Source organism: Pseudomonas gregormendelii (genome assembly GCF_017114825.1).
Lineage (GTDB): Bacteria > Pseudomonadota > Gammaproteobacteria > Pseudomonadales > Pseudomonadaceae > Aquipseudomonas > Aquipseudomonas gregormendelii.
This window is the reverse complement of record NZ_JADEVO010000035.1, coordinates 1-56,143: the sequence shown is the minus strand read 5'-3', so window position 1 is coordinate 56,143 and position 56,143 is coordinate 1. Positions and strand designations below refer to the sequence as shown.

Below are 56,143 nucleotides of genomic sequence, written 5' to 3'. Positions count from 1 at the left end.
GATGCACATGAGAGGCGATTTTCGATTCATACAGGTCACGAACCGCTTGCATCGACTCGTCAGAAATCGGCGATAAGTCACTCGAATCACTATTGGCTTTGGCTTGCTGTGGATTCTTGGCCCCCGGGATGACAGTCGTCACCCCGGACTCCATCAAAATCCAGCGCAATGCAAACTGCGCCATTGTCACGCCCTGCGGCACTAAGGGCCGAAGTCGCTCGACGGCTTCCAGCGCTACATCAAACGGTACGCCGGCGAAGGTTTCGCCTTTATCGAACGCCTCGCCATTTCGATTGAACAAGCGATGATCATCCGCAGCGAAAGTAGTAGCATTCGTCATTTTCCCACTTAGCAAACCGGAAGCCAAAGGCACGCGAACGATAACCCCAACTCCACGTTTTTTAGCCTCTTGCATGAAAAGAGAAGCGGGCCGCTGACGGAAGATGTTGTAGATCATCTGAACCGAAACGACACCAGGGTATTCGATAGCCTTCAAAGCCTCTTCGACCTTTTCCACCGAAACGCCGTAGTGACGTATTTTCCCTGCGGTAATCATGTCCTCCATTACCTGAAAGACATCGGGTTGATAGTAAATTTCGGTAGGTGGGCAATGAAGTTGAACAAGGTCGAGACAATCTGTTTGCAGGTTTCGCAGGGAGCGGTCTACGAAATCGTTCAGATTCGCTCGCGTGTAGCCTTCAGCCACATGAGGATTTAACCTCCTCCCAGCTTTCGTCGCGATAAAGGGCCGATCCCCGCCTCGCTCTTTCATCACATCTGCAATGATGCGCTCCGATCTTCCGTCACCGTAGACGTCCGCGGTATCGATGAACGTCGTGCCTTGGTCCAATGCCCCGTGAAGTGCCGCTTTAGCATCAGACTCTGAAACCTCACCCCAGGCTCCACCGATGGCCCATGCACCAAATCCAATTTCGGAGACTTTTCTGCCCGTGCGTCCAATGACTCGGTGATGCATATCTGCTTCCTCTTCTCTTAGCCCTACATGACGCCACTGGCGAATATTCGCGATCACCCGGTCGTTTGGCGATGTCATCAGGTCGTTGACGGGGTGCTGATATTCGCACAGGCTAAACTGAAATCAGCTCATCAACTCCGTGAAACCTATTCATCCATGACCCAGAAAAATCGCATCGATTTCGCAGACCTGAAGGTTTTCCTGTCCATCGTCCGATGGGGAAGTTTCAAATCAGCAGCTAAAGAATTGGGCCTGACTCCTTCGGCTTTGAGCCATGCCATACGGCGGCTCGAAGACCGCTTGGGCGCAAAGTTACTGAACAGGACAAGTCGTGCCGTATCGCCCACTTTTTTGGGGCTGGATTTAGCGGAGCGTCTGGAAGATGGCTTCAACAAGATCGGCGCCGCGCTTGAAACGTTTGAAGCGCCAGGCGTTGGCAATCTTGGTGAGATTCGTCTCAATGTATTTGCAGATGCTGCCGATCTGCTGATCGCACCAGCAGTCCCTGAATTCGTCCGACGCTGTCCAGGCGTGCGTCTTACGGTAGTGGTCGATAACAGGCCCATTGATATTGTGGCCGAGGGATACGACGCGGGTATACGCTACGGTCATCATGTTCCGAAAGACATGGTCGCATTACCGTTGAGCGGGCCTCAGCGCTGGGTTTTGGTGGCCTCGCCAGGCTATGTCGAGCAACACGGAGCGCCGATGACCATAGAAGATCTGGAGCATCACACCTGTCTTCAACTACTTTTGGGAGATAACTCGAGCTTTCGCTGGGAGCTGCAGGTTGAGGGTGAGCGCAGGAAAATTCGTGTTCCAGGATTGGTGACCATCAATGATACAGCCACAACTATCTCTGCCGCTAAAGCGGGCGTGGGCATCGCCTATGTGCTTGAAGCACGAATAACACCGGAATTAAAGTCTGAAACACTGAGATTGATACTTCCACAGCACGCATCCGCGGAAGATCCATTCCATATATATTACGGTAGTCGTAGATACAATCACCCAGCACTACATACACTGATCAACATTATAAGAGAACAGCAAACCCTTCCAAACCTGTTGTAGGCAATTTTTCACATGCCTGCAGCGTGCTGAGTTCTTCTCCGATCGAATTCACAAAATCATTTTTAATCGAAGCTGGAACGCTAGCCAATCGGACTGATTTTTATCCGATCTATCAACCACCGCCCGGCTGGGCCGGGCAAGGTGCTGGTCGAGCTGGGCGACAGCATCGTTGCGCAGCCCCTCGAACAGGCCTTGAGCGCGGACTCAGCTTCCTGCCGCACGATTAGCCGAACACCCTACGCAGGATGGAGGGCGCAGAGTGATGTTTGTTTGGAGCCGAGATCAAGATGCCAACATAATCGTTACCGAACTGGTCGATCAGTTGGGCTTCGCCCCGATATCGCTTGGTACGATCGATGAAGGAGGAAAACTCTTAGGGCTAGGCGGCCCGCTCATTCTTCAAAATATCGTCAAATATCAATAATCGGACAGCTGAGTGACCATCATTGGCGATGGCTGCGCAGTAGCAAAGAGATCGTAAAGAAATCGTAGATCGCCTTGAGTTCCGCCATAGATATTTTATCCTCCGGAACACATGTCGACGGAAGAACATTATGAGCAGCTCAGACCTGGGAATTATGATCATTTCAATTATTGGATTGTTCGGATTGGCATCTTTTGTTTTTGAGCATTTGAGCCGTAACCGCGCAATCAAAAACAACTGTCAGAAACCCTCCATCGAAAAGCGACAAAATGAAGCCCGGCCAAAGAAAAATACCCACTACTAAAAAATTGCCCTGATTTAACCACCCTACTTTAATCTTTATAAGATCTTCATTCTTTCGCTCCGCATTCTTTTAACAACTCGCCGCTTACCCAATCGTTCGTAGAGATTTTTCGATCACTGCCCCTGACAACATCAACAATACAACGCAGGCCGGTCAGCAGACTTCAAAGGGAATCGAGCTGACGGGCAAGCTGCAAGTCACTTCCAGGCTGATGGCGGAAGCTAACTTCGCCTACGTCGATGCCCAGTACGACGAGTTTACCGAGAACGTGGGCGACCAGGCGGTATCGCGCGGTGCCTGGTTTTGGCGCTGTGGTTTGTGTCGGGGTAATGTTGCTCCATGTCGGCTAGCCAACCATGCTCCAGGCGTAAATGGCTCGAGGTTCTGGGTAGAGAACAGCCTGCCTTGATCATTACCGAATTTTTGATGCCGGTCATGGACGGCCTGGAATTCGCCACAGCTGTCCGGGGCCTTCCTTGCGCTGATCAGTTGCCGATCATCCTGATGAGCGGTGCTCAGGCACATATCGGAATGCACAAGTCGGATTTGGTTGATGCGGTATTGGCGAAGCCATTCAACATCGACTTGATCATTGCCGAAGTCAGAAAACTCTTGGGGTCATCGTAGTCCGCAGCCGCTCTAGGCAATGAGATTCGCCCAAGTCCACGGCGATCAGCGCTACCCCATGGCGCCGGGTAGGCTACTTGGCAGCCATCAAGCGATTGACTTCACTGCGCACCATGTTGGCAAATTCCGGGGGCGACATGGCGTCGAGCTCGGAACGGACCCACTCGGCCCATTTACCTTTGCGTTTGGCGCGCTCGCCAAACAACCGTGCGGCTTCGCCCTTGGCTTTGCCCAGGTTGCTTTGCCAGAGATCGAACAGACGGGATTTTTCATCTTCAAGCGCGGCGCGCTCGGAAAGGGGTTTGTCGGCCAGATTGAAGCTCATGGGGTTTACCTGCTGTGTAAATTGGCGACATCTTACACCCTGGTAGGAAATGTCCTGCGCTGGATTTTCTCAAGGACCACATTTTCGCGCTAAATCCCTGCAACTTTTCCTGCAGCTCTACACTCCATTGTTCACTGTCCATCCATCAGCAAGGAGTACTTCAATGGCCCGGAAAACTGCCGCGCAAATCGCCGAAGATCAAATCAAGGATCAAGCGTTCAGCGAGTTGCAAGCGTTGATCGAAGAGTCGGACAAACTGCTCAAGAGCAGCGCATCACTGGTCGGTGAGGAGGCAGAAACCCTTCGCGGACAGGTCGCCCAAAAACTCCAGCAAGCCATGGACTCGGTCAGCAGCGTGCGCGATCGCACCAAGCCTGCCGTAGAAGCCACCGAGACCTACATAGGGGGCCATCCGTGGCAGACCGTGGCGATCTCCGCAGGCTTCGGCCTGGTGGTGGGACTGCTACTCGGTCGCCGCTGATTCAAGCGCAACCTCCGAAGCGGCTGGCGTTGCCAGCTGTTTCGGCGTTTCAGCCTAAGGCAGTTCTAGTCCCCCGCAAGCGCCCGCAGATTGTCCAATGTCTGCGCATCCAGCTCGATACCTCCAGCCGCTGACTTGGTCCGTTGTTGATGACGGCGGTCCCCCGGCAAGCGTTTAAGCCCTGCACCATGCATCTGCCGCACCAGTTCCTGGCTGCGCTCGGCAAAACTCTGCCCGGCGGCCTTGCTCGGGTCGATCACAATCAGCAACTGTCCGGTCCACGGGGTCTTGGCTCCGGGGTGGTTGGACCAGTCGAACTCGAAAGAAAAATTACCACCTGTCAACGCTGCCGCCAGCAACTCCACCATCATCGACAGTGCTGAGCCCTTGTGCCCGCCAAACGGCAGCAAAGCGCCGCCCTCAAGGATGGCCTTTGGGTCCTGGGTCGGCTGGCCAAGGCTGTCGACGCCCATGCCCGCTGGCAGACGCTCGCCCTTGCGCGCGGCGATCTGCACGTCACCATGGGCAATCGCGCTGGTGGCCAGATCAAAGACGATGGGATCGCCGTCGGCGCGTGGCGCGGCGAAGGCAATCGGATTAGTGCCAAACAGCGGCCGGTCGGCACCGTGCGGCACCACGCAGGTCATGCTGTTGACCACGCTCAAAGCCACCAGCCCTTCGTAGGCAAAGGGTTCAACATCGGGCCACAACGCGGCGAAGTGATGGGAGTTGCGGATTGCCAGCACTGCGATGCCTGCACTGCGAGCCTTCTCCACCAGCAAAGCGCGCGCTGCCGCCAGTGCAGGCTGGGCAAACCCGTTGCCGGCATCGACCCGGACGAAGCCTGAGGCCACGTCTTCTACCAGCGGGATGGCGTGGCCGCTGACCCAGCCACTTTGCAGGGTCGACACATACCCGGGAATGCGGAACACGCCATGGCTGTGCGCGCCGTCCCGTTCGGCGCCCGCGCAGTTGAGGGCCAGGGTGCGGGCGACGTCGGCGCTGGTGCCATGGCGCAGGAAGATCTTTTCCAGTAACTGGGTCAATTCATCAAAAGACAGATTTTGCGAAGCCGTAGGCGTGGCAAGTTCGTGTGGCGCGGACATCTGAAGCTCCAGATTAATTATTGGAGGGGGCAACAGCGTGTAATGACAAACAAACCGATTAAACAAAGCGAGCTGCACGGCCTGTCAATCTTTCGACCGGGCGGCGTTCAACCGGATTAATGTAACCGACCCGGCGGGGAATTTGGCGATAACTATTTACCAGGCGGCCCTTTGAACGGCAGGTTTAAATGAAAAACATTGCTGTTTGATGGGTAATTGCCATGACGGTGTTCTCGCCGACTTCCTGCAAAGGTTAGAATGCACGAAATCAGGATGAGTCAATGACCGACACCCCCCTTCCGCAAGCCGAATATGACGCCATTACCGATGCCGCGGCGCACTGGTGCATGCGTCTGCATGCCATCGACTGCACCGCGCAAGAGCGCCTGGCGTTTGAGCAGTGGCTGGATGCTCATCCGCTGCACGCGGTTGAGTACGAAGCGATGCTGGAGATATGGGAAGTCGCTGGCGACCTGCCGCGTCCGGCCACCGAAGGTGCGGCTGCCCTCCCCTTCAAGCCTGCCTCCCCTTGGCGAACCTTCGGTATTGCAGCAGCGGTCTGTGCGGTGGCGCTACCGTTGGCCGCCTACAGCGGCTGGAACCTCGGTTGGCTGCCCAATGCCTACGAGCACATTGAAGCGGGCGATACGGTGCGCCATGTGACCCTCAGTGATGGCAGCGAAGTCGAGCTGAACCTGGGCAGTAACCTGACTTTCACCAACTACAAGGATCAGCGCCGCGTTACCTTGAACAAGGGTGAGGCCTTTTTCAAAGTCAGCCACGACACGAGCCACCCGTTCATAGTGAAGGCCGCTGACGGGCGGATTCGGGTCACCGGGACTCAATTCAATGTCTGGATGTATGAGGATCAGGTACGGGTGAACCTGGTCGAGGGTTCGGTGCTGGTCAGCAGTAACGATGACCTTCCAGGTGATGGCCTGCGCCTGGGTCCTGCCATGCAGGCCAGCTATGGTCGCGGAGACTACACTGCGCGCATCAGCCAGACCTACGACAACGACAACTCGCTGGCCTGGCGCAGCGGCAAGCTGGTGCTCGATGACCTGACGCTGAGCAACGCCCTGCCCTTGATCAACCGCTATCTAAGCAAACCCCTGGCGGTCGCCGACCACAACACCGGTGCGCTGCGGATCGGCGGAATCTACAACATCAAGGAGCTCAATTCTTTGGTGGCCTCGCTGCCCAAGGTGCTGCCGGTGTACGTGACCCGCAACAAGGACGGTAACCCGGTGCTCAACGCCATGCCGCAACAGGCCCCGAAAATCTGATACTTGCCCCCTGCCGGAGCGACCAGGCTCGCGATTAGGCTGTCGGGTTCGGCATCATTGCTGCCTGTGAGTCCGCTATCGCGAGCAGGCTCGCTCCCACGTAGTGTTTCTCACAGGCTCATGTGCAAAGACTCGCTCTCACAGGGTCGCGCCTACCGGCCATCCCCCTCACTGATCCGCTCGACCCGATACTGCGGATCTGCCTCGATCTGCTGTTGGGTAAACGGCAAGACGCTGAGCTTCTTCCGGGAAAACGCCTCGGTCTGATCCCGCGAATGCTTTGACTGGGGATCGCTGGACAGCGAAAACGCCAGCAGTCCCTGGGCGTGTGGCCCCTTTTCATCGAAGGTCACCACCTGCAGGTAACTGGTGCCGCTGACAACCTCGAGCCGGCCGTCACTCCTGGGGACGCTCTGTATCGCGTTGTACACACCCAAGGTGCCTGGCCCGCCATGGATCGGCGTCTGCTGCCCGCCACTGCTGGCCACCTGAATGTCGCCCCAGCGACTGTGCTCGTTCAAGCCCATTTTGGCCGTCTGCTCCAACGACGCCAACATCGCTCCACGAATCGTTTCGGCAACCTGCGGCTCATCCACCCGCAGCCCGCGCGGCGTGTGCTGCGGGTCTTGTGGATCGAAACCCACACGCCATGCATCAGGCGACTCCTGCAGCGCCTGCATCAGGTTCTGGAAGTGCACAAATCCGATACCACTGTCCAGATTCGCCCTGCGGTCCCAGGCTTTGAGGCTGCTGCATACCGCGGTGAGTTGCTGCGCATCAGTCCCTTGGCCTGAAGCGCATAGCTGCAGCATATCCGGCATCACCAGGCCGGCGAGGTAGACCTCATCATCCAGCACCATGCGTTGCAGGTCGGCGGCGCCAATACGCCCCTTTGCCAAGGCCTGCAGGCGCTCCAGCGCAAAGCGCGAACGCAGCCCCAGCGGCTGTTCCTGCTGGCTGATCAACGGGGAGAATCCAGTCAGCGGTTGCGCCGGGTTGACCATCCACGCCGAGTCGTTGGCGTGCTGCACGAAGTCCTTGCGCAGCAGTTGCGGTAAGTCGGCAGCGGCATAAATACCGGGTTGCACAGCCTGGGGATCGACGTCCCACGCGCATTCGCTGCGAGAACCATCGAGCACGATCATCTGCAGGCCGGCGCGCGGGTCGCTGCACGCCGCCAGTTTCGCGGCATTCACGTTGGGCACGACCGAAAGGTTCATGTAGAGCGTCTGGCCCTGATCATCGGCGGCCAGGGTGTTGACCCAGGGGATACCCTGGATCTTGTGCACTGACGCTTGCAACTGGCCAAGGCTGGTTGCGCGGTTCATCGAGTACCACTGCTGTAACACCCGATCGTTTTCCAGATTGGCATCGCGCAGGCTGTAGGCGAACTGCGAATCCCAGTCCAGCTTGCCGGGCCATTGCACCACGGGGCCGAATCGCGAGCTGTAGACTTCGCGTGTCATCGGCTGCACCTGACCGTCCGCAGTTTTTGCCTTTACCGTCACGGTCTGCCGGGTCATCGGCAGCGAGTTGCCATCCAGCAAATAGCGGGTCGGGTCCTTGGGATCGAGCTGCAGGCGGTACAAGGTAAAGTGTTTGGACGAATCCACCGTGTGGGTCCAGGCCAGGTGCTGGTTGAAACCGATGTTGATCATCGGCAGCCCAGGCAACGCGGCGCCCATCACGTCCAGCTGGCCGGGAATGGTCAGGTGCATCTGGTAGAAGCGCATGCCGCCGACCCAGGGAAAGTGCGGGTTGGCCAGCAACATCCCGCGCCCGTTGAAGGAACGCTCGCTACCCACGGCCACGGCGTTACTGCCGCGATCCAGGGCAAAACGCTGCAGGCGCGTGGACGCCACCTGGAACGAAGCCGGCGGGCCGACCTGTGCAGCGCCTGCCTGGGGCGGCGAGGCCCCCGCCAGTGCTTCGGCAAACTGACCAACCCCTCCCTCGACTAGCAAGCGCCGGGTCAGCTTGACCAGATCCTGCGTGGTGATGTCGCGCACCCATTCGCCCTGGCACTGCGGGGGCAGGCCCTTGGCCCGGGTTTCTTTCAGGGAGCGGTTGAAGCCTGCCACATAACCTTCCACCAGCTCGCGCACGGGGAGCGTTTGCGCCTGCCAGCATGCGGCAACCGCCTGGGGCGTGTTGAGCCAGGTGAAAAACACGTCGCTTACCTGGTTCTCCCGCTCTTCCACGGTCAACTGGGTCGGGCCGAAGTAGCGCGAGCGCTCGCCATTGACCGTGACAATCTCGTTCGCCAGCAAGCACAGATTATCTTGCGCATAGGCATAACCGATGCCGTAGCCCAGGCCGCGCTCGTTGTCGGCGCGAATGTGCGGTACGCCAAAACTGGTGCGCCGGATATCTGCGGTGGCCTCGTTCGGCTGCGCGCTTGCCGCAACGTTCACCGCTGCCAATACACCCGCAAGGCTCAATCGGGTCAACTGCCGGGAAATAATCACGCTCGCTCCTGATCGAAAATGCCAGTCATTGACTGTACGTACGCGACTGGCCTTCCCCCAAGAACGAAAATCCCGGGCAAAAATTTAGCGCCTGCAACCAGGTCTGCAAGGCCGCTCACACCTTGCCGACATGGCGTCGACAAAATTTCTACATTTGAGCCTTCATGATTTGGCCATCTCATCCGTCTTATTAAATGAGAGCACCCATCATTTACCGGACAAAGCTCGGAAAAGGAGTTTTTGCATGTACAACTCGCAACTGCCAACGGACGGTAGCATTGCGCCAATGGGAACATCCATTGGTGCCGGCGTTTTCGATCAACGTACCGATCGCCATGGCAACGAACGCATCAGGGTCCTGCTCAAGAGCTTCGGCCTGCGCACCAGCCTGATCCGCCTCAAAGTCATCGACGCCCTGTTGAGCGCCGCCGAACAGGAGCGTTCCCTGGGCGTGCGCGGGGTGCACAGCCAACTGCTGGACCTGGATATCCCCCTGTCCTTTCTCAGCGTGCGCGAAGTGTTGAAACGCTTGTGCAGCGAAGGGGTTATCAACCTCAACCCGGACAAGAGCTACAGCCTCAATCCCCAGGCATTCGCCGCATTGCACGGCGAATAAGCATCCGGTGTGCGTCGTTCAGGGCTTGACCTTGCGACGCATCACGCCGTTGATCACCACCACAAGCACCGCCACGCCAATGGCGATGTACTGGAAGGTTTTTTCGCCGATGACGCCGGTGTTCTGCAGATAAGACAAGCCAAACATGATCGCCAGCACTACCAGCGAGATCAAAATCGAATACTTCAAACGTTGTGACTGGGTCATGGGTAATTCCTGAACGTGAAAATATAGCCGCCTGCCTGTCGGGGTGCAGGCGGGTCATCATGTTACAGGACTGGATTCCAGCCGGCACCGATGGTTTGCGGTGCAGTTGCACCCCAGGTTTTGCCTCAGGATGGATCCGCCTTGATCCTTCCTGCGCATTTTGTAGCACTTGGAAACACTCATTGAAGGCCTGGCCGTCGAAAAAGGTCAAAATGCATGTTCCCGGCCGCAATTCGAGACGAGACTCCCCATGCGAACCCACCTGCGACTGGCTGCCTTGAGCGCCTTGTTCATTTCTTCCCTGGCCCAGGCCGCCGACCTCATCCCAATCGAGGTCCATCGTGACGCCAACTGCGGCTGCTGCAAAAAGTGGATCAGCCACCTGGAAGCCAATGGTTTCAAGGTCGAGGACCATGTTGAAGCCGACATGAGCGCGTTCAAACAGAAACACGGCGTGCCGCCACGCCTGGCGTCCTGCCACACCGGGCTCATCAATGGCAAATTTGTCGAGGGCCACGTGCCGGCCGATCAGGTGCTGGCCTTGAGCAAGCGCGACGATTTGCTGGGCGTGGCCGCCCCCGGCATGCCCATGGGTTCGCCCGGAATGGAAATGGACGGCATGAGCGACGCCTATCAGGTGATCGGCCTGAACAAGGCTGGCGTTGACGTGGTGGTGGCGGACTATCCGGCCAAGTGATTGTCGGCGCCTACCTGGGGCTTTTCCTCGCCGCGTTCGGCGCCGCCACCTTGCTGCCGTTGCAATCGGAAGCCCTGCTGGTGAGTTTGCTGCTCAGCGGCAAGTACTGGCTTTGGGTGCTGCTGGCGGTCGCGACCCTGGGCAACGTCCTGGGGTCATTGGTGAACTGGTGGCTGGGGCGCGGTATCGAGCGCTTTCGTGATCGTCGCTGGTTTCCGGTTAGCCCCCGACACCTGGAAAAAGCCCGGGTGCACTACCAGCGTTATGGCCATTGGTCGCTGCTGCTCAGTTGGCTGCCGATTATCGGCGACCCGCTGACCCTGGTGGCTGGCGTAATGCGTGAGCCATTGGGCCGATTCCTGCTGATTGTCACTTTCGCCAAGGGCGCGCGTTACGGTGTAGTGGCCGTGGCGACCCTGGGCTTGGCGGGTTGAACGATCGGCCCCGCGTATTGCCTGTTTAATGTTGCCCTAATGAGGCCGTCCCAGGATCGGTCGATTACCAAGGAGTTCACCCATGTCCCTCGCCTTTTCCCGCTGGCTGCCCGGCCTGCTGTTGAGCGCTGCGCTGCCGGCTCTTGCCTACGCCGAAGGTCCGGAATATGGCCCGCAATTGCAGGGCTTCGAGTACCCCTACACGGTGAAGCATTTTGCCTTTGAGTCCCAAGGTGAATCCCTGCAGATGGGCTACATGGACGTCGCCGCCGAAGGCAAGGCCAACGGCCGCAGCGTGGTGCTGATGCATGGCAAGAACTTCTGCGGCGCGACCTGGGACACCTCGATCAAGGCGCTGAGCAAAGCCGGGTACCGGGTCATCGCACCGGACCAGATTGGCTTCTGCACCTCAAGCAAGCCAGCACATTATCAGTACAGCTTCCAGCAACTGGCGACCAATACCCAGCAACTGCTCAAGGCCCTGGGCATCCAGAAGGCGACCCTGCTGGGGCATTCCACCGGCGGCATGCTCGCCACCCGCTACGCGCTGCAATACCCCGAACAGGTCGATCAACTGGCCATGGTGAACCCCATTGGCCTTGAAGACTGGAAAGCCCTCGGCGTGCCCTATCGCACCGTGGACCAATGGTATGAGCGTGAGCTGAAAGTAACCGCACAAGGCATTCGCGACTACGAGCGCAGCACCTACTATGACGGGCGCTGGAAGCCTGAATACGACCGTTGGGTCGACATGTATGCAGGCCTGGCCAAAGGGCCGGGCAAGACCCAGGTGGCGTGGAATTCGGCGCTGATCTACGACATGATCTTCACCCAGCCGGTGTACTACGAATTCAAGGACCTTAAGGTGCCCACCCTGTTGCTGATAGGCACGTCCGATACCACGGCCATCGGCAAGGACATCGCACCGCCGCAGGTCAAGGCGAAAATCGGCCATTACGAAGTGCTGGGCAAAGAAGTGGCCAAACTGATTCCACAGTCGAGCCTGGTGGAATTCCCCGGCATGGGCCATGCACCGCAAATGGAAGAACCGGAAAAATTTCATCAGGCCTTGCTCGCCTGGTTAAGCAAGACCAACTCCGTTCCTTGATGAGGTAAGGCCAATGGCTGTGCAGATTGCGGTGCTCGATGACTGGCAGGACGTGGCGCGCGACGTAGTGGACTGGACAGCACTGGACGCCATTGGCCTGGTGAGTTTCCTTCACGACTTCCCGGCCGATAACGCCACCCTCGCTCAGCGCCTGCAGGCCTTCCAGGTGATCTGCGTGATGCGTGAGCGCACGCGCTTCGATGAAGATCTGCTGCGCCGCCTGCCCAACCTCAAGCTGCTGGTGACCGGGGGCATGCGCAATGCGGCCCTGGACCTCAAGGCCGCGGCAGCCCTGGGAATTCAGGTCTGCGGCAGCGACAGTTACAAGCACGCCGCACCGGAGTTGACCTGGGCGTTGATCATGGCGGCCACGCGCAATCTGCTCGCCGAAGCCAACGCCCTGCGGGCCGGCCACTGGCAGCAAGGCCTGGGGGGCGATCTGCACGGCAAGACCTTGGGCATTCTGGGCCTGGGCAGCATCGGCCAGAAAGTCGCCGGTTTCGGCCAGGCCTTCGGCATGCGGGTGATCGCCTGGAGCGAAAACCTGACCCCCGAGCGAGCGGCGGCCGTCGGCGTGACTCATGTCAGCAAGCAGCAGTTGTTCGAGCAGGCCGACGTACTGTCGGTGCATCTGGTACTCAGCGAGCGCAGCCGTGGGCTGGTGGACGCCGAGGCGCTGGGGTGGATGCAGCCCCACGCGCTGCTGGTCAATACCGCACGCGGACCGATCGTGGACGAGGCGGCGCTGATCAAGGCGTTGCAAAAACAGCAATTGGGCGGCGCGGCCCTGGATGTGTTCGAACAAGAACCCTTGCCAGCCCATCACCCGTTCCGAACACTCGACACTGTGTTGGCAACACCGCATGTGGGCTACGTGAGCCGGCAGAACTATCAGCTGTTCTTTTCTCAGATGATTGAAGACATCCAGGCCTGGTCAACGGGAGCACCGATCCGCCTGCTGACCTGATCAGCAGTCAGGCAGGACACCATCATTTGAGCTTTGCTTACAGGGAGCGCTGCAAAGAAATGAACATTTGCCGGCGCGGCGATGTTCTATAAGTATCACCCCTGAGGATTGGCTCATGAATACTCGTCTTGCCTGGTGCTCCCCCCTGCTGCTGGCCGCTGCGCTATCCAGCTCCCTTGCCTTCGCCAACGCTGACGAAGACGAGGAGCCGGCCAAGCCCAATTGTCCCAAAGGCCAGGTCTGGGACAGCAAGCAGCAAAAATGCCTGATGCAAGACAGCAGCCTGCTGCCTGACGCCGACCGCACCACTTACGCCTATCGCCTGGCCAAGGATGGTCGCTACGAAGAAGCCCTGGCGCTGCTCGACACGCTGAAACAACCCAACACCGCCAAGGCACTGAACTATCGCGGGTACGCCACGCGCAAACTGGGGCGCACCGACGAAGGCATCGGCTATTACCTGCAGTCGGTCAAACTTGACCCGCAGTATGCACAGGTCCGCGAATACCTAGGCGAAGCCTATGTGATCAAGGGCCGACTGGACTTGGCACAGGAACAGTTGCAGCAGATCAAGTCCATCTGCGGCGACACCCGCTGCGAGGCCTATCAGGATCTGGCCGAGGCGATCAACGCCTCATCGAAAACCTGAAACGGCAGCGACGCCGCAGGCTGAATCAGCACCAGGCCCTGGCCCTTGGCGGGGCCGTTCGTCCATCTCATGCTACGTTCGGCAACCACAACCTGAACCGGGCGCCGCCCAGGGGCGAAGCCTCCACCGTAAGTGTGCCGCTTTGGGCCTCCAGGGCTCGACGGCTGATGGCCAGGCCCAGCCCAAAGCCTCCGGTGGCGCGATCGCGGCTGCGATCAAGCCGGTAGAAGGGTTCGAAAATGCGCTCACGTTCGTCGTCAGGGATTCCGATCCCGTCGTCATCCACCCAGATCTCGCAGCCGTGCGCCAGCACCTGCACGCTGACCTGGATACGTTTCTCGCAGTAGCGCATGGCATTGCGCAATAGGTTCTGCAGCGCCCGCGCGGTGAGGCGTGGGTCGAGGCTGAAGCGCTCAAGCTGGCCATGCAGCCACACATCGATGACGATGTCCGGCGACTCCAGCTCTTCGTCGACACTGCCCAGCACGCTGTCGATGAACTCATCCAGCGAGACCTCGACTTGCTCAGGCAGACGCGCAGGATTTTGCAGGCGGCTGTAGGACAGCAACTCCAGCACCAGTTCATCCAGTTCGCGAATGTGTGCCACCAAGCCTTGCAAGCGCTCGCGAGTCGCCGCTGGCAAATCATCGGAGAGTGCCAGCGCCAGGCCGAAATCCAGGCGTGTGAGGGGCGTGCGCAGTTCGTGAGAGACGGCATTGAGCAGGTCTCGCTGCTGGTTGAGCAGGCTTTCGATGTCACTGGCCATGGTGTCAAACACGTTCGCCAGGCTGCCGATGTTGGAGCGCGGCGAAATATTCGTGCGCTCACTCAGTTGTCCTTTGCCGAAACGTTCGGCGGTACCCTTAAGGCGCTCCAGATCACGCCAGTGCGCGCGCAGCCACAGTAACAGGCAGGCGAGCATGGTCGCGCCTATCAGGAGGTTAATGCTCCAGTACAACAGGTTGACGTCCAGCGGATCCGGCGGCACCACCATCTTGACCACGGTTTGCTCGTTCAGAGGCGCCACCGCCAGGGTGCGCCAGCCCCAGTCGCCGATGCGCACCACTTTTTCGCCGCGCTGCAGGCGCTGGCTCTCAGCCGCAGAGAAATCAGCGTCGTCGATGGGTGACAGTACGATGTGCAGCGGCGCGAACTCCTTGTCCATCTGCTCGGCCAGGCCAGGCCACTGCTCCTGCGGCACGCCATGAAACTGCTTGACGATCAGGCTTTGCAGGCCGCGGGAATAGTCGAGGTTGTAGCTGACAAAGCGCTCGTGAAACAGCTTGATCACCAGGTCCGGTACCAGGTAAATCGCCGCGCTGTAGGAGACGATCGTGACCAGGTACAGGCGGAACAGGATTCTGAACATGGCTTCAGCATTCCCACTCGGAGCGGCTGAACAGGTAGCCCTTGCCCCACACCGTCTTGATCTTGCGCGCCTCGGCGGCGGTGTCGTCGAACTTGCGCCGCAGCTTGGAAATCGCCACGTCCACCGAACGGTCGGTGCCGTTGAACTCGATGCCACGCAGACGTTGCAGGATCTGGTCGCGGCTCAACACTTCGCCCGCGTGCCGGGCCAGTACCACCAGCAGGTTGTACTCGCCGCTGGACAGTTCCACGAGTTGCCCACGCCAGGTCACGGTGCGCTCGGACAGGTCGATGCACAGGTTGCCCATGAGGATCCGGTCGTTGGCGGTCTGCGGCTCGCCCAGGCTGCTGCGGCGCAACAGCGTGCGCACCCGGGCCAGCAGCACCCGGGGCTCGCAGGGCTTGGTGACATAATCGTCGGCGCCCATTTCCAGGCCCAGGACCTGGTCGTGGCTGTCGTCCCGGGCGGTGAGCATCAGGATCGGCAAGGTCGCCGAGTCGGCGCGCAGCAGGCGGCAGACCTGCAAGCCATCGAGCCCCGGCAGCATCAGGTCAAGGATCACCAGATCCGGCGGATTGAGCCGCGCGCGCTCGCGCACATGATCACCACGGCTGATCACGCTGACGGAGTAGCCATTACGTTCCAGATAGCTGGCAATCAGCTCGGCGAGCGCGGTGTCGTCTTCGACCAGGAGGATGTTGGGCATGGGGTGTTTCCAGAAAGTGCGATGGCGACTGTGAGATTGCGATCGCGGGCAAGCCTTGCTCTCAGAGATTCTCGTTGGACACAAATCCTGTGTACACCACAGATCCACTGCGGGAGCGGGCTTGCTCGCGAAAGCGGCATGACAGACGCAATAGGAATCAAGGCCTGCAGGATATACGCCATCACCCACTCCTGAGTAAAACCCTTACACAATTTCACACTGCACGTACAAAGCTTCACCGCTACTCTCGCCCCCTCCCCGTAGGATGCCGGGGGGTCGCTATTGGGGTAATACATGTCAAAGAAACTGCTCGCCAGGCTCAGTCTGATTGCACTTGCGCTGACGCTGTGCGCCTGTGACAAGTCGTCGATCGCCGAAGAGACGGCGCCACTGGCTACCGTGCGCATTGAAACCATCGAGGCGCGGCCACTGTCGATTACCAGCGAACTGAGCGGGCGGATTGCCGCGCCGCGCATGGCCGAAGTCCGCGCCCGGGTCCCTGGCGTGGTGTTGCAACGGACCTTTCGCGAAGGCAGCGACGTCAAGCAGGGGGACGTACTGTTTCGTATCGACCCGGCGCCGTTCAAGGCTGACCTCGATAGCGCCGAGGCTGCGCTGCGCAAGGCCGAGGCCAACGCGTTCCAGGCGCGCTTGCAGGAGCAGCGCTACGCCCAGCTGGTGGATGGCAACGCTATCAGCGGCCAGGATTACGACAACGCCCGGGCCGCCGTGCGACAAACTGCTGCCGACGTCGCCGGCAACAAGGCCGCGGTCGAGCGCGCCCGCCTCAACCTCGGCTACGCCACAGTCACTGCACCGATTTCCGGTCGCATCGGCCGCGCCCTGGTCACGGAAGGCGCCCTGGTGGGGCAGAACGAAACCACGCCCCTGGCATTGATCCAGCAGCTCAACCCGATCCATGCCGACCTGACGCAATCGACCCGCGAGCTCAACGACCTGCGCCGTGCGTTTCGCTCCGGTCAGTTGCAGCAGGTAGGTCAGGGCCAGGCCAAGGCTACGCTGATCCAGGACGACGGCAGCCTCTACCCGCTGCCGGGCAAGCTTCTGTTCACCGATATCACGGTGGACCCGGGCACCGGCCAGATCACCCTGCGCAGCGAATTCCCCAACCCGGATCTCGATTTGTTGCCCGGTAGTTTCGTGCGGGTGCGCCTGGAACAGGCCATCGACCAGCAGGGCATCAGCGTGCCGCAGCGGGCCATCCAGCGCGACAGCGCCGGCGTGGCCCAGGTGTTGTTGCTCGATGGCGAACAGCGCGTCGGCCAGCAGCCGGTTGAACTGGGGGCCGTGCAGAACGATCGCTGGATCGTCACCGGTGGCCTGAAGCCGGGCGACCGCATCGTCATCGAAGGCCTGCAGCACGCCCGTACCGGTGAGAAAGTCCAGATCGACGACACCCCTCTTCCACTTGCCCAGGTTTCTGGCCAGTAAGCAGGACGCTTTTTTATGCCGCAGTTCTTTATCGACCGCCCGATTTTCGCCTGGGTAGTCGCCCTGTTCATTCTGCTGGCGGGCGCCCTGGCCATCCCGCAGTTGCCGGTGGCGCAGTACCCCGATGTCGCGCCGCCGCAGGTGGAAATCTATGCCGTTTACCCCGGAGCATCGGCGCAGACCATCGACGAGAGCGTGGTCAGCCTGATCGAGGAAGAGCTCAACGGCGCTGACAATCTGCTGTATTTCGAGTCCCAGAGCAACTTGGGCAGTGCGACGATCAAGGCCACTTTCCAGCCCGGCACCAACCCGGAGCTGGCCCAGGTCGACGTGCAGAACCGCTTGAAAGTGGTCGAGTCGCGACTGCCCCAGGCAGTGAACCAGCAGGGTTTGCAGGTAGAAAAAGTGTCCTCCGGCTTTTTGCTGTTGATCACCCTGACCTCCAGCGACGGCAAGCTCGACCAGACTGCGCTCAGCGATTACCTGGCGCGCAACGTGATGAACGAAATCAAGCGCCTGGACGGCGTCGGCAAGGCGCAGCTATACGGTTCCGAGCGAGCCATGCGTATCTGGATCGACCCGCAGAAGCTGATCGGTTTCAACCTGACCCCAGCTGACGTCAACGCTGCCATCGTTGCACAGAATGCCCAGGTCTCGGCCGGCAGCATTGGCGACTTGCCAACCCGCAGCACCCAGGAAATCACTGCGACCATTCTGGTCAAAGGCCAGCTCTCGACCCCGGAAGAATTCGCCGACATCGTGCTCAAGGCCAATCCCGACGGCTCCACCGTGCGCATCGGTGATGTCGCCCGGGTGGAAATCGGCAGCCAGGAATACCAGTTCGGCACCCGCCTGAACGGCAAGCCGTCGACCGCCGTCAGCGTGCAGCTGGCGCCGAGCGCCAACGCCCTGAAAACCGCGACCCTGGTGCGGGCCAAGATGGATGAGCTGGCGCGGTATTTCCCGGCAGGCGTTGAATACAAGATCCCTTACGACACCTCACCCTTCGTCAAGGTCTCGATCACCAAGGTCGTCTACACCCTGGTCGAAGCCATGGTGCTGGTGTTTGCGGTGATGTTCCTGTTCCTGCAGAACATTCGCTACACGCTGATCCCGACCCTGGTAGTGCCGGTCGCACTGATGGGTACCTTCGCCACCATGTTGGCTTTGGGCTTCTCGATCAACGTGCTAACCATGTTCGGCATGGTGCTGGCCATCGGCATACTGGTGGATGACGCCATCGTAGTGGTGGAGAACGTCGAGCGCATCATGGTCACCGAGGGCCTGTCGCCCAAGGAAGCGACGCGCAAGGCGATGCAGCAGATCACCGGGGCGATCATCGGCATCACCCTGGTGCTGGTGGCCGTGTTCATTCCGATGGCGTTCATGCAGGGCTCGGTCGGGGTGATCTACCGGCAGTTCTCCCTGTCGATGGCCACCTCGATCCTGTTCTCGGCGTTCCTCGCCCTGACCTTGACCCCGGCCCTGTGCGCGACCTTGCTCAAGCCGATCGCCAAGGGTGAGCATCATGAAAAGCGCGGTTTCTTCGGCTGGTTCAATCGACGTTTCGAGCAACTGACCAAACGTTATCAAGCCTGGGTCGCTTACGCGCTCAAACGTACAGGGCGCTATCTGCTGATCTACGGCGTGCTGCTGATCGCCCTGGGTATTTGCTTCGTACGCCTGCCCTCCTCGTTCCTCCCGGTGGAGGACCAGGGCTACACCATCACCGACGTACAACTGCCGCCGGGTGCGAGCAAGAACCGTACAGTCGCAGTGGTCGAGCAGATCGAAGCGCATAACGCCAAGGAGCCCGGAGTGGGCGACAGTACGGTGATCCTCGGCTTCAGTTTTTCCGGCAGCGGGCAGAACGCGGCGCTGGCATTCACCACGTTGAAAGACTGGTCCGAACGCGGCAGCGACGATTCGGCGAGCTCGATTGCCGACCGGGCCAACATCGCCCTGAGCCAGATCAAGGACGCCGTGGCGTTCTCGGTGCTGCCCCCACCGGTGGATGGCCTGGGCACTTCCAGTGGTTTCGAGTTCCGCCTGCAGGATCGTGGCGGCCTCGGTCATGCCACGCTGATGCAGGCACGCACCGAGTTGCTGGAGGCAGCAGAGAAAAGCCCAATCCTGATGAACGTGCGCGAAAGCGCCCTGGCCGAGGCACCGCAGGTTCAATTGATCGTCGACCGCAAGCAGGCCAACGCCCTGGGCGTGTCGTTCGCCGAAATCGGCAATGTATTGTCCACCGCCGTCGGCTCCAGCTACGTCAACGATTTCCCCAATCGGGGGCGCATGCAACGGGTGGTGGTCCAGGCCGAAGGCGATCAGCGCAGCCAGGTGGCGGACCTGTTGCAAATGCACGTGCGCAACAACGCCGGAAAAATGGTGCCGCTGTCGGCCTTCGTCGAGGCCAAATGGACACAGGGCCCGGCGCAACTGACCCGTTTCAACGGCTACCCGGCGATCAGCATTTCCGGTGAACCAAAGCCGGGGCACAGCACCGGCGAAGCCATGGCCGAGATCGAGCGCCTGGTAGCGCTGGGACCTGCGGGTTTGGGCCAGGAATGGACCGGCTTGTCGCTGCAGGAACGGCTGTCCGGAAGCCAGGCGCCGATCCTTTTAGGATTGTCCTTGCTGATCGTGTTCCTGTGCCTGGCGGCCTTGTACGAGAGCTGGTCGATTCCGACTTCAGTGCTCCTGGTCGTACCGCTCGGCGTGCTGGGCGCGGTACTGGCCGTGACGTTGCGCGGAATGCCTAACGACGTGTTTTTCAAGGTCGGGTTGATCACTATCATCGGCCTGTCGGCGAAGAACGCGATCCTGATCATCGAGTTCGCCAAGAGCCTGTATGACGAAGGTCACGACCTGATCGACGCGACCCTGCAAGCCGCACGCCTGCGATTGCGGCCGATCGTGATGACCTCCCTGGCGTTCATCCTCGGCGTCGTGCCGTTGGCCATCGCCACCGGCGCCAGCTCGGCCAGCCAGCAAGCGATCGGCACCGGAGTCATCGGCGGCATGATCACCGCGACCCTGGCGGTGTTGTTTGTGCCGGTGTTTTTTGTGGTGGTGATGAAGCTGGTGCGCAAGCGCCATAAGGACCTATAGCCGCCCCCCGTTGTAGGAGCGAGCTTGCTCGCGATGAACGCAAGAACGCTGCTGGGTGTCAGGCTCCCAGCGTCATCGTTAACGACCATCGCGAGCAAGCTCGCTCCTGCAACAGGACCGCGCTATGGTGCACTGACGTCCTGTTACAGTGAGCCGCTATGCCCTTCCTCGCCCGCACCCACCCGCGCCTGTCCGCCGCCGCCACCCTTGGCATTGCGGTGGGCATCCTGGCTCCCGCCGATTCGATCATCAGCAAAATTCTCTTTGGCTGGAATGCCGGGGTCTGGACTTACCTGGTGCTGATGCTCTGGCTCACCGCTCGCGCCAAAGCGCCTGACGTAAAGCGCATCGCTGAAGTCGAAGACGAAAACGCCGGTCTGGTGCTGCTCGTGGTGTGCATCGCCGCCATCGCCAGCCTGGCCACCATCGCCTTCGAACTGGCTGGCAGCAAGCAACTGGACACCACGACCAGACTGCTGCACTACGGCTTCACTGCGCTGACCGTGATTGGCTCATGGCTGCTGATCGGCGTGATATTCAGCGTGCATTACTCGCGCCTGTTCTACACCTGGCGCGGCAAGGACCCGGCACTGCGATTCGCCGAGGGCCTGACCACGCCCAACTATTGGGATTTCCTGTACTTCTCGTTCACCATCGGCGTGGCGGTGCAGACCGCCGATGTGGGTGTCGCCACCCGCGATATGCGCAAGATCGTGCTGGCGCAGTCGTTGGTCGGATTTGTATTTAATACGGCGATATTGGGCTTTTCGATCAATATCGCGGCGGGATTGTTTGGGTAAAAGGCGACGAACATTTTGCCCGGGGCTTGACGCAGGGCATATTCCTGGTGTTTCCTGAAACCGGTTTCAGCGCCAAGCGCCAGCCTTATAAATCCAATAACAAGGTTTCAACCCGTGAACGACTTTTCCGCCGCCCAGCGCAGCCGCGTGACCATGCTTGATGTCGCTGAACACGCCAGGGTTTCCAAGGCCAGTGTGTCGCGATTCATTGGCGAAGACCGCGGCTTGCTCTCCGATGCCATTGCGTTGCGCATCGAGCAGTCGATTGCCGAGCTGGGCTACCGCCCAAACCAGATGGCCCGTGGCTTGAAGCGCGGACGCACGCGCCTCATCGGCATGCTGGTGGCCGACATCCGCAACCCTTATTCGATTGCCGTGATGCACGGGGTGGAAACCGCCTGCCGTCAGCACGGCTACAGCCTGGTGGTGTGCAATACCGATCGCGATGACGAACAGGAGCGCCAACACCTTGCCCTGTTACGTTCGTACAACATCGAAGGCTTGATCGTTAACACCCTGGGCCATCACCGCGACGAATTGCACGAACTGCATCGGGAAATGCCCCTGGTGCTGGTGGATCGCAAGGTCGAGCACCTGGAAAGCGACATGGTCGGGCTGGATAACTCGAAGGCGGTCGAGATGGCCATCGAGCACCTCGAAGCTCAGGGCTATCGCGATGTACTGTTGGTGACCGAGCCATATGACGGCACCAGTTCGCGTATCGAGCGCGTCAGCAGTTTCAAATCGCAGGTCGCCCAGCGGCCTTCACTGCGAGGCGCAATTATCGAAACCGGCAGCCAACTCACGGCTCATCTCAAGGCTTTCCTGGACGCTCCTGGCCCCGGCCCGAAAGCGCTCTTCTGCGCCAACGGCATTGCGGCACTGGCCAGCACCCACGCACTGCGGGAACTGCAGTGCGATCTGTTTGCGAATGTGGGCTTGATTGCCCTGGACGACTTGGATTGGTACCCGCTGGTGGGCAGTGGCATTACCGCCCTTGCGCAGCCGACCGCGCAAATTGGAGCAAGTGCATTCGAGTGCCTGCTCAAGCGACTGCGTGGGCAGGCTGGGCCGGTTCGAACGCTGGATTTTTCGGCGCAGTTGATCGTGCGGGGCTCGACGCTCGGGAGTTCCCGGTGATGGAGCCTGCAGCAACACCCACCAGAAACTATTTTTTTGTACAAAAATGAAACCGGTTTCAGAGGTAAATAACAATGAAAAAATCACCCGTCTCCATCAGCCTTTCCAGCTACGGCGCCGAACTGGTACGCCAGCGAGGCCAAGGCAGTTTCATCGAAATCCTCGCCGCCGCCGGTGCTTCCCTCATTGAATGGCGTGAGGAATTGCTGACCCACGAACACGCCACGCAACTGGCCCAAGCCACCTCCAACCATGGCCTGGAAAGCATCTACTCCTCACCCATGGAGCTATGGCTGGCGGGCCATTCAAACCCTAATCCCGCTTTGACGGCAGCCCTGCACAGCGCCCAGGCCTTTGGAGCCAAATGGCTGAAAGTCTCGCTGGGTTATTTCACTGATAACAATGACCTGCAAGGTCTGGCCCGTACCCTGGGCCACTGCGGCGTGCAACTGCTGGTAGAAAACGACCAGACCCTGCACGGTGGCCGCATCGAACCCTTTCAGCGCTTTTTCGGCGAAGTGGAGCAACACCAACTGCCCATCAGAATGACCTTCGATATCGGCAACTGGCACTGGCAGGACCAGTGCGCCGCAAGCGCCGCTCGAATGCTCGGTCGTCACGTCGGCTATGTGCACTGCAAGGCCGTGACGCGCCGGGCCGATGGCAAACTGATTGCCACACCGCCCGCCGCAACAGATCTGCAGCAATGGGAACAACTGCTGCGCCACATGCCCCAAGGCGTCATGCGGGCGGTGGAGTATCCACTGCAGGGCGACGACCTCGCGCAACTTACCGGCGAACACGTCGCCGCCCTCGCCCGCCTGGGTCAATCGCGACTGGAGAGCGCTCATGTCTGAGATCGATATCCTGTCGTTTGGCGAGACCATGGCGATGTTTGTCGCCGAAGAGCCCGGAGACCTGGCCAGCATCACCCGGTTCCACAAGCGCATCGCCGGGGCTGACAGCAACGTCGCCATCGGCCTGTCGCGGCTTGGATTCAAAGTGGCCTGGCTTAGCAGGGTCGGTGCCGACTCACTTGGCAGGTTCGTGATCGACACGCTTGAAAAGGAAGGACTGGACTGCCGTCATGTCGACATTGATACCGCGCACCCAACTGGATTCCAGCTCAAGTCCCGCACCGAGGACGGCAGCGATCCGGTAGTGGAGTATTTCCGCCGTGGTTCGGCCGCCAGTCACCTGTCCCCGCAGTCAATTGTCCCCCAATTGCTGAACGCCCGGCACCTGCACGCCACCGGTATTCCTGCGGCCCTGTCGGCAAGCGCACGGCAACTGTCGCTGGAATTGATGACACGCATGCGCGATGCAGGACGCAGCGTATCGTTCGACCCCAATCTGCGGCCGAGCCTGTGGGCCAGCACGCAACAGATGGTCACCGAAACCAACCGCCTGGCAGCCCTCGCCCATTGGGTGCTGCCGGGCTTGAGCGAAGGCCAGTTGCTGACCGGCTTCGAAGACCCTGCCGATATCGCTGCTTTTTACCTCGACCAGGGTGTAGAGGCTGTGGCGATCAAGCTGGGCCCGCACGGTGCCTATTACCGAACTCATCAGGATCAGGGTTTTGTCGCCGGCGTGCCGGTGCAGGCAGTGGTCGACACGGTGGGTGCCGGTGACGGCTTTGCTGTGGGCATGATCAGCGCCTTGCTGGAAAACCACAGCTTTGCCGAGGCCGTGAAGCGGGCCAACTGGGTTGGCAGCCGGGCGGTGCAGAGTCGGGGGGATATGGAGGGGTTGCCTACCCGGGCCGAGATGAGCGCTGAGTTAGAGGCCGCCAACGCAAGCGGGCTCGCTCCCACACAAGATCGGGTTCCAACCCAAATGCCCTGTGGGAGCGAGCCTGCTCGCGATAAGGCCTGACCATTCACTGAAGATTTCGAATTCGTTACCTGCTGCGACAAAAACAACAAGCTCAGGAGCACCACCATGAAAACCGCAACCCTCGCCGCCCGCCGCTGGTGGTACATCATGCCCATCGTGTTCATCACCTACAGTCTGGCGTATCTGGATCGCGCCAATTACGGCTTCGCCGCCGCCTCCGGCATGGCCGCCGACCTGATGATTACCCCGGGCCTGTCCTCACTGCTCGGCGCCCTGTTCTTCCTCGGCTACTTTTTCTTCCAGGTGCCGGGGGCGATCTATGCGCAGAAACACAGCGTGAAGAAACTGATTTTCGTCAGCCTGATCCTCTGGGGCGGCCTGGCGACCCTGACCGGAATCGTCTCCAATGCCTATTGGTTGATCGTCATCCGCTTTATGCTCGGCGTGGTCGAGGCGGCGGTGATGCCGGCGATGCTGATCTATCTGTGCCACTGGTTCACCCGCGCCGAACGCTCGCGGGCCAACACCTTCCTGATCCTCGGCAACCCGGTGACCATGCTGTGGATGTCGGTGGTCTCAGGGTATCTGGTCCAGCACTACAGCTGGCGTTGGATGTTCATCATCGAGGGCTTGCCTGCGGTGCTGTGGGCCTTCATCTGGTGGCGCCTGGCCGACGATCGTCCGGCCCAGGCCAAATGGCTCAGTGACCAGGAAAAACACGACCTGGAAAGCGCCTTGGCTGCCGAGCAAGTCGGCATCAAGGCGGTGAAAAACTATGCCGAAGCCTTTCGCTCGCCAAGGGTGATCATCCTCGCGTTGCAGTTCTTCTGCTGGAGCATCGGCGTCTATGGCTTCGTATTGTGGCTGCCGTCGATACTCAAGGCCGGTGCACAAATGGACATGATTGAAGCGGGTTGGCTGTCGGCGCTGCCCTACCTGGCCGCCGTCATTGGCATGTTGCTGGTGTCCTGGGCCTCGGACAAACTGCAAAAACGCAAACGCTTCGTCTGGCCACCACTGCTGATCGCCTCGTTCGCTTTCTATGGGTCCTACGCCCTGGGCGCCGAACATTTCTGGTGGTCCTACACCTTGCTGGTGATTGCCGGTGCCTGCATGTACGCGCCTTACGGACCATTCTTCGCGATCATCCCGGAAATCCTCCCGGCTAACGTGGCGGGCGGCGCGATGGCGCTGATCAACAGCATGGGTGCTCTCGGTTCGTTCGGCGGTTCCTACCTGGTCGGCTATCTGAACAGTTCCACGGGTTCACCCGGCGCTTCCTACCTGTTGATGAGCGGCGCGCTGATGCTCTCGGTGGTGCTGACTATTTTCCTCAAGCCCGGCGCCAGTGACCGGGAGCGGCCCACGGTCGCATTAACCCGCACCGCCGCACATTCCTGATTGGATGACGACAATGAAAAAGCAGGTTGTTCTATACAAGAAACTCTCGGCGCTGCTGATGGCTCGTTTGCACGAACAGGCTGAAGTGACGCTGATTGAAAGTCTCGACGCCGATGGCCTCGCCCGATTGCGCGATGCCCTGCCCCGAGCCCACGGTTTGCTCGGTGCCAGCCTGAAGCTGGATGCCGAGCTGCTGGATCTGGCGCCCGACCTTGAAGCCATCGCCAGCGTCTCGGTGGGCGTCGACAACTACGACATCGACTACCTGACCGAGCGACGCATCCTGCTGAGCAACACGCCAGACGTGCTCACCGAAACCACCGCCGATACCGGTTTTGCGTTGATTCTCGCGACCGCCAGACGCGTAGTGGAACTGGCGAACATGGTTCGAGCAGGCCAATGGAGTCGTAACCTCGGCCCCGCGCATTTTGGCAGCGACGTGCACGGCAAAACCCTGGGCATCATCGGCATGGGCCGCATCGGCGAGGCACTGGCCCAGCGTGGGCATTGCGGTTTCGGCATGCCGGTGATCTACCACAGCCACTCGCCGAAACCGGCGGTAGAGCAGCGTTTTAATGCGCAATACCGCAGCCTGGGCGAGCTGTTGCAACAGGCGGACTTCATCTGCCTGACGCTGCCGCTGACGGCTGAAACCGAGCGACTGATCGGCGCCGAGGAATTTGCCCTGATGCGCCCGCAAAGCATCTTCATCAACATCTCCCGAGGCAAGGTCGTGGATGAAGCGGCGTTGATCGAGGCATTGGGTGCGGGGCGGATTCGCGCGGCGGGGCTGGATGTGTTTGAACGTGAGCCGCTGAACCTGGACTCGCCGTTGTTGCAGATGGATAACGTGGTGGCAACGCCGCACATGGGCTCGGCGACCCATGAGACACGTGAGGCGATGGCTCGATGTGCGGTGGACAATCTGTTGGCCGCCTTGGCGGGTGAGCGGCCCGCAAATCTGGTGAATCCTTCGGTCTGGAAAGATTAGGATCAAACGATCGCAGCCTGCGGCAGCGCCTGCAGGAACTGCCGCAGGCCGCGATCTTTTCTCAGGCCCGACGCGCTTCCAGAAGGTCGATTGCACACAGCGCAATCCTTCGACAGGCATCCGCCAGCTTGCGCTGGTCCACCACCAACCCGATGCGGATATGCCCCGCCGCGCTCGGCCCGAACGCCTCACCCGCCAGTACCGATACGCCATACCCCTCCAGCAGCCGCTCGGCGAAATGCTGGGCGGACAACCCGGTGTCGCGCACGTCGACCATCACGAACATTCCGCCATCGGGCTGAATGGCCCGGATACCCGGGCATTGGTTCAGGCTCGTACACACCAGGTCGCGGCGCTGACGATATTCATCGCGCATCAGCGCCACCTCCGGAAGGTCTTCATCCAGCGCCCGTTGCGCCGCCTTTTGCACGAACTCCGGAATGCCAAACAGCATGCTCAACGAGAGATGCTCCAGATGATCGTTCAAGAGTTTGGGCCCGATCACCCAACCCACTCGCCAGCCGGTCATGGCGTGGGACTTGGACAGGCTGCCGATGGTCGCTGTACGTTCGGCCATGCCCGGCAGACTGGCCGGGCTGATATGTTCACCCTCGTACAGCAGATCACCGTAGACCTCGTCGCTGATCAACCAAAGGTCGTGTCGCACACACAGCAAGGCCAGTTCCTGCCAGATCATCAGTGACAGACTGGCGCCGGAGGGGTTGTTCGGGCTGTTGAGCAACAGCGCCCGGGTCCTGGGGGTGATACGGGCCGCCACGTCCGCCGGATCGACCCGAAAGCCGTTCTCCGGACGCACCGCCACCGGCATCACCGTGGCCCCGCACGCGCCGAACACCCCTTCATACGTCACGTACATCGGCTCGGCGACGATCACTTCGTCGCCCGGATCAAGCAGGCATTGCGCGACCGAGTACACCGCGCATTGCGCGCCGGGCATCACGATCACATGGTCGGCGTCCACCACCTGTCCACTTCGACGCCGATGACGCTGGGCAATGCTGTCGCGCAAACCCCGACTGCCGCGCACCTGCGAGTAGTGGGTGTCGCCCGCCAGCAAGCTGTCGATGGCGGCCTGGACGATGGGCCGGGGTGTATCGAAATCCGGGTCGCCGACCGACAGCAGCAGTACGTCGACGCCCTCTTCGCGCATTTGCAGCGCGCGATTATGAATTTGCCAGGCCGCGGCGCCTTCACCGGCGATGCGTTGGGTCAAGCCTGAATAGCGCATGTATTTCTCCAATCGCGCGAGTTCCTGAGTCAACCCTATCTCAAATCGCGCCACGCGCCAGTACCGTGGTGAAATCGACGATCGGGGCAGGCAACAGAAATTCTGAAAACCACGTATCCTCCATACCCCGTTATACCTTCACTGCCGCGAGGACACGTTGTCTAAAGGTATCGCTCTATCGGTCACGGCCTCGGTGCTGTTTGCCGTCATGTATTACTACACCTCGCTGCTCACCCCCTTGAGCGGCGTGGAGATTTTTGGCTGGCGGATGCTGCTGACCGTACCCTGCATGACGGTGTACATGGTGGTGTCCGGAGAGTGGAAGCGGGTGGTCGAGCTGGTGCGACGACTTATCGCCAAGCCGAAACTTATTGCCGGCCTGGTCGCCTCCTCTGCCCTGCTCGGCGTGCAGCTGTGGCTGTTCATGTGGGCGCCGCTCAACGGCTACAGCCTTGATGTTTCGCTGGGGTACTTCCTGTTGCCGCTGACCATGGTGCTCACTGGAAGAATCGCCTTTGGCGAACGCTTGTCCTATCTGCAAAAAGTCGCGGTAGTGTTCGCCTGCCTCGGGGTCATCAACGAGCTGTACCAGGTGGGTGGTTTTTCATGGGCTACCCTGCTGGTGTGCGTCGGTTATCCGACATTTTTTGTCCTGCGAAAGCGCTTGAAGTCAGACAACCTGGGCGGCCTGTGGCTGGACATGGCGTTGACCCTGCCGGTGGCATTCTGGTTTGTGCAGAGTGGCGATCAGGGCTTTGCGGTGTTTGATCAGTACCCGTGGTTGTCGCTGCTGATTCCGCTGCTTGGGGTTGTCAGCGCGTCGGCGCTGGTGGTCTACATCATCGCCAGCCGGTTGTTGCCGTTCAGCTTGTTCGGGCTGCTCAGTTATGTTGAGCCGGTGCTGTTGCTGGGGGTGGCGTTGCTGCTGGGGGAAAGCATCAAGGAGGGGGAATGGCTGACCTACATACCGATCTGGCTGGCAGTGGTGGTGTTGATGTTTGAGGGGTTCAAGCATTTGATGCGGCAGCGGCGTCCTTGAAAGCAAAAGATCGCAGCCTTCGGCAGCTCCTACATGGGTTTTTTATCACCCTGTAGGAGCTGCCGAAGGCTGCGATCTCTTGTTCTAAACCAAATCAGTCAGTGGACAGCACGCCACGACGAACCTGATCACGCTCGATCGATTCGAACAGCGCCTTGAAGTTGCCCTCGCCAAATCCATCATCGCCTTTGCGCTGGATGAATTCGAAGAACACCGGACCCATCAGGGTTTCCGAGAAGATCTGCAGCAGCAGGCGCTTGTCGCCGGACTCCGACGAACCGTCGAGCAGGATCCCACGCATTTGCAGTTCATTGACCGGCTCGCCATGGTTCGGCAGACGGCCTTCCAGCATCTCGTAGTAAGTTTCAGGCGGCGCGGTCATGAAGCGCATGCCAATCTTCTTCAGGCGGTCCCAGGTGTCGATCAGGTTGTCGCTGAGGAAGGCCACGTGCTGGATGCCTTCGCCGTTGAACTGCATCAGGAATTCTTCGATCTGCCCGGCGCCCTTGGACGACTCTTCGTTCAACGGAATGCGGATCATGCCGTCCGGTGCGGTCATGGCCTTGGAGGTCAGGCCAGTGTATTCACCCTTGATATCGAAGTAGCGGATCTCGCGGAAGTTGAACAGCTTCTCGTAGAAATTCGCCCAGTACGCCATGCGGCCGCGATACACGTTGTGGGTCAGGTGATCGATGATCTTCAGGCCCGCGCCTTCTGGATTGCGGTCCACGCCTTCGATGAACACGAAGTCGATGTCGTAGATCGAACTGCCCTCGCCGAAACGGTCGATCAGGTACAGCGGCGCGCCGCCGATACCTTTGATGGCCGGCAGGTGCAGCTCCATCGGGCCGGTCTCGATGTGGATCGGCTGGGCGCCAAGTTCCAGGGCGCGCTTGTAGGCCTTCTGCGAATCCTTGACGCGAAACGCCATGCCGCACACCGACGGGCCGTGTTCGGCCGCGAAGTACGAGGCTACGCTGTTGGGTTCATTGTTGAGGATCAGGTTGATTGCGCCCTGGCGATACAGGTGCACGTCCTTGGAACGGTGGGTCGCCACCTTGGTGAAGCCCATGATCTCAAAGATCGGCTCCAGGGTGTTTGGGGTGGGCGATGCGAATTCGATGAATTCAAAGCCCATCAGGCCCATTGGGTTTTCGTATAAATCTGCCATGGTCGGCGCCTCATCATGCTTTTCAGAATTAACAAATGTTAGTTGCTGGCGATGCTGAGGTCGGCGGGCGGCGCGCAGGAGATACCTCTCACGCTGCGCGCGAGGAAGTCACCATAGATCAGTTGAAACCCAAATATCTTCATTGTCGACCCAAGGTTAAGACGGGCGAGGCTTCTGCTGCCAGAAGACGATTATTCTTGTATGCGTAACCCGATTCTACACAGCGTAAACATATTTGTCCGCCCTGTGTATCAAATCCCTGTTCACCACCGCTGTGCAAGCGGTGCATCCCTCCGGGCAGACTGGCAAAAGGCCGACTATCATGGCCGCTGTCAGCCTCTCTTTTGGAGGGCCTGTGATGGTCCTGCCAGCCGTTGACAGCCCTATCCCGTCACCCGGGTTTACAAAAATGCCATTAAGCGCCAAGACCCGCCGCAAACGCAGCTCCCGGATTGTCGTGACCCTGCTCAGCGCACTGCTGCCCATCGTGCTGGGTGGCGTCATTCTTTACCTGCAAGCGCAGCGGACTCTGGAACAGGGTTCGCGCCTGACCGCCGAAGAAGCCGTCCTCCAGTTCGACCTGATGCTCGACAACACCGCCCAGGCCGCAGAAAAATTGCTGCCGCTGGCGGGGCAACCCTGTGCCGACGTCAATCTTGCCCTACGCGAACAAGTCACACGCCGGCCCTTTGTGCGCGCGACGAACCTGTTGTGGGACGACACCATTTATTGCAGCTCGCTGTTCGGTGAAACCCACGAAAAAATAGCACCGGGTGATTATAGCCACGGGCAGTTACTGCTGATGAAAGGCAACCGGGTGACACCTGACACCGCTTTGCTGGTGTATCGACTCAGCAAAGGCAAACAGGGGGCGATGAGCATCATGGACGGTTACCACCTGAGCAATATTCTGCGCCTGATCGGGCGCAAGACCATCGTTTTGTTGCAAGTAGGTCCTCAATGGCTGGATGCCGACGGGCAGATCCACGAAGGCCCCCTGCCCGTCCTGCCCGTGGCGCACACCACCCTGGACTCGCAGCGTTATGCCTTTCATGTGACTGCGGGTTTGCGCGAAGGCGAGATCTGGCGTTACATCAGCAGCGAGTACCCTCCGCTGTTCAGCCTGCTGATATTTTTTGGCGCGATGTCCGGACTGATCGGGCACATTCTGCAGAAGCGCTCGACGTCGCCAAGTGTCGAGATGCAACGGGCCCTGGAAGCCAGGGAGTTTGTTCCGTACTTCCAGCCGGTCGTGTCGGGGGACGGTAAACAGTGGTCTGGCGCCGAAGTGTTGATGCGCTGGAACCATCCGAAAGAAGGCCTGGTGCGGCCGGACCTGTTCATCCCCTTTGCCGAGCACTCCGGGCTCATCGTGCCCATGACCCGCTCGCTGATGCAGCAAACCGCCGAACTGCTGGCGCCCATCGCCAGCGCATTCGAGCAACCCTTGCGCATCAGCGTCAACATCACCGCCCGTCATTGCAAGGACCTGCAACTGATCAACGATTGCCGCCAATTCCTCAGCCATTTCACCCAGGGCTCAGTCTGCCTGGTGCTGGAACTGACGGAGCGAGAACTGATCGAGCCCACTGATATCACTCACAGGCTGTTCGAACAACTGCATGAACTGGGGGTGAAAATCGCCATCGATGACTTCGGCACCGGCCATTCTAGCCTCGGCTACCTGCGCCAGTTCAACGTAGATTTCCTCAAGATCGATCAAAGTTTCGTCGCGATGATCGGCGCCGACGTGCTGTCCCGGCACATCCTCGACAGCATCATCGAGCTCTCGGTAAAGCTGAATCTGGACATCGTTGCAGAAGGTGTGGAAACCGAAGAACAGAGTGATTATCTGACCGCACGTGGTGTCGGCTTCCTGCAGGGTTATCTGTTTGCGCGACCCATGCCGGGCGCACAGTTCATTAACGCATTAACAGGGCGTTAACTTATCGACTCAAACGGCATACTAAGAACGCCGCCCGTGAACACTTCGACAGGCGGTTGTTGTTACATGTAAAAAAGTCATGATTTACTCTTTTCGTATTAACCACTACACTTTTTACTGTTCGCACAAAGATGCGCCAGCGAGCCATTAGCACTGAGACGTTTCAAAGCGCCTGGCTTATAGCTTTATTTACGGCTGGCATCAGTCACATAACTATCGGAGTGAAGATATTGTCCAGACTTGCTGAATTTCGTGCAGCTGAAAAGGCCCTTCAGGAGCAGCTCAAGCAGCTGGAAACCTTGAAGAACGACGCCGGACTCAAGAAGGAAATGGAATTCGAAGAGAAGCTCCAGGGGCTGATGAAAACCTACGGCAAGAGCCTGCGGGATGTGATCGCCATTCTCGATCCGAACCCGGCAAAATCGGGCCTGCAGGGGGCGTCTGCGCCGAAAACCCGGCGCGCTCGCGTGCTCAAGGTCTATCACAACCCGCACACCGGTGAACTGATTGAAACCAAGGGCGGCAACCACCGCGGCCTGAAATCATGGAAGGAACAGTACGGGGCGTCGACGGTTGAGTCATGGCTTCGCGGCTAAGATCATTGCAGGAGCGAGCTTGCTCGCGAAGAACACAGAGACAGCGCGCTTAGTCAGGCCTCATGCGTTATCGTTGACGTTTTTCGCGAGCAAGCTCGCTCCTTCAGTGTTACTGCCAACGCATAGCTTTTTTACGTTTAGATACCTACTTTATGCTTAGTTCTTTAGAGCTGTCCTACTCCAGTTTTTAGTCACCACTAAAGTTTCAAACTGTTACGAACGGCAGCTATCTCGTCCTGACTGGCCTTGTACGCTTCGGCTTGTCCGGCGTAAGAAAGTACATAGGCGTTATCCGCGTCCACGGCCGCGACCAATGTCTGAGAGAGCACGTGTCGTCCGTTCTGGGTGACGGTGCAAGTTGTCTCCAGCGCCTGCAAATCACTCAAGCGTGCGTCGTGGATCTTGTTGCAAACACTTTGGTACCCACCCTGGAAAAAGTCCTTTTGCAGCGACTTGCGCATCTCCAGCAACACGCCCTGCAGGTTGACCTGATGCCCGGGTTCCACTGGGGTCATGGTCAATTCCATCACCAGCACGGGGGTACCGCCCACATCGTTTTTTACTGCACGTTGGCGCGACACTTTCGATGCAGCGTCTGCCTGGGCCACGGCCTCCACTTCCCAGCCACTGGGCCAGGTGATCAGCGCGGGCTCTGCATGGGCGGCGGCGATTACCGACAGCAGGCTTATCAGTAAACAGAATCGAATCATCGCAAGGTCGTACTCAAAGGTTGATTCAACAAGTCTGGGCCCACCCCGCCCGTCAGGCAATAGCGGACGCTTTGGGTTTGGTGATGTCGGATCCCTTGCGTATCATTGCTGCCATTCGCTAGCCCATTTATTGACCGGAGGGCCCATGAGCCTGCACGATTTGAATACCTTCCCCGGCGTCACTGCCCAACCTGACACTGCCACGCAGAAGTTTGTCTTCAACCACACCATGCTGCGGGTCAAGGACATCACCAAGTCGCTGGATTTCTACACGCGAATTCTCGGTTTCTCACTGGTGGAAAAACGCGATTTTCCGGAAGCGGAATTTAGCCTGTACTTCCTGGCGCTGGTGGACAAAGACCAGATCCCGGCTGACGCTGCTGCGCGCACCGAATGGATGAAGTCGATTCCAGGCATCCTGGAACTGACCCATAACCACGGCACGGAGAATGATCCGGCGTTTGCCTACCACAATGGCAACACCGACCCGCGGGGTTTTGGTCATATCTGCATCTCGGTCCCGGACATCGTCGCCGCCTGCGAGCGCTTTGAAGCACTGGGCTGCGACTTCCAGAAGCGCCTGACCGATGGCCGCATGAAGAGCCTGGCCTTCATCAAGGATCCGGATGCCTACTGGGTGGAAATCATCCAGCCAGCCCCAATGTAAACCAAACCACATTTGGCTCGTGCAAAACGCAAAAACCCCATGATCGCTCATGGGGTTTTTGTGTTTTCAGCCCTCGGCTTTTATGCCGGGGCCGAGGTGCGGATCAGGTGATCGAATGCACTCAAGGAAGCCTTGGCGCCCTCGCCTACCGCAATCACGATCTGCTTGTACGGCACAGTGGTCACGTCGCCGGCAGCGAACACGCCCGGCATCGACGTCTCACCGCGAGCATCAACGACGATCTCGCCGCGAGGCGACAACTCGATGGTGCCTTTTAGCCAGTCGGTGTTGGGCAGCAAACCGATCTGCACGAAAATACCTTCCAGCTCGACGGTGCGAAGTTCATCTGACTTGCGATCCTTGTAACGCAGTCCATTGACCTTTTGCCCGTCGCCGGTCACCTCGGTGGTTTGCGCACTGGTGATCACTGTTACGTTCGGCAGGCTGTGCAACTTGCGCTGCAAGACTGCATCGGCACGCAACTGTACGTCGAACTCCAGCAAGGTCACGTGGGACACGATACCGGCCAGATCGATGGCCGCTTCGACGCCCGAGTTGCCGCCGCCGATCACCGCCACGCGCTTGCCCTTGAACAGCGGACCGTCGCAGTGTGGGCAGTACGCCACGCCTTTGTTGCGGTACTGCTGTTCGCCAGGGACGTTCATTTCACGCCACCGCGCACCGGTCGCCAGGATCACGGTCCTGGCTTTCAAGGTGGCGCCGCTGGCGAAGTGGATCTGGTGCAACTCCCCCTCCTTGCCCGGCACCAGTTTGTCGGCACGTTGCAGGTTCATGATGTCGACGTCGTATTGCTTGACGTGCTCTTCCAGGGCCACGGCCAGCTTGGGCCCTTCGGTTTCCTGCACGGAGATGAAGTTTTCGATGGCCATGGTGTCCAGCACCTGCCCACCAAAGCGCTCCGCCGCCACACCGGTGCGAATGCCTTTGCGGGCAGCGTAGATCGCGGCCGACGCACCGGCCGGGCCACCGCCGACGACCAGTACGTCAAAGGCTTCCTTGCCGCTGATTTTCTCGGCTTGACGCTCGATACCGCTGGTGTCGATCTTGGCGAGGATCTCTTCCAGGCCCATGCGGCCCTGACCGAAGTTGACCCCGTTGAGGTAGATGCTCGGCACCGCCATGATCTGACGGTCATCGACTTCAGCCTGGAACAGCGCGCCGTCGATCGCCACGTGGCGAATATGCGGGTTCAGCACCGCCATCAGGTTCAGCGCCTGGACCACGTCCGGGCAGTTCTGGCAGGACAGCGAGAAGTAGGTCTCGAAACTGAACTCGCCTTTGAGCGAACGGATCTGTTCGATCACTTCCACACTGGCTTTCGAAGGGTGACCGCCAACTTGCAGCAAGGCCAGCACCAACGAGGTGAATTCGTGGCCCATCGGGATGCCGGCGAAACGCAAGCTGATATCCGCACCTGGGCGATTGATCGAGAACGATGGTTTGCGTGCATCGTCACCGTTATCGAGCAAGGTAATCTGGTTGGAAAGACTGGCAACGTCTTTCAGTAACGCGAGCATTTCCTGGGATTTCGCACCGTCGTCGAGGGAAGCAACGATCTCGATCGGCTGGGTGACCCGTTCCAGGTATGACTTCAACTGGGCTTTAAGATTGGCGTCCAACATACGGGCGATTTCCTTTTTTCGGATTCATATAAAGCAGGCATAAAAAAACGCCCGAGCGAATCTCGCCCGGGCGTTTTTAGTGGGCGGTTGCAGCTTACTGAGGTGCGGAAACCCGCCCTGATAGTGCTTTCACAGTCTTAGATCTTGCCGACTAGGTCCAGGGACGGAGCCAGGGTAGCCTCGCCTTCTTTCCACTTGGCTGGGCAAACCTGACCTGGGTGAGCAGCAACGTACTGAGCAGCCTTGATTTTGCGCAGCAGCTCGGAAGCGTCGCGGCCAACGCCGCCATCGTTCAGTTCAACGATCTTGATCTGGCCTTCAGGGTTGATCACGAAGGTGCCACGGTCAGCCAGGCCAGCGTCTTCGATCAGCACGTCGAAGTTGCGGGAGATGGCGTGGGTCGGGTCGCCGATCATGGTGTACTGGATCTTGCCGATGGCTGGCGAAGTGTTGTGCCAGGCAGCGTGGGCAAAGTGGGTGTCGGTGGAAACGCTGTAGATTTCAACGCCCAGCTTCTGGAACGCTTCGTAGTTGTCGGCCAGGTCTTCCAGCTCGGTTGGGCAAACGAAGGTGAAGTCCGCCGGGTAGAAGAATACGACCGACCATTTGCCTTTCAGGTCAGCGTCCGAGACTTTTACGAAGTCGCCATTTTTGAAGGCGTCAGCTTTGAACGGTTTAACTTGGCTGTTGATGATAGGCATCGATGACTCTCCGTCAGGGGTTGAAAAGTTGATGAGATGAATCCTACCTATCCAATCCCTCGATGGCTCATTGGCAAAGCTCATGCTACTGATTGGTTTTCGCTATTAGCCGACAGTATTAATAGAAGAAAACGGAATCTAGGGCACCAGTGGCTTCTCGACCATGCGGGTCATTCCGGGGAACGGACTGGCCTCGACGTAACGCATCGCCGATTTCACGTCTTTCCAGCCGACGTAACTCATTAACGATTTCAGATCCCAGCCGCTTTGATGGGCCCAGGTGGCAAAACCCCGGCGCAGGGAATGGCTGGTGTAGTGCTCGGCGGCGATGCCTGCGCGTTGTAACGCCTGGCGCAATAGTGGAATCACGCTGTTGGGGTGCAAGCCCTCCTTGCCCAGATGTCCCCAGCGGTCGATACCGCGGAACACCGGGCCCCGCACCAACGCGGCGGCGCTGATCCAGGCGATATAAGCCTGCACCGGGCACAAGCGCTGGAGCGCTGGCGTCTGGTAGGTCTTGCCGAGGTTGTCACGGTCACCCTTGCTGCGCGGCAAATACAGGCTGATTCCGGCACCGGCGCTGGCCTGGACGTGCTCGATCTGCACGCGACATAACTCGTCACTGCGAAATCCTCGCCAGAACCCCAGGAGGATCAGCGCGGTGTCGCGCCTGGCGCGCAACAAGCCCGGTTGATCGTGTTCGGCCTGAGCGATCTGCGCCTCTCGTTCAAGCCAGGCAATCACCCGCTCCAGGTGCTGCAGCTGTAACGGCTCGGCCTGCTTTTCCTGTGCCGGGTGCAGTGCGCGGATCCCCTTGAACACCTTGCGCACCACCGGCGCCTTGGTGGGGTCGGCAAACCCCTGGCTGCTGTGCCACTGGGCCAGCGCCGACAAGCGCAGCTTCAAGGTGTTGATCGAAAGTACGCCCGCATGCGCCACCAGATAACGCGCGACGCTATCGGCGGTCGCGGGCAGGAAGCCGCCCCAGCTGACTTCGAAGTGCTCGATGGCGGCGCGGTAGCTACGCCGGGTGTTGTCGCGGGTGGCGGCATTAAGGTAACGATCAAGCTCGCTCATGCGACCTGCCTTCTGAACGATCAAACCCGCTCATGGAACCTGTCTTCTGGAAAATACGCTCATGGAGCCTGCTTCTGTAGGAGCGAGCTTGCTCGCGATGGTCGTCAACGATGGCGGGGGGTTAGTTAGCCAGCGGCGCTTGGGGGTTTTTCGCGAGCGAGCTCGCTCCTACAGGGCTTTGTGTACGGATTTGGGGCGGCTTACTACCGGAAAAGCTTATCACACGGGATAATACCAATATATCCCACGTGAGTATTCAAGAATTATCTCTGATTATCTAATCGTGGTACAATTGATTTTTGGTGGTATGTACCACAGTACGAAATCGTAGGAGAGCTCATGGCTCGCGGCGGCATTAACAAAGCAGTGGTTCAAACGGCACGCCTGGCAATCCTTGCCCGGGGCGAACACCCGAGCATTGACGCTGTACGCATAGAAATGGGCAATACCGGCTCAAAGACTACTATTCACCGATATTTGAAGGAGCTCGACGACGCTGCCGAGCCTGTAGATGCGACCAGCGAACCGATCGATGACGAACTCGCAGGGCTGGTAGCCCGCCTCGCCCAACGGCTTAAAGAGCAGGCGCAGGAGCCCATTGACCAGGCTCGCACGCAGTTCGATCAGCAGAAAAAGGCGCTGGATGCACAGCTGGCCCAAGCGCTGGAAGCCAATACCGAGCTGCAACAGCAATACGAAGTGCAAACCCTGGCCCTCACCCAGGAATCGGACACTCTGCAGAACACGCTCGCGTTATTGCAGACCGAGCAGACACGCAACGCTGGACTCAACCAGGCGCTGGCAGATTTCGAATTGCGCTTGCAGGACAAGGATGAGCAGATTCGCTCTCTGGAAGAAAAGCACCTGCACGCCCGCGACGCGCTGGAGCACTATCGCAACGCGGTCAAGGAACAGCGTGAGCAGGAGCAGCGCCGCCATGAAGGGCAGGTACAACAAATTCAGATGGAGCTGCGCCAGGCCCAGCAGAGCGCCTTGATACGCCAGGACGAAATCACGCAGCTGCATCGGGACAATGAACGCCTGCTGACGGAGAACCGTGGCACGCTGCGTGAGCTGAGCCTGTTGCAGGAACAGCTCAAGCACACGCATAACCGCCAGGATCAGTTGCTGGAGCAAGTCAACCGCATCGACAGCGAGCGCACCCTCCTCCAGGAACGCCTGCGCGCAGCTTTGCTGGAAAGCCAGTCGCTTAAACAGAGCGTTGAAGATCAGTCGCAGCTCAACAAGGGATTGGAAACAGAACTGCAAAAGACCCGGGCGAGCCTTGATGAAAGCATGCGCCTGGCGGCTGCCATTGCGACAGCCCCAGACGCTGCAACAGCCGATTAACGATCGACCGGCGTACGCATGGTGACGAATTCTTCGGCGGCCGTCGGATGGACGCCGATGGTTTCGTCGAAGTCGCGCTTGGTCGCACCGGCCTTCAGTGCGACCGCCAGACCTTGAACGATTTCACCGGCATCGGGCCCGACCATGTGACAACCCAGCACCTTGTCGGACTTCGCGTCGACCACCAGTTTCATCAGGGTGCGCTCCTGACACTCGGTCAAGGTCAGCTTCATCGGGCGGAAACGGCTTTCGTAGATCACCACTTCATGCCCGGCGTCCCGCGCCTCTTCCTCGGTCAAGCCGACAGTACCGATGTTCGGCAAACTGAACACCGCGGTCGGGATCATTTTGTAATCCACCGGACGGTATTGCTCGGGCTTGAACAGGCGTCGCGCTACCGCCATGCCCTCAGCCAGCGCGACAGGCGTCAGCTGGACCCGGCCGATGACATCACCCAGCGCCAGGATCGACGGCTCGGCGGTCTGGTATTGCTCGTCAACTTCGACGAAGCCTTTGTGGTCGAGCTTGACGCCCGTGTTTTCCAGCCCAAGGTTATCCAGCATCGGCCGGCGGCCCGTGGCGTAGAAAATGCAATCGGCTTCCAGCTCACGACCGTCCTTGAGGGTGGCCTTGAGACTGCCATCGGCCTGCTTGTCGATGCGCTCGATGTCGGCGTTGAACTGCAGGTCCATACCGCGCTTGGTCAGCTCTTCCTGCAAATGCTTGCGCACCGCGCCGTCGAAGCCACGCAGGAACAGGTCACCGCGATACAGCAAGGTGGTGTCGGCGCCCAGCCCGTGGAAGATCCCGGCAAACTCGACGGCAATGTAGCCGCCACCGACTACCAGCACGCGCTTTGGCAGCTCTTTCAGGAAGAATGCCTGGTTGGAGCTGATGGCATGCTCGTGCCCCGGGATTTCCGGGACCTGCGGCCAGCCGCCGGTAGCGATCAGGATGTTCTCCGCGGTGTGGCGCTCGCCGTTGATCTCGACCGTATGCGGATCAACGATCTTGGCATGGCCCTCGTGCAAGGTCACACCGCTGTTGACCAGCAGGTTGCGGTAGATGCCGTTGAGGCGATTGATCTCGCGGTCCTTGTTGGCAATCAGGGTCGCCCAATCAAATTGCGCCTCCCCAAGTGTCCAGCCGAAACCGGACGACTGCTCGAAATCCTCGGCAAAATGCGCGCCGTAGACCAGCAGTTTTTTCGGCACGCAGCCGACGTTCACACAGGTACCCCCCAGATAACGGCTCTCGGCCACAGCCACCCTGGCCCCAAAGCCGGCAGCGAAACGCGCAGCCCGTACGCCACCGGAACCGGCGCCAATCACATAAAGGTCAAAATCGTAGGCCATCTTCAATCTCCTCGGCAGGTCAACAGCATACCTGCACACGCATGCTGGGCAAGTGCTGGGCGTTTATTTGGGGGCTGAAAAAGAAAAAGCCACCCGAAGGTGGCTTTCATTACAAGCAGGCCTGGCTATCAGTAAGCCTTGCCAGTCTTGTAGAAGTTCTCGAAGCAGAAGTTGGTCGCGTCGATGTAACCTTCGGCACCACCGCAGTCGAAACGCTTGCCTTTGAACTTGTAGGCCATCACGCAGCCGTTTTGTGCCTGTTTCATCAGGGCGTCGGTGATCTGGATTTCACCACCCTTGCCTGGCTCGGTTTGTTCGATCAGATCGAAGATGTCCGGAGTCAGGATATAGCGACCGATGATCGCCAGGTTCGACGGCGCATCTTCAGGTTTTGGCTTTTCAACCATGCTGTGAACGCGGTAGATGTCGTCGCGGATCATCTCGCCGGCGATCACGCCGTATTTGTGAGTCTCTTGCGGATCAACTTCCTGGATGGCCACGATCGAGCAGCGGAACTGCTTGTACAGCTTGACCATCTGGGTCAGTACGCCGTCGCCTTCAAGGTTCACGCACAAGTCATCCGCCAGGACCACGGCGAAGGGTTCGTCACCGATCAGCGGACGGCCGGTCAGAATGGCGTGGCCCAAGCCTTTCATTTCGGTCTGGCGGGTGTAGGAGAACGAGCAGTTGTCGAGCAACTTGCGGATGCCGACCAGGTATTTTTCCTTGTCGGTGCCCTTGATCTGGTTTTCCAGCTCGTAGCTGATGTCAAAGTGGTCTTCCAGCGCGCGTTTGCCGCGACCGGTCACGATGGAGATTTCGGTCAACCCAGCGTCCAGGGCTTCTTCAACGCCGTACTGGATCAGTGGCTTGTTTACCACCGGCAGCATTTCCTTGGGCATGGCTTTAGTCGCTGGCAGGAAGCGAGTACCGTAACCGGCTGCTGGGAACAAGCATTTCTTGATCATAAAAGTCCTTGTAAGGGCTGTGTGTACGAGTTTCGGCGCAGTCTAATCAGGCGGCGGGCACCTTACAATGCCCCGCACTGGCTAACCGATGCCATCATAGAGAAATATTCTGTCGGATAGTTCCCCAGAACAGTTCGCCTCCTAATAGATAGCAGAAAAGCTGGACGCTGTGCGCCGAGGGGAAAATCGGCGCGCAATCGCACCACCATACGCCCATCAGCACCCGGTGAGTGCATTTGGCGTTATCATTGCGCAATTGAACCAGCCAACGAGGCAGATACATGTCGGAAGCAAAAATAGTCAACGGTTACCAGATCAAGCAAGTCAAGCCTGGCGAATGGCGAGTGGCGGGTGCCAACGGTGAGGATGTCGGCGCCGGGGCCTTTCCGACCGAGGCAATGGCTATCGAGGTAGCATCGGTACTGGAGCTGGAACACGCCAGTACTGGCCGACGTGGCAAAGACAAACGCTGATCAGTAGCTGCCGCACCCAAGCCCTGACTCGCGCAGGGCTTTTTTGCGACGCCTGTTTTAGATAAGACGGCAATAAGTGGCCTTTGGCTATAACCTTTTGATGCCAGCGCTGTCACAGGCTTAGCCCCATCATCCTGACGACGACAACGACATGAATAAATTTTTGCCACTGATTGCAGTATTGGCCCTGAGCGGCTGTGCCACTTCTGAAACCACCTACCTCAATAACGGGGAACAAGGCCTGGCCATCGACTGTTCCGGAGAGGCCAATTCCTGGGCCACCTGCTATGAAAAAGCCGATGCCTCCTGCGCCGGCACCGGCTACCGGATCGTCGGCACCGACGGCACTCCTTCGTTGAAGGAAAGCGACAAGACCCTTGGGGTGGACGTCGGCAACTTCAAAAACCGCAGTGTGGTGGTGGTCTGCAAGTAAGGCACCCTGCCCTACATGTGGATTTCCGCAAATTTGATCCCGAGGCCGCGAACGGTCTCGATCAGATCGTCGAGACGGCTGAAGGACTCGACTTCGTCGTTATCATCCACCAGAAAGTAACTGCGCCCGGCGCTCTTCTTGAAAAAAACGATCCACTCTCCCGAGTTCGCCGGATTCTGAATCACATGGGTGGCCGAAATACTCCCTTCGGCGTGACGTTCCCGTACTTGCTCTCGCTTCATGCTCGACTCCAGAAATGACAATGCCGCCAAAGCGTCGCTGAGGCGGCATCAGTGCTGACCGGCGGTATTCTATCAGCCGGAAATGCAGGCAGTTGCAGCGTTACGCACATCCTTGGGACGCAACGGCACATTGGAAATGCGCTCGTGCAGCTTGATGCTGCTGCCACTGGAACGGTCCTCGATATCAAATACGGCGGCCGGCCCCGAGGAAAACTTCTGCGGTACGATAACCCGCACGCCATCCTTGTGCGGCTCAACCTGCAAGGCGCCACGGCTGCTGGCAAGCTTTTCGGTCAGGCACTGCGCATATTCATGGGGTTTCTTGCCGGAGATCACGCTCATGGTCGGCAGCGTTTCATTGATCTCCGAAACACTTGCGCAACCACTGATCACCAACGCCAACGGCAGTAACCCTACACCCCACTTCATATAAAACCTCCGATAAAGACCCTCCGACAGCACAAATGCTGTTTTTCTCCGAGGCTGCCTGCGTTAATCGCTGATTGATGTCCAAAATTCTGCATTTATTGCCAAAGTGGACCAAGGCGACCGGATAATAACCTGTTCGGGCTGATAAACTGCGCCAATTGCCCAGCTATCGTTTTGATTTTGTAGAAAAAGCCCTTCTGGAGGCGCCTCATGAAATTTATCCACCAGCGCGAGCACCTGAACGAAGACGACATCGTCGTCATTCAATGCTCGCAAACCTGCAACATCCGCTTGATGAACGACGCCAACTTCCGCAGCTTCAAGAATGGTGGTCGCCACACGTACCACGGCGGCGCGTTCGACACTTTCCCAGCGCGCATCACCGCACCGAGCACCGGTTTCTGGAACATCACAATCGACACGGTGACCAACCGGGCGATCAGCGTGACCCGCAAGCCGACCCTCACGCACTCGATCAAGATCATCCGCCGCTCCAGCTCGAAACTGAGCTGAGTGGCATTTCCACCTCCCGACTTGCAGGTATGACCGTGGCCCAGACGACCAAGTACGTCATTAAATACAAGCTCAACGGCGAACGCCGGTTCGAGTTCGCCCAGCTTGAAAACGGCACTGCCGAAGAAGCCAAGGCCGCGCTGGACGTGATTCACGGCCAGGGCGAAGATGTCATCAGCGAGATCAGCGTGAGCAAGGCGCTGTAACGCCGACATCTTGCGAATCGCTGATCATCGTCTCGATGAGTGACCACCTATGAGCTCTATCACCCTGGACCTGTTCGCCGACCACGAACCTGAGCAACAGCCAAAGCGCGAGCAAATTGCCGAACAATCCTGGGTGCTGCGGGGTTTCGTCCTGCCCTGGCTTGAACGCTTGCTGCCGGAGCTGGATGCTGTCCTCGCGGCCGCGCCTTTTCGGCAGATGGTCACCCCAGGGGGCTTCACCATGTCGGCCGCGCTGAGCAGCTGCGGTACCTGGGGCTGGACCACCGACCGCAGTGGCTATCACTACAGCCGCCAGGATCCAGCGAGCGGCAAGCCCTGGCCGCCAATGCCCGAGGTGTTTCTTCACCTGGCCCAGGCAGCCGCCCTGGAAGCTGGGTTTGCAGGCTTTGTCCCCGACTCCTGCCTGATCAACCGGTATCCCCCCGGCGCGAAAATGTCATTGCACCAGGACAAGGACGAGACGTCCATGGCAGCGCCAATCGTCTCGGTATCCCTCGGGTTGCCGGCGGTCTTCCTGTTTGGTGGATTCGAACGCGGTGACAAATGCCAGAGGGTGTCGCTGTTTCATGGCGATGTGGTGGTATGGGGCGGTGTCGATCGCTTGCGCTATCACGGGGTATTGCCTATCAAGGACGGTCAGCATCCACGGTTGGGGGAGCAGCGCATCAACTTCACCTTCCGGGCGGCGCGGTGAGCCTTTCGAGTTCAATCGCAAGCCGCGGAGTGTTGCGTAGGACGCAACCTCCTAAGCTGGATCAAACCCTTCCATGCAGGTGAAGTCATGACCACTCCTTCGACAACTGGCCCCATCGAGGATGACCCCCGCTGGGCTGCCGTGGTTGCGCGCGATCCGCGCGCAGACGGGCAATTCGTCTATGCGGTGAAAACCACGGGTGTCTATTGCCGCCCCAGTAGCCTGGCGCGCTTGCCCAATCCACAGAATGTGCAGTTCTTCGATACTGCAGAGCAAGCACAGGCCGCAGGATATCGCCCAAGCAAAAGGGCGGCGAAGGATCAAAGTGATCTCGCCGCGCAGCATGCCGCGACTGTAGCAGCGGCGTGCCGCCAGATAGAAACCGCCGAGCAAGTGCCGGTGCTCATTGACCTCGCCTCGGCTGCAGGCATGAGCAGCTTTCACTTCCATCGGGTGTTCAAGGCGATCACTGGCCTGACCCCCAAGGGTTATGCCGCCGCCCATCGTGCGCGCAAGGTGCGCCAGCGCCTGGCCGATGGCGGCTCGGTCACTGAGGCGCTCTACGACGCCGGATTTAACTCCAATAGCCGCTTCTACGCAGCGGCGGATAGTGTACTGGGCATGAAACCAACCGATTACCGCGCCGCCGGCCAGAACAACGACATTCTTTTTGCCGTGGGCCAGTGCTCACTCGGCGCGATCCTCGTGGCGCAAAGCGAGCGCGGGGTGTGCGCGATCCTGCTGGGGGACGACCCGCATCAGTTGGTCTGCGATCTGCAGGATCGGTTTCGGCAGGCCAACCTGCTGGGGGCTGACCAGGCGTTCGAGCAGTTGATTGCCAAGGTCGTCGGCTTCATCGAAGCCCCGGCCCTGGGCCTGGATTTGCCCCTGGATGTGCGCGGCACGGCGTTTCAGGAGCGGGTATGGCAGGCGCTGCGGGATATTCCGCCGGGTAGCACCGCCAGCTATGCTGAAATTGCCCGGCAGATCGGCGCCCCGAAAGCCTTCCGGGCAGTAGCGCAGGCGTGTGGCGCAAATCATCTGGCAGTGGCGATTCCTTGTCATCGCGTGGTGCGCAGTGACGGCGACCTGTCGGGGTATCGGTGGGGCGTGGAGCGCAAGCGAGAGTTGCTCGAGCGCGAAGCACGCCCCGAATCTGCTGTTGGACATGAGACTTGTTTGAAATGAGCGCTGCGCCAGCACTGGCCTTGGCGCCGCGATTGCTGGTACAAATCCGCCCCGACTGTCCCTGCCCTGCCCACCCGCCGGAGAGCCCGCAAAATGAGTCAATGGCCAGATACCCGCATCCTTGACCTGCTTGGCATCGAGCTGCCGATCATCCAGGCGCCCATGGCTGGCGCGACGGGTGCGGCCATGGTGATCGCGGCGAGCAACGCCGGAGGCCTGGGGTCCATGCCCGCAGCCCTGTTGAGCACCGACCAACTGCGCGAAGAACTGAAGGCCATTCGCGCGCAGACCCAGCGCCCGATCAACGTGAATTTTTTCTGCCATCAACCACCCGTGGCCAACGAACAAGGCGCCCGGGACTGGAAGAATCTGCTGGAGCCTTATTACCGCGAACTGGGCGTGGACTTCGATGCGCCGACGCCGGTGTCCAATCGCGCGCCGTTTGATAGCGCGACATGCGAAGTCATTGAAGAACTGCGCCCGCAAGTGGTGAGCTTTCATTTTGGCCTGCCGGAAAAGTCACTGCTCGACCGCGTCAAGGCGACCGGCGCAAAAGTGCTGTCGTCCGCTACTACGGTCGAAGAAGCGATCTGGCTGGAGCAGAACGGTTGCGACGCGATCATTGCCATGGGCAATGAAGCGGGTGGTCATCGCGGCATGTTCCTCAGCGACGACCTGAGTAGCCAGGTGGGTACATTCGCCCTGGTGCCGCAGATTGTTGATGCCGTGAAAATCCCGGTGATCGCCGCAGGCGGCATCAGTGACGCCCGTGGCGTGGCGGCGGCGTTCATGCTGGGAGCGAGCGCGGTGCAGGTCGGTACCGCCTACCTGTTCACCCCGGAAGCCAAGGTCAGCGCCTCTCACCACAAGGCATTGCGCACCGCCAGGGAAAGTGACACGGCCGTGACCAATCTTTTCACCGGCCGCCCGGCACGGGGCATTCTCAATCGAGTGATGCGCGAGCTGGGGCCTATGAGTGACAAGGCCCCGGCCTTTCCGCTCGCCGGGGGTGCGTTGATGCCATTGCGCGCCAAGGGAGAAGCCGACTTCAGCAACCTCTGGGCAGGTCAGGCGTTTCCCCTCGGGAAGGAGCTGAGCACGGCAGAGCTGACCCGCAAACTGGCAGAGGAAGGGTTGGCGAAGCTGATCCACTAAACCTCAAGCCGCCGCCATCCCTGTAGGAGCTGCCGCAGGCTGCGATCTTTTGATCCTCGTGGTTTAGAGATCAAGATCAAGATCAAAAGATCGCAGCCTGCGGCAGCTCCTACCGGGGTCGATCTGGGCAACATGTATACAATCGAGTTCCGTTTGCAGGTTTTTCGCTATATATTTCCCTACATAGCGTTTAGTCCCCACTGCTGTATCTGCCCGTCACGGAGCCGTTCATGACCCCTCGCGCCTCACGTTTTGCCCCTGCTGCCCTTATGAGCCTGCTGGCAGTCTGCACGGTTGGATCGGCCCAGGCCGACGAAGTCCAGGTCGCGGTCGCGGCCAATTTCACCGCCCCCCTCCAGGCGATCGCTGCCGATTTCGAGAAAGACACCGGTCATAAGGTGATAGCTGCCTACGGTGCCACCGGCCAGTTCTACGCCCAGATAAAGAATGGCGCGCCGTTCGAAGTGTTCCTGTCAGCCGATGACAGCACGCCGCAGAAACTTGAAAACGAAGGCGATACCGTCAAGGGTTCACGTTTCACTTACGCCATTGGCACCCTGGCGCTATGGTCGGCCAAGGACGGATACGTCGACAGCCAGGGCAAGGTCCTTAGCGATAACCAGTATCAGCATCTGGCCATCGCTAACCCGAAAGCTGCGCCGTACGGGCTGGCCGCTACCCAAGTGCTGGCCAGGCTGGGCCTGACCGATCAAGTCAAAGCCAAGATCGTCGAAGGCCAAAACATCACCCAGGCTTACCAGTTTGTGTCCACCGGCAACGCCGAGCTCGGTTTCGTCGCCTTGTCGCAGGTTTACAAAGACGGCAAAGTGTCCGGCGGCTCGGCCTGGATCGTTCCGGGCGACATGCACGACCCGATCAAGCAGGACGCGGTGATCCTCAACAAGGGCAAGGACAATCCAGCCGCCAAGGCGCTGGTTGACTACCTCAAGGGGCCCAAAGCCGCTGCCGTTATCAAATCCTACGGTTATCAACTTTAAATGAGCCTGACCAGTGCCGATTTTGCTGCCATCTGGCTGACCCTGAAACTGGCGTCGCTGACGACGGTCATCCTGTTGGTGATCGGCACTCCGATCGCGTTGTGGCTGTCGCGTACCACCTCCTGGCTACGCGGTCCGGTCGGGGCGATCGTCGCCCTGCCCCTGGTCTTGCCCCCTACGGTGATTGGTTTTTACCTGTTGATCGCGCTAGGTCCCCACGGCGTTGTCGGCCAGCTCACCCAATCACTCGGGCTCGGCACCCTGACCTTCAGTTTTGCCGGCCTGGTGATTGGCTCGGTGCTCTATTCCATGCCATTCGTGGTGCAACCCCTGCACAATGCTTTTGCCGCTATCGGTACGCGGCCACTGGAAGTGGCCGCGACGCTGCGGGCCAATCCCTGGGACACTTTTTTCAGCGTGATCCTGCCCCTGGCACGTCCCGGTTTCATCACGGCAGCCATTCTCGGCTTTGCCCATACGGTCGGCGAGTTCGGAGTCGTACTGATGATCGGCGGCAACATTCCGGACAAAACCCGGGTGGTCTCGGTACAAATCTACGACCATGTCGAAGCTATGGAATACGCCCAGGCCCATTGGCTGGCCGGGGCGATGCTGGTCTTTTCGTTTGCCGTGTTGCTGGCGCTCTACTCCAGCCGCAAGACCCGTGCGGGCTGGAGCTGATCGATGATTGATATGCGCTTGAAACTGGACTATCCGGGGTTTGCCCTGGACGTCGACCTGCAATTGCCCGGCCGTGGCGTGACGGCGCTGTACGGGCATTCCGGCTCCGGGAAGACCACCTGCCTGCGGTGCATCGCCGGGCTGGAGAAGGCTGGTCAGGCTTTTATCCAGGTCAATGATGAAGTCTGGCAAGACAGCGCGAAGAGGATTTTCGTGCCAGCACACAAGCGCGCCCTGGGCTACGTATTCCAGGAAGCGAGCCTGTTTCCGCATCTGTCGGTGCTGGCCAATCTGCAGTTCGGCCTCAAGCGCATTCCCGCCTCCCAGCGGCGGGTTGATATGACGCACGCCACCGATCTGCTGGGCATTGGCCATCTGCTCGATCGTCATCCGCACAACCTGTCGGGCGGTGAGCGCCAGCGCATCGGCATAGCCCGCGCATTGCTCACCAGTCCCCGGCTGCTGTTGATGGACGAGCCGCTGGCGGCGCTCGACAGTCAGCGCAAGAACGAGATCCTGCCGTACCTGCAGCGCTTGCACGACGAACTGGAAATCCCCGTGCTGTACGTCAGCCACTCACAGGATGAAGTGGCGCGCCTGGCCGATCATATTGTTCTGCTAAGCGATGGCAAGGCCCTGGCCAGCGGCCCGATCGGCGCCACCCTGGCGCGTCTCGACCTGCCGCTTGCACTCGGTGACGACGCTGGCGTGGTGATCGAGGGCCAGGTCAGCGCCTACGATGCCCACTACCAGTTGCTGACGCTGCAACTGCCCGCCAGCGACATGAACATTCGCGTGGCGCACTCGCCAATGACCCTGGGCCAGGCGCTGCGGTGCAAGGTGCAGGCGCGGGATGTCAGCCTGAGCCTGAACGCCGCCGAGCACAGCAGCATTCTCAATCGCCTGCCCGTCACGGTAATCAGTGAAATGCCCGCAGACAATGCCGCTCACGTTTTGATACGCCTGGAAGCCGGTGGCACGCCGCTGCTGGCGCGCATCACTCGTTACTCCCGGGACCAGTTGGGTGTGTACCCCGGCCAGCAATTGTGGGCGCAGATCAAGGCGGTGGCGGTGCTGGCTTAAATTCGCCGGCACCACTGCGATTGCGTGCGGTCAATCGCTGTAACGGCCAATTGATTGCAAGCCAGGACTACCGCCATGCCCGATACCGATCTGCCCGTTGCGTTGCCTCCCGACCTGCACTATGTCGATGACACGCAACCTGGAATCACCCGCAGGAAACTACGCGGCAAGTTCTGCTACTTCGACTCGACCGGCCAGCGCATCACCGATTCGGACGAGGTCAAACGCATCAATGCCCTCGCGGTGCCGCCGGCCTACACTGACGTGTGGATCTGCGCCGATCCACGCGGCCATCTGCAGGCGACCGGACGTGATGCACGGGGTCGCAAGCAGTATCGTTATCATGCGCGCTGGCGCGAAGTACGCGACGCCGACAAATACTCACGCCTGAGAGATTTCGGCCTGGCTTTGCCCAAGTTACGCAAGCAACTTGAAGCACTGCTGGAGGCTCCCGGCTTCAGCCGTGACAAGGTCATGGCCACCGTAATCACCTTGCTTGACGCGACATTGATCCGCGTCGGTAACACCCAGTACGCCCGGGACAACCGCTCCTACGGCCTGACGACCCTGCGCAGCCGCCATGTTGAAGTCAATGGCAGTGCGATCCTGTTCCAGTTCCGCGGCAAGAGCGGCGTAGAGCATCAGATCACCGTCAAGGACCGGCGCCTGGCGCGAATCATCAAGCGCTGCCTGGAGATACCCGGACAGAACCTGTTCCAGTATCTGGACGAAAACGGTGAGCGCCACACGGTGAGTTCTTCAGACGTCAACGCCTACCTGCAAACGCTCACCGGCGCCGACTTCACCGCCAAGGATTACCGCACCTGGGCAGGCAGCGCGCTGGCGTTGTCGGTGTTGCGCGAATTGCACTGGGAGCCGGAATCGGACGCCAAGCGCCACGTGGTTGAAATGGTGAAAAATGTCGCCAAACAACTGGGCAATACCCCGGCGGTGTGCCGTAAGTGCTACATCCATCCGGCGGTACTGGAGCATTTTCTCCTCGGTGCCCTGGCTGAACTGCCAAGGCCCAGAACCCGCAAGGGGCTGCGAGCCGAGGAAGTCGGATTGGCCATGTTCCTGGAGAAAATGGTCGAAGCCACGCAGAATGGCGACTTGCGATAACCCTCGAGAGGCGAGTAGGCTAGCCACCTCCGCTTTCTCAGGTTGACCTTTGACGTGAATAACTAAGCCGTCCAGAAATGTGTTCGCGACAAGCCGCCCACGGCGCTTGTTGATCTTCTCGACATTTTCCGGAGGTGCCGATGACTCACGTCACGCGTCTGCCTGCACTCGTTTCCCTGAACCAACTGGGCTTTCAATTCGCCGATGGCGAGACAGTTTTTCACGACCTCAATTTAAGCTTTGATCACGTCCACACGGCCATCGTCGGTCGCAACGGCAGTGGCAAGAGCGTGCTGGCGCGCCTGATTGCCGGACAGCTGCAACCCTGCTCGGGCACCCTGACGGTCCAGGGTCAGGTGGCCTATGTGGCGCAATCGTTTACCGATGCACCGGGACACACCGTCGCCGATGCCACCGGTACTCGTGAAGTGTTGCAAGCGTTGGCCAGAGTCGAGCTTGGGCACTTCGACGAGGCGGACCTGCAAGCCCTGGCTGGGCGCTGGGACCTGGCTGCCCGCCTGCGCAGGCAACTCGACGAGGCGGGGCTTTGCCACGTCAACCCGGATACGCCCACCCACACCTTGAGCGGGGGGCAACGAGCGCGGGTCGCTCTGATCGGTGCGTTTCTGGGTGAGGCACAGCTGATCGTCCTGGATGAGCCCACCAACCACCTGGACGACCAGGGGCGCGGTTGGCTGACAAATCAGTTTGCACAGTGGCGCGGCGGCCTGATCGTGGTCAGCCATGATCGACACCTGCTGAGCGGTTTTGCCCGAATCGTCGAAATCAGCCCACTCGGCGCCAGGCTCTTTGGCGGTAATTATCGCGAGTTTCAGGCGCAGCGAGAGATTGAACAAGCCGCGGCACGCGCAGAGCTCGATCAGGCCCGCGCCGAGCGCAAACGCGAGACCAGCCGCCTGCAGCGCGAGCATGACACTGTGCAGCGACATGCTGCCGCCACCCGAAGAAAAGCGGACATCGCCAACGTCTCGGGCTTCGAGCGGGGAAAAATCAAGAGCGCGGCCAGGGATGCCATGGGTCCGGTTCGCCAGGGGCATCAAGCGCGCAAAGACGGCCTGGCGGCCAGGGTGCGCGATGCCAGCGCCAACGTTGTGGTCCAGGAAAGTGTCCTGGTCAACTTGCCCGGCAGCCGGGTGCCGGCCGGTCGCCAGGTACTGACACTGGTCGATGTGCACCTGAACCACGCCGGAACTGCCCAATACGCAGTGGAGGACATGGGCCACGCCGCTGCAGGAACGGCCGCCGGCCTGACCTTGGCCATCGCAGGCCCGGTACGCATCGCAGTCAGCGGGCCCAACGGTTGCGGTAAAACCACCCTGTTGCGCACGCTGGCCGGGCACATCGCCCCGCGTAGCGGTCAGTGCCTGACCCACGTCCCGAGCGCCTTGCTCGATCAGCACCTGGCACTACTCGATGACCAGCGCTGCGTGCTGGAACAACTGCATGCGCTCGATACCCCGATACCAGTAGACAGGCTGCGTAACCACCTGGCGCACTTACACCTGAACGCCGACCGAGTCACGCGACCCAGTTGTTCGCTGAGCGGCGGCGAGCGCCTGAAGGCCGCCATCGCCATCGCGTGCTGGGGCAAGACGCCTGCGCAGTTACTACTGCTCGATGAGCCTACCAACCACCTTGACCTTGAGTCCGTGGAAGCTTTTGAGACAGCCCTGCAGAATTTTCCCGGCGCGATTGTCGCAGCCTCCCATGACGCACATTTCCTCGCCGCGCTGGCGCCGACCCACCTCCTCAAATGGCACCCGCAGGGCTGGTTGCTGGCCCCGAATATGCCGGACTCGTAGAGCTTTGGCCCCGCGGATTTTTTGCACGATTGCAAATGGCTTCTATAGTTGATGTGAACAAGAATCTGCGCGGTGGAGCCATGGAAGACATATTCGTCGTCAAGCGGTGCAACAAGATCATCATCCACGGACGCCGAGCCGGTGAAGTCAGTCATGCGCCACCTGATGCCTCGGTCTGGTACATGGTGACGGACACTCGCACCCGCGGCTTCATCGGCGACGGATTCGATCTGGAAGAAGACGCGCGCCGTGAATGTCAGCGTCTCAACGACAGGTCCCGTGTGACGGTCCGACAGGGCTGAAGTACGGGTCTATACTTGAAGCGCTGACGGAGCAGCGTACCCATCGACAGACTGCTCGCACCTTGCGGGTTGTTTGCTGCCATTTACCAGGTTTCTTGAACGGAGGTGTGTCATGTCCGAAAAAGAGTCCATCACCACCCTGCTTACCCTGCTTGATTCACGCCAGGCGCGACTGGCGGCTGCGTGCAAGGAAATTGCCGACTGGGTTGATCATCAAGGCGGGCACCCAACTGCCCTGCGAATCCGCGATCGGCTCAATGACATTGAAAAAGACACGCCGCTGATCCGCAACACCCTGTCCTCACTGCGACCGGTTGACAGGCCGTTGCCGCGCTTCAGGTAGTAAGCACTGGACGCCCCGATGAAAGCGCTGTTCTGATTCAGGACGCATTAACGGCGACGTCACCGTGTGCGTCCTTACCCGATTTTGGTTGACCTCTGTTTAACCGCTGAGTCTTGCGCCAGTTTTTTCACGCCTCTTTCACATCGAGTGCCCTACAGTGAATTCACTCCTTTGATGAATCCCCTTGGCCCGCCCGCATGCGGGTCATTTTTTTGCCTGGGATTCAGTGGGCGCCCAATCCAATGGAACGAGCCCGTTAAGCGCTTTTCAAATTCCATATGCCCCCGAATTGGCTTTGGGACGCTTCGCAGAGGCAATCCCGAGTAACAGAAAACTCCTGCTTTTGCTCGCCTGCCTGAGCCCAGGTGTCGTGGTAGCCCCGTTCTATTACGGAGCCGAGAATTTGCGGCAATCTAAAATCGACTGCAAGAGCGGCGGGGGCAGCTGGAAAGCCAAGTAGCAGCTGCGCCTCGCCCGGCCTGGATCATCGACCCTCACGCGAAAGGCGAGGTGTTTATGGAGGCGCAACAAAAAGGGCCTGCATGAAATATCTCATGCAAGCCCTTGATATATATGGTGCCCGAAGCCGGAATCGAACCGGCACGCCCTTACGAGCGGGGGATTTTAAGTCTCTCGCGCCATTTACTTGTTTGTATATTAACACTGACAAATTAAACTAAATACCCTCAATACCGCCGTAAAACCGGCGTTTAACTGCTCAGAAACCAACCACATTTAATTATCGTCAAGTTATTATCTCGTTTTTATACATCCCAAGAACAGCGGCTTGTTACCAAAAAGTTACTATCCATTTGGCAACGTGCGAAAGACACACTAAGCTCTGTTACCAAAGTTTTGCCGAGCTACTCATGACCGTAAAAAAAACCAAAGAATCAGTCCTGGAAATCGTGTTTAAAAAGAAGGAAATCGAGAAGATGCCCTTCGCCGATACGGGCACCGAGAAGCTGCTTAAAGATGCTGATTCGCCACTCCGATTGCGCATCGGCACCGGGGTGAAGAGATTCTACGTAAACGGTCGGAACGCAAGCGGCAAGCTCATCAAACGAAACATCGAGCATGATCCATCGGCCTACGATCTTGACGATCTCAGGGCGAAAGCACGCGCCATTCTTGATGAGAAAGATGCTGAGATCGAGCTAGCGAAAGTCGGCGGAAAAATTACGCTTATGGATGCCGTTGAGCTGCGCTTTTCAGCTTTCGGCATCAAATCCCCGGACAATGAACACGGACGGAAGGTAGCAACCCGCCTACATTATGAGCAGGTATTAAGGAGGTATGCTGACGATTGGCTTGATTTGGATATGCGCCAGATCAACGAGCAGATGTTTGAAACTCGGTACAAGGCCCTGAAGGAAAGCTTTCGCATAAAGCGGAGTAAGGGTGTTCCAGTACTCGACGCGGCGGGCAAAGAAATTCCGCAGCTCGATGAGAACGGCGAACCGAAAAAGCAAAAGACAACGGCCAGAATCCTGAGGACGTACATTTCAGCACTCTACTCTTTTGTCCGTGAAAACAAGGATGACCCTGCATTTGCTGACCCTACCGCCATCCTGAAAAGAACAAAGATTAGGGATACGATACCGCGTCGAAAGCACGACATAACGATTGAGTCGGCAACAAAATTTCTTAACGCGGCCCTCAAATTTCGGGAGGAGCAACCGGGCCGAGGCCGCAGTACGAATCAAGCCCGCGCATGTACAAACGTGATTTTGACCAACGTTTTTGTTGGCATGCGTAGCGGAGAATTGAGAAGAACACCGAACTCGATGCTGATGCTTTCAAAAACAGGCTCTCCCATTGGCTTCGATTTCACCGCTGAATATGCTGACCAGCACCTGAAAACCTCAGGACGTTACGTAGTGGCATTTTCAGACGTGCTGCGATCTATCGTTGTCGAGCAGTATGACCCGCAAAAGACATATCTCTTTCAGAGTGATGTGCGGGAAGCGCCTCTATCCGAATCTTCTCTCAGACCATATATGTCAAAGATCTGCGAGCTGGCCGGTATCAAGCGCTATAACCTGAACGCTATGCGAAATTTCTTCATCAATCTGGGCGGTCGGGCCGGGATTGGCGATGTTGAAATGAAGCATCTTGTGAATCACTCCACCGCCCAAAACGTGACGGATGGCTATGCAAACCTTAAGCATGATTTCGACTATCTACTTAAAAACAGCCAGAAGGTCACTGATTTCATCATGAGGGAATGCGGGATCTCGAAAAAAGAATTTGGCATTGAGCAGAGCCAAACAAACGAATTGCAGAACGCCATGGAGCTGTTCAGCAAATTCGATCCAGAAATTTTGAAGCTGGCCTTGGAGATGCATTCAAAAAAATGATCTTTCAGGAAGTTATTATATTGACAAGTAAATAAAGCAACGTCATAATAGTAACTGTTAGATAGATTTGTGTTTTCTGATTTATTGGTTTGGCGACCATAAAGGGCTCTCGGCGAGAGCCCTTTTCTTTTGCCTGCAATTCAACAAGAAACCCCTTGTTCAATCTGCCCAATGAGCCGCAGGATCGAGTTCGCCTCAACTTGGGTACTTACTAGATCAAGAGGCTTGCGGCCACCAAGGCCGATCTGAGGGGCTTGAAGCCAGGTTTTTGCTGACAACCTATCGCCCTCGAAAAGTTCGAGCGCAGTAAGAATGACGGAGGCCAGCCGGAAGATGGAGTCGCTTTCAACGGTATTGAAGCGCCCTGCCCTAAATCGTCTGATCAAAGTTGTGGGGGTCAGAGAGATGGCTTTGCCGAGAGTTTGAGTGTCGATTTCGATGAGTTGAGAAAGGGCTTGAAGGGTTTTGATGGAGAAGCCCTGGTGCAGCTGGGTGATCAATTCAGGCCCGGATACTGGGATGCCGAGGCGATCCCAGGGGGTCGGAACTGGTGCTGCTTGATCAGGCTGGTAATGCCTCATGCTGTGCCGCTCGCGCTGATTTTCCTTCGTGAATCATAGCTTTTAATTCATTCATCTTGCGCTTATTTTTAGCCTGAAGGTCCAAATCAGGAATAATATTCTTTTGAACGTATCGATTGGCCATATCAAAAAGAGAGGAATCAATCTGATAAATTCCAGCTGATTTACTTTCGCTTGACGACATTACAAAGCCGAGAACTTTTAATATTTTTTTTGCAGCTACGTATCCGCCACCAGCAACTCCTTTCATTTCAAAAATTGTTCTAGTTAAAAGCGTGAATTTGCTGATGGACACACCGTTCCATTTGAGCTTACTCGACTTCAATTTCTCAAAAAACCCGGCGGTTGCAGGAGCTGAGTGCAACACGGTTATTGAATCGAAGTGGGAGTATCGTGCCGCATCGCAATGGCCTTTTGCATCACCTCACTCATCACTTCGATCGGACATTTGAAATCGAAGCGTTTAC

The 56,143-nt window shown here is 58.9% G+C and carries 57 protein-coding genes and 2 pseudogenes (1 of these 59 cut by a window edge); 40 read left to right on the top strand and 19 right to left on the bottom strand.

Annotated elements, in window-relative coordinates; translation table 11 throughout:
* On the bottom strand, window positions 1–1,054 hold the 5' portion of the coding sequence (locus IMW75_RS21345) for an aldo/keto reductase (RefSeq protein WP_205893677.1). Its footprint begins 11 nt before the window's first position; only the first 1,054 of its 1,065 coding nucleotides appear in the window; its start codon is at window positions 1,052–1,054; its stop codon lies off the left edge, out of view.
* 15 nt (window positions 1,055–1,069) lie between these two features.
* On the opposite strand from IMW75_RS21345, the gene IMW75_RS21340 reads away from it, so the two are divergent.
* From IMW75_RS21340 to IMW75_RS21330, 4 genes and pseudogenes are all read left to right on the top strand, one after another.
* Window positions 1,070–2,050, top strand: coding sequence for a LysR family transcriptional regulator (locus tag IMW75_RS21340; protein ID WP_336512438.1), 981 nt, complete (start codon window positions 1,070–1,072; stop codon window positions 2,048–2,050).
* A 554-nt stretch (window positions 2,051–2,604) separates the two neighbouring features.
* Window positions 2,605–2,778 carry a hypothetical protein gene (locus tag IMW75_RS21335; RefSeq protein WP_205893676.1) on the top strand — a complete coding sequence of 58 codons (174 nt, stop codon included), beginning with the start codon at window positions 2,605–2,607 and terminating at the stop codon, window positions 2,776–2,778.
* 76 nt (window positions 2,779–2,854) lie between these two features.
* Window positions 2,855–3,070: pseudogene (locus IMW75_RS27270) on the top strand (TonB-dependent siderophore receptor); the annotation flags it as partial.
* A 74-nt stretch (window positions 3,071–3,144) separates the two neighbouring features.
* Window positions 3,145–3,405: pseudogene (locus tag IMW75_RS21330) on the top strand (response regulator); the annotation flags it as partial.
* 73 nt (window positions 3,406–3,478) lie between these two features.
* Here the strand turns inward: IMW75_RS21330 and IMW75_RS21325 are convergent.
* On the bottom strand, window positions 3,479–3,730 hold the full coding sequence (locus IMW75_RS21325; RefSeq protein WP_045058343.1) for a hypothetical protein: 252 nt from the start codon (window positions 3,728–3,730) through the stop codon (window positions 3,479–3,481).
* 163 nt (window positions 3,731–3,893) lie between these two features.
* On the opposite strand from IMW75_RS21325, the gene IMW75_RS21320 reads away from it, so the two are divergent.
* Window positions 3,894–4,211, top strand: coding sequence for an ElaB/YgaM/YqjD family protein (locus IMW75_RS21320; RefSeq protein WP_045058342.1), 318 nt, complete (start codon window positions 3,894–3,896; stop codon window positions 4,209–4,211).
* Window positions 4,212–4,276: 65 nt separating this feature from the next.
* Here the strand turns inward: IMW75_RS21320 and IMW75_RS21315 are convergent, their stop codons facing one another.
* Window positions 4,277–5,317, bottom strand: coding sequence for an Ldh family oxidoreductase (locus tag IMW75_RS21315; protein WP_205893673.1), 1,041 nt, complete (start codon window positions 5,315–5,317; stop codon window positions 4,277–4,279).
* 281 nt (window positions 5,318–5,598) lie between these two features.
* Here IMW75_RS21315 and IMW75_RS21310 point away from each other — a divergent pair, with 281 nt between their 5' ends.
* Window positions 5,599–6,603, top strand: coding sequence for a FecR family protein (locus IMW75_RS21310; protein WP_205893671.1), 1,005 nt, complete (start codon window positions 5,599–5,601; stop codon window positions 6,601–6,603).
* A 152-nt stretch (window positions 6,604–6,755) separates the two neighbouring features.
* Here the strand turns inward: IMW75_RS21310 and pvdQ are convergent, their stop codons facing one another.
* Window positions 6,756–9,071 (bottom strand): bifunctional acylase PvdQ, encoded by a 2,316-nt coding sequence (gene pvdQ, locus IMW75_RS21305; protein ID WP_205893670.1) that lies wholly within the window; start codon window positions 9,069–9,071, stop codon window positions 6,756–6,758.
* Between the two features lie 244 nt (window positions 9,072–9,315).
* Here pvdQ and IMW75_RS21300 point away from each other — a divergent pair, with 244 nt between their 5' ends.
* Window positions 9,316–9,687: a fe2+ zn2+ uptake regulation protein gene (locus tag IMW75_RS21300; protein ID WP_045058338.1), complete on the top strand. Its 372-nt coding sequence runs from the start codon at window positions 9,316–9,318 to the stop codon at window positions 9,685–9,687.
* Window positions 9,688–9,705: 18 nt separating this feature from the next.
* Here IMW75_RS21300 and IMW75_RS21295 read toward each other — a convergent pair whose 3' ends face one another.
* Window positions 9,706–9,894, bottom strand: a complete 189-nt coding sequence (locus IMW75_RS21295) for a hypothetical protein (protein ID WP_045058337.1) — start codon at window positions 9,892–9,894, stop codon at window positions 9,706–9,708.
* Between the two features lie 250 nt (window positions 9,895–10,144).
* Here IMW75_RS21295 and IMW75_RS21290 point away from each other — a divergent pair, with 250 nt between their 5' ends.
* The 5 genes from IMW75_RS21290 to IMW75_RS21270 all read left to right on the top strand — a co-directional run bounded on the left by IMW75_RS21290 (window position 10,145) and on the right by IMW75_RS21270 (window position 13,749).
* A complete protein-coding gene (locus IMW75_RS21290) occupies window positions 10,145–10,591 on the top strand; it encodes a DUF411 domain-containing protein (RefSeq protein ID WP_205893668.1) in 447 nt (148 codons plus the stop codon).
* Window positions 10,591–11,025 (top strand): YqaA family protein, encoded by a 435-nt coding sequence (locus IMW75_RS21285; RefSeq protein ID WP_045058352.1) that lies wholly within the window; start codon window positions 10,591–10,593, stop codon window positions 11,023–11,025. The genes IMW75_RS21290 and IMW75_RS21285 overlap by 1 nt, the downstream gene beginning before the upstream one ends.
* An 82-nt stretch (window positions 11,026–11,107) precedes the next feature.
* Window positions 11,108–12,133, top strand: a complete 1,026-nt coding sequence (locus IMW75_RS21280; protein WP_205893667.1) for an alpha/beta fold hydrolase — start codon at window positions 11,108–11,110, stop codon at window positions 12,131–12,133.
* 13 nt (window positions 12,134–12,146) lie between these two features.
* Complete coding sequence (locus IMW75_RS21275) at window positions 12,147–13,100, top strand: D-2-hydroxyacid dehydrogenase family protein (protein ID WP_205893666.1); 954 nt, start codon at window positions 12,147–12,149, stop codon at window positions 13,098–13,100.
* A gap of 115 nt (window positions 13,101–13,215) precedes the next feature.
* Window positions 13,216–13,749: a tetratricopeptide repeat protein gene (locus IMW75_RS21270; protein WP_205893665.1), complete on the top strand. Its 534-nt coding sequence runs from the start codon at window positions 13,216–13,218 to the stop codon at window positions 13,747–13,749.
* A 67-nt stretch (window positions 13,750–13,816) separates the two neighbouring features.
* On the opposite strand, the gene IMW75_RS21265 is transcribed toward IMW75_RS21270, so the two are convergent.
* Window positions 13,817–15,118, bottom strand: a complete 1,302-nt coding sequence (locus IMW75_RS21265; protein WP_205893664.1) for an ATP-binding protein — start codon at window positions 15,116–15,118, stop codon at window positions 13,817–13,819.
* Window positions 15,119–15,122: 4 nt separating this feature from the next.
* Entirely contained in the window at window positions 15,123–15,824 is a 702-nt protein-coding gene (locus IMW75_RS21260; protein WP_045058331.1) for a response regulator, read from the bottom strand.
* 294 nt (window positions 15,825–16,118) lie between these two features.
* Here IMW75_RS21260 and IMW75_RS21255 point away from each other — a divergent pair, with 294 nt between their 5' ends.
* The 8 genes from IMW75_RS21255 (at window position 16,119) to IMW75_RS21220 (ending at window position 26,558) form a co-directional block, all read left to right on the top strand.
* Complete coding sequence (locus tag IMW75_RS21255) at window positions 16,119–17,276, top strand: efflux RND transporter periplasmic adaptor subunit (protein ID WP_205893663.1); 1,158 nt, start codon at window positions 16,119–16,121, stop codon at window positions 17,274–17,276.
* 15 nt (window positions 17,277–17,291) lie between these two features.
* The gene (locus tag IMW75_RS21250; protein ID WP_205893662.1) at window positions 17,292–20,390 is read left to right on the top strand and encodes an efflux RND transporter permease subunit; all 3,099 of its coding nucleotides are present in this window, start codon (window positions 17,292–17,294) and stop codon (window positions 20,388–20,390) included.
* Window positions 20,391–20,548: 158 nt separating this feature from the next.
* The gene (locus IMW75_RS21245; RefSeq protein WP_205893661.1) at window positions 20,549–21,190 is read left to right on the top strand and encodes a DUF1345 domain-containing protein; all 642 of its coding nucleotides are present in this window, start codon (window positions 20,549–20,551) and stop codon (window positions 21,188–21,190) included.
* A 114-nt stretch (window positions 21,191–21,304) separates the two neighbouring features.
* On the top strand, window positions 21,305–22,330 hold the full coding sequence (locus IMW75_RS21240; RefSeq protein WP_045058327.1) for a LacI family DNA-binding transcriptional regulator: 1,026 nt from the start codon (window positions 21,305–21,307) through the stop codon (window positions 22,328–22,330).
* Between the two features lie 74 nt (window positions 22,331–22,404).
* On the top strand, window positions 22,405–23,187 hold the full coding sequence (locus tag IMW75_RS21235) for a sugar phosphate isomerase/epimerase family protein (protein WP_045058326.1): 783 nt from the start codon (window positions 22,405–22,407) through the stop codon (window positions 23,185–23,187).
* The gene (locus tag IMW75_RS21230) at window positions 23,180–24,205 is read left to right on the top strand and encodes a sugar kinase (protein ID WP_045058325.1); all 1,026 of its coding nucleotides are present in this window, start codon (window positions 23,180–23,182) and stop codon (window positions 24,203–24,205) included. Before IMW75_RS21235 ends, IMW75_RS21230 begins: the two co-directional genes overlap by 8 nt.
* Before the next feature lie 66 nt (window positions 24,206–24,271).
* Window positions 24,272–25,567 carry an MFS transporter gene (locus IMW75_RS21225; protein WP_045058324.1) on the top strand — a complete coding sequence of 432 codons (1,296 nt, stop codon included), beginning with the start codon at window positions 24,272–24,274 and terminating at the stop codon, window positions 25,565–25,567.
* Between the two features lie 13 nt (window positions 25,568–25,580).
* On the top strand, window positions 25,581–26,558 hold the full coding sequence (locus IMW75_RS21220; protein WP_205893660.1) for a 2-hydroxyacid dehydrogenase: 978 nt from the start codon (window positions 25,581–25,583) through the stop codon (window positions 26,556–26,558).
* A gap of 61 nt (window positions 26,559–26,619) precedes the next feature.
* Here IMW75_RS21220 and IMW75_RS21215 read toward each other — a convergent pair whose 3' ends face one another.
* Window positions 26,620–27,807, bottom strand: a complete 1,188-nt coding sequence (locus tag IMW75_RS21215) for a pyridoxal phosphate-dependent aminotransferase (protein WP_045058322.1) — start codon at window positions 27,805–27,807, stop codon at window positions 26,620–26,622.
* A 157-nt stretch (window positions 27,808–27,964) separates the two neighbouring features.
* Between IMW75_RS21215 and rarD the strand changes: the two genes are divergently transcribed.
* The gene (gene rarD, locus IMW75_RS21210; protein WP_205893659.1) at window positions 27,965–28,846 is read left to right on the top strand and encodes an EamA family transporter RarD; all 882 of its coding nucleotides are present in this window, start codon (window positions 27,965–27,967) and stop codon (window positions 28,844–28,846) included.
* Between the two features lie 94 nt (window positions 28,847–28,940).
* Here rarD and hppD read toward each other — a convergent pair whose 3' ends face one another.
* Entirely contained in the window at window positions 28,941–30,017 is a 1,077-nt protein-coding gene (hppD, locus tag IMW75_RS21205; protein ID WP_122840599.1) for a 4-hydroxyphenylpyruvate dioxygenase, read from the bottom strand.
* A gap of 409 nt (window positions 30,018–30,426) precedes the next feature.
* Between hppD and IMW75_RS21200 the strand changes: the two genes are divergently transcribed.
* Together IMW75_RS21200 and IMW75_RS21195 are read left to right on the top strand one after the other, a co-directional pair.
* Entirely contained in the window at window positions 30,427–31,962 is a 1,536-nt protein-coding gene (locus IMW75_RS21200) for an EAL domain-containing protein (RefSeq protein ID WP_205893657.1), read from the top strand.
* Between the two features lie 230 nt (window positions 31,963–32,192).
* On the top strand, window positions 32,193–32,558 hold the full coding sequence (locus tag IMW75_RS21195) for a histone-like nucleoid-structuring protein, MvaT/MvaU family (RefSeq protein WP_205893656.1): 366 nt from the start codon (window positions 32,193–32,195) through the stop codon (window positions 32,556–32,558).
* 197 nt (window positions 32,559–32,755) lie between these two features.
* On the opposite strand, the gene IMW75_RS21190 is transcribed toward IMW75_RS21195, so the two are convergent.
* A complete protein-coding gene (locus IMW75_RS21190; RefSeq protein WP_205893655.1) occupies window positions 32,756–33,268 on the bottom strand; it encodes a DUF4946 domain-containing protein in 513 nt (170 codons plus the stop codon).
* A 145-nt stretch (window positions 33,269–33,413) separates the two neighbouring features.
* On the opposite strand from IMW75_RS21190, the gene gloA reads away from it, so the two are divergent.
* Window positions 33,414–33,935, top strand: a complete 522-nt coding sequence (gene gloA, locus IMW75_RS21185) for a lactoylglutathione lyase (RefSeq protein ID WP_205893654.1) — start codon at window positions 33,414–33,416, stop codon at window positions 33,933–33,935.
* Between the two features lie 80 nt (window positions 33,936–34,015).
* On the opposite strand, the gene ahpF is transcribed toward gloA, so the two are convergent.
* The 3 genes from ahpF to IMW75_RS21170 form a co-directional block, all read right to left on the bottom strand.
* Window positions 34,016–35,578, bottom strand: a complete 1,563-nt coding sequence (ahpF, locus tag IMW75_RS21180; protein WP_205893653.1) for an alkyl hydroperoxide reductase subunit F — start codon at window positions 35,576–35,578, stop codon at window positions 34,016–34,018.
* A gap of 137 nt (window positions 35,579–35,715) precedes the next feature.
* On the bottom strand, window positions 35,716–36,279 hold the full coding sequence (gene ahpC, locus IMW75_RS21175; RefSeq protein ID WP_045058314.1) for an alkyl hydroperoxide reductase subunit C: 564 nt from the start codon (window positions 36,277–36,279) through the stop codon (window positions 35,716–35,718).
* Window positions 36,280–36,417: 138 nt separating this feature from the next.
* Window positions 36,418–37,356: a site-specific integrase gene (locus IMW75_RS21170; RefSeq protein ID WP_205893652.1), complete on the bottom strand. Its 939-nt coding sequence runs from the start codon at window positions 37,354–37,356 to the stop codon at window positions 36,418–36,420.
* A gap of 339 nt (window positions 37,357–37,695) precedes the next feature.
* Here IMW75_RS21170 and IMW75_RS21165 point away from each other — a divergent pair, with 339 nt between their 5' ends.
* Window positions 37,696–38,706, top strand: coding sequence for a DNA-binding protein (locus IMW75_RS21165; RefSeq protein WP_205893651.1), 1,011 nt, complete (start codon window positions 37,696–37,698; stop codon window positions 38,704–38,706).
* On the opposite strand, the gene gorA is transcribed toward IMW75_RS21165, so the two are convergent.
* Entirely contained in the window at window positions 38,703–40,061 is a 1,359-nt protein-coding gene (gene gorA, locus IMW75_RS21160) for a glutathione-disulfide reductase (protein WP_205893650.1), read from the bottom strand. The genes IMW75_RS21165 and gorA overlap by 4 nt on opposite strands.
* A 128-nt stretch (window positions 40,062–40,189) precedes the next feature.
* Window positions 40,190–41,029 (bottom strand): UTP--glucose-1-phosphate uridylyltransferase GalU, encoded by an 840-nt coding sequence (gene galU, locus IMW75_RS21155; protein WP_010460715.1) that lies wholly within the window; start codon window positions 41,027–41,029, stop codon window positions 40,190–40,192.
* 281 nt (window positions 41,030–41,310) lie between these two features.
* Between galU and IMW75_RS21150 the strand changes: the two genes are divergently transcribed.
* Complete coding sequence (locus tag IMW75_RS21150) at window positions 41,311–41,502, top strand: hypothetical protein (RefSeq protein WP_045058310.1); 192 nt, start codon at window positions 41,311–41,313, stop codon at window positions 41,500–41,502.
* Between the two features lie 151 nt (window positions 41,503–41,653).
* Complete coding sequence (locus tag IMW75_RS21145) at window positions 41,654–41,935, top strand: lipoprotein (protein ID WP_045058309.1); 282 nt, start codon at window positions 41,654–41,656, stop codon at window positions 41,933–41,935.
* Window positions 41,936–41,946: 11 nt separating this feature from the next.
* On the opposite strand, the gene IMW75_RS21140 is transcribed toward IMW75_RS21145, so the two are convergent.
* The gene (locus IMW75_RS21140; RefSeq protein WP_045058308.1) at window positions 41,947–42,177 is read right to left on the bottom strand and encodes a hypothetical protein; all 231 of its coding nucleotides are present in this window, start codon (window positions 42,175–42,177) and stop codon (window positions 41,947–41,949) included.
* A gap of 72 nt (window positions 42,178–42,249) precedes the next feature.
* Window positions 42,250–42,606, bottom strand: a complete 357-nt coding sequence (locus IMW75_RS21135; protein ID WP_045058307.1) for a hypothetical protein — start codon at window positions 42,604–42,606, stop codon at window positions 42,250–42,252.
* Between the two features lie 210 nt (window positions 42,607–42,816).
* On the opposite strand from IMW75_RS21135, the gene IMW75_RS21130 reads away from it, so the two are divergent.
* The 13 genes from IMW75_RS21130 to IMW75_RS21070 all read left to right on the top strand — a co-directional run bounded on the left by IMW75_RS21130 (window position 42,817) and on the right by IMW75_RS21070 (window position 55,095).
* Entirely contained in the window at window positions 42,817–43,119 is a 303-nt protein-coding gene (locus IMW75_RS21130) for a DUF1883 domain-containing protein (protein ID WP_045058306.1), read from the top strand.
* A 35-nt stretch (window positions 43,120–43,154) separates the two neighbouring features.
* Window positions 43,155–43,325: a hypothetical protein gene (locus tag IMW75_RS21125; protein WP_163019503.1), complete on the top strand. Its 171-nt coding sequence runs from the start codon at window positions 43,155–43,157 to the stop codon at window positions 43,323–43,325.
* A gap of 49 nt (window positions 43,326–43,374) precedes the next feature.
* Window positions 43,375–44,040 (top strand): DNA oxidative demethylase AlkB, encoded by a 666-nt coding sequence (gene alkB / locus IMW75_RS21120; protein ID WP_205893649.1) that lies wholly within the window; start codon window positions 43,375–43,377, stop codon window positions 44,038–44,040.
* Between the two features lie 87 nt (window positions 44,041–44,127).
* Complete coding sequence (ada, locus tag IMW75_RS21115) at window positions 44,128–45,228, top strand: bifunctional DNA-binding transcriptional regulator/O6-methylguanine-DNA methyltransferase Ada (protein ID WP_205893647.1); 1,101 nt, start codon at window positions 44,128–44,130, stop codon at window positions 45,226–45,228.
* A gap of 93 nt (window positions 45,229–45,321) precedes the next feature.
* On the top strand, window positions 45,322–46,383 hold the full coding sequence (locus IMW75_RS21110) for an NAD(P)H-dependent flavin oxidoreductase (protein WP_045058303.1): 1,062 nt from the start codon (window positions 45,322–45,324) through the stop codon (window positions 46,381–46,383).
* Between the two features lie 230 nt (window positions 46,384–46,613).
* Entirely contained in the window at window positions 46,614–47,381 is a 768-nt protein-coding gene (modA, locus tag IMW75_RS21105; protein ID WP_205893646.1) for a molybdate ABC transporter substrate-binding protein, read from the top strand.
* Window positions 47,382–48,062 carry a molybdate ABC transporter permease subunit gene (gene modB, locus IMW75_RS21100; RefSeq protein ID WP_045058301.1) on the top strand — a complete coding sequence of 227 codons (681 nt, stop codon included), beginning with the start codon at window positions 47,382–47,384 and terminating at the stop codon, window positions 48,060–48,062.
* A gap of 3 nt (window positions 48,063–48,065) precedes the next feature.
* Complete coding sequence (gene modC / locus IMW75_RS21095) at window positions 48,066–49,145, top strand: molybdenum ABC transporter ATP-binding protein (protein WP_045058300.1); 1,080 nt, start codon at window positions 48,066–48,068, stop codon at window positions 49,143–49,145.
* 75 nt (window positions 49,146–49,220) lie between these two features.
* The gene (locus IMW75_RS21090; RefSeq protein WP_205893644.1) at window positions 49,221–50,267 is read left to right on the top strand and encodes a DNA topoisomerase IB; all 1,047 of its coding nucleotides are present in this window, start codon (window positions 49,221–49,223) and stop codon (window positions 50,265–50,267) included.
* Between the two features lie 140 nt (window positions 50,268–50,407).
* Window positions 50,408–52,090 (top strand): ABC-F family ATP-binding cassette domain-containing protein, encoded by a 1,683-nt coding sequence (locus IMW75_RS21085; RefSeq protein WP_205893643.1) that lies wholly within the window; start codon window positions 50,408–50,410, stop codon window positions 52,088–52,090.
* 44 nt (window positions 52,091–52,134) lie between these two features.
* Window positions 52,135–52,392, top strand: a complete 258-nt coding sequence (locus tag IMW75_RS21080; RefSeq protein ID WP_205893683.1) for a hypothetical protein — start codon at window positions 52,135–52,137, stop codon at window positions 52,390–52,392.
* A gap of 112 nt (window positions 52,393–52,504) precedes the next feature.
* Window positions 52,505–52,735 carry a hypothetical protein gene (locus IMW75_RS21075; RefSeq protein ID WP_045058296.1) on the top strand — a complete coding sequence of 77 codons (231 nt, stop codon included), beginning with the start codon at window positions 52,505–52,507 and terminating at the stop codon, window positions 52,733–52,735.
* A gap of 869 nt (window positions 52,736–53,604) precedes the next feature.
* Window positions 53,605–55,095 (top strand): hypothetical protein, encoded by a 1,491-nt coding sequence (locus IMW75_RS21070; protein ID WP_205893642.1) that lies wholly within the window; start codon window positions 53,605–53,607, stop codon window positions 55,093–55,095.
* Between the two features lie 140 nt (window positions 55,096–55,235).
* Here the strand turns inward: IMW75_RS21070 and IMW75_RS21065 are convergent, their stop codons facing one another.
* Window positions 55,236–55,676: an antitoxin Xre/MbcA/ParS toxin-binding domain-containing protein gene (locus tag IMW75_RS21065; protein ID WP_205893641.1), complete on the bottom strand. Its 441-nt coding sequence runs from the start codon at window positions 55,674–55,676 to the stop codon at window positions 55,236–55,238.
* Window positions 55,657–55,971 (bottom strand): hypothetical protein, encoded by a 315-nt coding sequence (locus tag IMW75_RS21060; protein WP_205893640.1) that lies wholly within the window; start codon window positions 55,969–55,971, stop codon window positions 55,657–55,659. Before IMW75_RS21060 ends, IMW75_RS21065 begins: the two co-directional genes overlap by 20 nt.
* Window positions 55,972–56,143: the final 172 nt, after the last annotated feature.

Bases quoted from the DNA above. Each gene is read 5' to 3' on its own strand.
- alkB (WP_205893649.1), top strand. From the start codon at position 43,375: ATGAGCTCTATCACCCTGGACCTGTTCGCCGACCACGAACCTGAGCAA.
- ahpF (WP_205893653.1), bottom strand. From the start codon at position 35,578: ATGTTGGACGCCAATCTTAAAGCCCAGTTGAAGTCATACCTGGAACGG.
- IMW75_RS21235 (WP_045058326.1), top strand. From the start codon at position 22,405: ATGAAAAAATCACCCGTCTCCATCAGCCTTTCCAGCTACGGCGCCGAA.
- gloA (WP_205893654.1), top strand. From the start codon at position 33,414: ATGAGCCTGCACGATTTGAATACCTTCCCCGGCGTCACTGCCCAACCT.
- galU (WP_010460715.1), bottom strand. From the start codon at position 41,029: ATGATCAAGAAATGCTTGTTCCCAGCAGCCGGTTACGGTACTCGCTTC.
- IMW75_RS21270 (WP_205893665.1), top strand. From the start codon at position 13,216: ATGAATACTCGTCTTGCCTGGTGCTCCCCCCTGCTGCTGGCCGCTGCG.
- IMW75_RS21275 (WP_205893666.1), top strand. From the start codon at position 12,147: ATGGCTGTGCAGATTGCGGTGCTCGATGACTGGCAGGACGTGGCGCGC.
- IMW75_RS21250 (WP_205893662.1), top strand. From the start codon at position 17,292: ATGCCGCAGTTCTTTATCGACCGCCCGATTTTCGCCTGGGTAGTCGCC.
- IMW75_RS21245 (WP_205893661.1), top strand. From the start codon at position 20,549: ATGCCCTTCCTCGCCCGCACCCACCCGCGCCTGTCCGCCGCCGCCACC.
- IMW75_RS21290 (WP_205893668.1), top strand. From the start codon at position 10,145: ATGCGAACCCACCTGCGACTGGCTGCCTTGAGCGCCTTGTTCATTTCT.
- IMW75_RS21220 (WP_205893660.1), top strand. From the start codon at position 25,581: ATGAAAAAGCAGGTTGTTCTATACAAGAAACTCTCGGCGCTGCTGATG.
- IMW75_RS21230 (WP_045058325.1), top strand. From the start codon at position 23,180: ATGTCTGAGATCGATATCCTGTCGTTTGGCGAGACCATGGCGATGTTT.
- gorA (WP_205893650.1), bottom strand. From the start codon at position 40,061: ATGGCCTACGATTTTGACCTTTATGTGATTGGCGCCGGTTCCGGTGGC.
- IMW75_RS21110 (WP_045058303.1), top strand. From the start codon at position 45,322: ATGAGTCAATGGCCAGATACCCGCATCCTTGACCTGCTTGGCATCGAG.
- modA (WP_205893646.1), top strand. From the start codon at position 46,614: ATGACCCCTCGCGCCTCACGTTTTGCCCCTGCTGCCCTTATGAGCCTG.
- modC (WP_045058300.1), top strand. From the start codon at position 48,066: ATGATTGATATGCGCTTGAAACTGGACTATCCGGGGTTTGCCCTGGAC.
- IMW75_RS21075 (WP_045058296.1), top strand. From the start codon at position 52,505: ATGTCCGAAAAAGAGTCCATCACCACCCTGCTTACCCTGCTTGATTCA.
- IMW75_RS21170 (WP_205893652.1), bottom strand. From the start codon at position 37,356: ATGAGCGAGCTTGATCGTTACCTTAATGCCGCCACCCGCGACAACACC.
- IMW75_RS21085 (WP_205893643.1), top strand. From the start codon at position 50,408: ATGACTCACGTCACGCGTCTGCCTGCACTCGTTTCCCTGAACCAACTG.
- IMW75_RS21295 (WP_045058337.1), bottom strand. From the start codon at position 9,894: ATGACCCAGTCACAACGTTTGAAGTATTCGATTTTGATCTCGCTGGTA.
- IMW75_RS21090 (WP_205893644.1), top strand. From the start codon at position 49,221: ATGCCCGATACCGATCTGCCCGTTGCGTTGCCTCCCGACCTGCACTAT.
- modB (WP_045058301.1), top strand. From the start codon at position 47,382: ATGAGCCTGACCAGTGCCGATTTTGCTGCCATCTGGCTGACCCTGAAA.
- IMW75_RS21145 (WP_045058309.1), top strand. From the start codon at position 41,654: ATGAATAAATTTTTGCCACTGATTGCAGTATTGGCCCTGAGCGGCTGT.
- IMW75_RS21150 (WP_045058310.1), top strand. From the start codon at position 41,311: ATGTCGGAAGCAAAAATAGTCAACGGTTACCAGATCAAGCAAGTCAAG.
- IMW75_RS21255 (WP_205893663.1), top strand. From the start codon at position 16,119: ATGTCAAAGAAACTGCTCGCCAGGCTCAGTCTGATTGCACTTGCGCTG.
- IMW75_RS21325 (WP_045058343.1), bottom strand. From the start codon at position 3,730: ATGAGCTTCAATCTGGCCGACAAACCCCTTTCCGAGCGCGCCGCGCTT.
- IMW75_RS21320 (WP_045058342.1), top strand. From the start codon at position 3,894: ATGGCCCGGAAAACTGCCGCGCAAATCGCCGAAGATCAAATCAAGGAT.
- IMW75_RS21070 (WP_205893642.1), top strand. From the start codon at position 53,605: ATGACCGTAAAAAAAACCAAAGAATCAGTCCTGGAAATCGTGTTTAAA.
- ada (WP_205893647.1), top strand. From the start codon at position 44,128: ATGACCACTCCTTCGACAACTGGCCCCATCGAGGATGACCCCCGCTGG.
- IMW75_RS21280 (WP_205893667.1), top strand. From the start codon at position 11,108: ATGTCCCTCGCCTTTTCCCGCTGGCTGCCCGGCCTGCTGTTGAGCGCT.
- hppD (WP_122840599.1), bottom strand. From the start codon at position 30,017: ATGGCAGATTTATACGAAAACCCAATGGGCCTGATGGGCTTTGAATTC.
- IMW75_RS21265 (WP_205893664.1), bottom strand. From the start codon at position 15,118: ATGTTCAGAATCCTGTTCCGCCTGTACCTGGTCACGATCGTCTCCTAC.
- IMW75_RS21135 (WP_045058307.1), bottom strand. From the start codon at position 42,606: ATGAAGTGGGGTGTAGGGTTACTGCCGTTGGCGTTGGTGATCAGTGGT.
- IMW75_RS21335 (WP_205893676.1), top strand. From the start codon at position 2,605: ATGAGCAGCTCAGACCTGGGAATTATGATCATTTCAATTATTGGATTG.
- IMW75_RS21260 (WP_045058331.1), bottom strand. From the start codon at position 15,824: ATGCCCAACATCCTCCTGGTCGAAGACGACACCGCGCTCGCCGAGCTG.
- IMW75_RS21300 (WP_045058338.1), top strand. From the start codon at position 9,316: ATGTACAACTCGCAACTGCCAACGGACGGTAGCATTGCGCCAATGGGA.
- IMW75_RS21140 (WP_045058308.1), bottom strand. From the start codon at position 42,177: ATGAAGCGAGAGCAAGTACGGGAACGTCACGCCGAAGGGAGTATTTCG.
- IMW75_RS21200 (WP_205893657.1), top strand. From the start codon at position 30,427: ATGCCATTAAGCGCCAAGACCCGCCGCAAACGCAGCTCCCGGATTGTC.
- IMW75_RS21065 (WP_205893641.1), bottom strand. From the start codon at position 55,676: ATGAGGCATTACCAGCCTGATCAAGCAGCACCAGTTCCGACCCCCTGG.
- ahpC (WP_045058314.1), bottom strand. From the start codon at position 36,279: ATGCCTATCATCAACAGCCAAGTTAAACCGTTCAAAGCTGACGCCTTC.
- IMW75_RS21310 (WP_205893671.1), top strand. From the start codon at position 5,599: ATGACCGACACCCCCCTTCCGCAAGCCGAATATGACGCCATTACCGAT.
- IMW75_RS21190 (WP_205893655.1), bottom strand. From the start codon at position 33,268: ATGATTCGATTCTGTTTACTGATAAGCCTGCTGTCGGTAATCGCCGCC.
- IMW75_RS21165 (WP_205893651.1), top strand. From the start codon at position 37,696: ATGGCTCGCGGCGGCATTAACAAAGCAGTGGTTCAAACGGCACGCCTG.
- IMW75_RS21225 (WP_045058324.1), top strand. From the start codon at position 24,272: ATGAAAACCGCAACCCTCGCCGCCCGCCGCTGGTGGTACATCATGCCC.
- IMW75_RS21215 (WP_045058322.1), bottom strand. From the start codon at position 27,807: ATGCGCTATTCAGGCTTGACCCAACGCATCGCCGGTGAAGGCGCCGCG.
- IMW75_RS21315 (WP_205893673.1), bottom strand. From the start codon at position 5,317: ATGTCCGCGCCACACGAACTTGCCACGCCTACGGCTTCGCAAAATCTG.
- IMW75_RS21130 (WP_045058306.1), top strand. From the start codon at position 42,817: ATGAAATTTATCCACCAGCGCGAGCACCTGAACGAAGACGACATCGTC.